We start from the raw sequence: 56,683 nt of genomic DNA on the forward strand, positions 1-56,683 counted from the left end.
AGACCGAACCGCCGCCCGGCACCGCGTCCAGATCGGGCGCGAGCAGCTCCGTCTCCTCCAGCCAGCGCCAGGCCGCCTCGGCCAGATCCAGGTCCGGTGACGGGCCGCCCGACCGGACGGCCTCGGCGCTCAATCCGTTCATACGTTCCGCGACCCACTCCTGCCACGGCTGGTCGTACGCCGTGAGCGAAAGCCAGTTCTCCAACTGGGAGACGACCCGGATGCCCGACAGTTCGCCGTCCGTGTCGGAGAGAAAGATGGTCAGCGCCAGCGCGTCACGGCCGGCCCGGAACTCGAAGGACGTCGGTGGCATGAGATCGCCTGTGCGCAGCAGCTCGTCGGCGATGTACTCGGCGTACAACCATGCCATCGGGACCGCGAGTTCCCCGCTCCCGGCCCCGTCCGTGCTCTCTTGACCTCTGTGCAGCATCCCGTCCTGCCTTCCTCCGGTGCGCGCGTGGCCCCGACCCCGGGTCCGTCCCTCTCCCGGTGCGGAACACGGATGAAGACAGCTGATTGCTCAAACACGGTCCTCAGCAAGGCGCTTTACCGAGGTTTGACCTGGCTTACGGTTTCATCGCAGGTCGGGTGCGTAACCGGGTAGGACCCGGCGCAGGGCGCGCAGCGCGTAGTAAGCGCGCGATTTCACGGTACCGGGTGGGATGCCGAGAGCCTCGGCGGCCTCCGCCACACTCGCCCCCTGGAAGTACACCAGCACCAGGACTTCACGGTGTTCGGGAGTGAGAGTCTTCACAGCCTCCCGTACGTCCAGCGCCGCGGCGGCGCGTTCGGCGTGGTCGCCGACGGCCCGGGTGTTCTCCAGCACCGCGTCGGGCACCTCGGGGGGCCGGGCCTGCCGGGCCCGGCGCGCGTCGATGGCGAGCCGCCTGCCGACCGTCAGCAGCCAGGGCCGTACGGAGTCGAAGGCGTCGGCGCGCAGCGCCTCGGGATGCTGCCAGGCGCGTACGAGCGTCTCCTGGACGAGATCCTCGGCCCGCTGCCGGTCCCCGTCGCTGAGCCGCAGCAGCAGCGCGAAGAGGGGTCGGCCGTGCTCGCGCTGGAGCGCGGCGAGCTCGTGCTCGGCGGTCGTCGTCCCGTGGGGAAGTCCGTGGGGAAGTCCGCGGGGCAGCCCTTGGGGAGGCCCATGGGAAAGGGTTGTTCCGGCCGTCATGGCCGTATGGCATCGCAGGGCCGGGCCGGGGGACAGGGGCCGCACAGGGATCTGCGGCGGACGGTCGATCGCGTCGGCGAACGGTGCGACGAACGGTCCGTCACCCCCCGTACCCGACCCGGATGGGTCAATCGGGGCGCCTGAGTTGTTTGCGGTCCCGCTCACCTTCGTACCCATTGATCTGTAAATAGGACGAGCCTTGCGACTCTGGGGTGCTCCTGATGATCAATCGCAGACGACAGGCGGCCCTGGCCCTGACCGCCCTCCTCGCCACCGCGGCCGCCTGCCAGAACCACGAGCGGCAGGAGGGCGGCGCTCCGCCCGGCCCTCCGGCCCCGTCGGTGGCGGCCGCCGGCCGCTTCACTCTCGTCGCCTCCGGTGACGTGCTGCCGCAGAAGTCCGCGATCGACCACGCGAACCTCGACGCGGGCGGCAACGGCCACGACTTCGGCCCGATGCTCGCCGGCGTCCAACCCGTGGTCTCCCGCGCCGACCTGGCGCTCTGTCACCTGGCGACCGTCTCCGGCACGGTCGGCGACGAGTCCGGCCGCACCTCGCCGCCGCAGCTCGTCCAGGCCTTGGCCACGGCCGGCTACGACGGCTGCTCCACCGCCTCCGACCGCGCCCTGGACGACGGCTTCGCCGGTGTCCAGCGCACCCTCGCCGTCATGGACCAGGTGGGCCTCAGGCACGCGGGCACCGCCCGCACCGAGTCCGAGGCGGGCACCCTCACCCTGCTGACCGCGGGCCGTGCCCGGGTCGCCCACCTCTCGTACACCTTCGACGTCAACGGCAACTCGCTGCCGCCCGGACAGCCCTGGGCGGTGAGTCTGCTCGACGAGAACCGCGTCCTCGGCGACGCCCGCGCCGCCCGGAAGGCCGGCGCCGACGTGGTCGTGGTCTCCGTGCACTGGGGCACCGAGGGCAAGGACGCCCCGGACCAGCAGCAGCTCACCCTCGCCAAGCGGCTCACCGCGTCCCGCACCGGCGGCCGCCCCGACATCGACCTGATCCTCGGCACCCACGCGCACATCCCGCAGGCGTACGAGAAGATCAACGGCACCTGGGTGGTCTACAGCCTCGGCGACCAGATCGCCGGCGAGATGTACAACAGCCAGGGCCGCCAGGACCCGCGCGGCAACGAGTCCACCCTCGCCCGCTTCACCTTCGCCCCGCCCGCCCGCCCGGGCGGCCGCTGGGAGGTGGCCAAGGCCGAGTTCATCCCGCAGCTGTACGACCTGGACGCGGGCCGGGTCGTCGACCTCAACGCGGCCATCGCCCAGGGCGCCGACTACACCGCCGCCCGCGACAGCATCCGGGACATCGTGCTCAGCCGCGGGGCCGAGAAGGACGGTCTGGTGATGGGGGAGTAGCGGACCTCACTCCACGTCCACGTGGTCGAACGTCGTCAGCAGCTGCTTCAGCACCCGCACGCACGCCGTGATCTCGGCGTCGGTCAGATCGCCGCCGACCTGCCGGTTCAGGGCGTGCTCGCGGGCGAGGACGGCGGTGATGACGGCCCGGCCCTCGTCGGTGAGCCGGATCAGGGAGGAGCGCTGGTGCGCCGGGTTGGGGGTCACCTCCGCCCAGCCGCGCGCCACCGCGTCGTTCACCGTGCGCTGCACGAACTGCCGGCTCAGCGCCATGATCCGGCCCATCTGGGGCACCGTCATGGGCTCGTACCGGCGCAGCAGGTCCAGCACGGAGCGCACGCCGACGGAGGCCCCCTCGATCTGCTCGCCCTGCTCGATCTTGCGGAAGGCGCGCCGGTAGAGCGGGCCGATCAGATCGAACACCTCGGTGATGCGGTCGCCCAGCTCGTCCGGGGGGAGGGGCTTGTCGATGTCGTTCACCCGGCCATCATGCACCCCGGTCATCATGACAACTTGGTTGTCAAAATCCCGGGAAGATGACACCTTGGTTGTCATGAATGGTGCTGCGGACCTCCGCTTCCTCCCGTCCTCCGACGGCGACCTCGCCTACCTCGACACCGGCTCCGGCGCCCCGGTGGTCCTGCTCCACTCCGGGTACGTCGACCACCGCTTCTGGCACGAGCAGATCCCGGCGCTCGCCGCCGAGTTCCGGGTGATCGCCCCGGACGTGCGCGGCCACGGCGCCTCCGCCAACGCGACCGCACCCTTCCGCTGGGCCGACGACCTCGCGGAGCTGCTGCGCCACCTGGACGCCGGGCCCGCCGTGCTCGTCGGCCTGTCCATGGGCGGCGTGATCGCCACCGACACCGTGCTGGAACACCCGGAACTGGTCCGCGCGGTGGTCACCTGCGGCGCCGTCACCGGCGACTTCCGGTACACGGACCCCTGGCACACCGCACTGCAGGCCGAGTACGCCCGCACCCTGGGCGCCGGTGACATCGAGGGCTGGCTCGACGCCTTCGTCAGGGTCGTCCCGGGCGAGCACCGCGCCCCCGACGCCGTCGACCCGGAGATCCCGCGCCGGCTGCGGGAGATGGCCCTGGGCTCGATCTCCAAGCACACTCCGGACGAGCCGGACCACCTCGTCCGGGTGACCGACTCCTGGCCCCGGGTACCGAAGATCGACGTCCCGGTGCTCGCGATCAACGGCGGCCTGGAACCCGCCGACCTGCTCGCCGCCGCCGAGCGCCTCGCCCGCGAGGTCCCGCACGGCCGCGCCGAGGTCGTCGAAGGAGCCGGCCACTATCCGAACCTGGAGCAGCCGGAGGTCTTCAACGCCCTTCTGCTCGACTTCCTGCGCGCGCTCTAACGCCCGGCCAGCCGCGACCTCTTGTACGAGTAGCCGAAATAGATCACGCAGCCGACCACGAACCAGACGGCGAACCGCACCCAGGTCTCCCACTTCAGGAACGTGATCAGCCAGACGGAGAAGACCACACCCAGCGCGGGCACGAACGGCATCCACGGCGTGCGGAAGGAGCGCGGCAGCTCCGGCTGCCGGTAGCGCAGCACGATCACCGCCACGCACACCACCACGAACGCCAGCAGGATGCCGATGTTGGTGAGCTCGGCCGCCTCGCCGATCGGCACGAACCCGGCCAGCAGCGCCGACGCCACCCCGACGATCCAGGTCACCCGGGTCGGCACGTGCCGCGTCGGGTGGGTCTTCGCGAACCACGCGGGCAGCAGCCCGTCCCGGGACATGGCGAACCACACCCGGGTCACGCCCAGCATGAACGTGAACATGACCGTGAGGATGCCGATGATCGCCCCCACCGCGATCACATCGGCGAGCCCGCTCAGCCCCACCGACTTGAACGCCGTCGAGAAGCCGCTCTCCGGGTCGATGTCCTTGTAGTTCTGCATGCCGGTCAGCACCAGACAGGCCGCCACGTACAGCACCATCGAGATCGCCAGCGAGTAGATGATCGCCTTCGGCATGTGCCGCTGGGCGTCCTTGGACTCCTCGGCCGCCGTCGACATCGCGTCGTACCCGAAGACCGCGAAGAACACCGTCGCCGCCCCGGTGAACGCGCCGCTGACACCGAAGGGGAAGAAGGGGTGGTAGTTCGCCGTGCTGATGTGGAACACGCCGACCCCGATCACCAGCAGCACCACGAGGACCTTGAGCACCACCACGAACGTCTCGAAACGGGCCGCGCTGCGGATGCCCCGGTTCAGCAGGTAGGCGATCAGCAGACAGAGCACGGCGGCGAACAGGTCCACCCGGTGGCCCGCCCCGGTGCCGGGGGCGCCCAGCATCCAGTCCGGCAGGTTCGCCCCCATCTCCTCGACCAGGAAGCCGAAGTACCCGGAGATGCCGATCGCGACCACCGCCACGATCGCCGTGTACTCCAGGAGCAGGTCCCAGCCGATGAACCAGCCCGCGAACTCGCCGAGCACCGCGTAGCCGTACGTGTACGCCGACCCCGCCTTCGGGATCAGCCCGGCGAACTCGGCGTACGACAGCGCGGCGCAGGCGCTCGCCAGACCGGCGATGAGGAAGGAGACCAGGACGGCGGGACCGGCCGTCTCGTTGGCCACCGTGCCGGCGAGGGTGAAGATGCCCGCGCCGATGATGCCGCCCACGCCGATCGCTGTGAGCTGCACCAGCCCCAGCGACCGGTCCAGCCGGGGGCCCTCGGTGACCTCCGTCTCCTCGATGTGTTCGATGGGTTTGCGACGGAGAATTCCTTCACCCATGCGGAGCTTGGCCATGTGCCTCACCTCTTCGCCGATCGCGAACGGCTGACGGCCGATCATGATGGCCCAGGCGCGTCACGGACGGAAGGCGCCACGCAAAGCCCAGTGGGGAGTCCAGGTCCCGGCGCCGGTGGGCGCCGGCCGCGCGTCGGCCAGATGGGCGCGCAGCGCGGCGAGCCCCGGATGCGGGTTGGCGGTCGACCAGAGCAGGGAGTGCGGGTAGACCGGGGTCGGATCGGCGAGCGGGATGCGGCGCAGGTCGTGGGCGTCCGGCCAGACCAGCCGGGTCCGCTCGCTCACCAGGGTCGCCAGCGTGTCGGATGCGGCGACCGCGTCCTGCACCGCCCCGGTGAAGTTGGGGCCCGAGGAGTCGATGGTGAGCCCGAACTCGGCGGCCAGCGAGGCGTAGTAGGCGGCCCACTCGGTGCCGTCGACCAGCCCCGGCATCCAGATCCGGTGCCCGGCCAGCTCCCCGGGCGAGACCGACCCGCGCCCGGCCAGGGCGTGCCCCGGGCCGGTGAGCAGCTGCACGGGCTCGTCGTACACCCGGACGGCCTCCACGCCCCTGGGCAGCGGCCGGCCGGGCATGGCGACGGCGCGGAAGGAGGCGTCGACCGATCCGGAGCGCAGGGCGGTGAGCGCCGAGTCCACGTCGAAGAGGGTGACGACGTCCAGGGCGATCTCCGGGTGCGCCTGGTGGAAGTCGCGCAGCAGCGCGGCCGGGGCCAGCCGCGCGCCGACCACGTCGACCCGCAGGGCCTGCCGCCCCGGCCGCACCGAGGCGATCGCGCGCTCCTCGGCCAGCAGCAGCTCACGGGCGTACGGCAGGAAGGTGTCGCCGTCGACGGTCAGGGCGGCGCCCCGGGCGGTCCGCACGAACAGCCGCACCCCCAGCTCCTTCTCCAGCGCCGCGATCCGCTTGGAGACCGCCTGCTGGGTGATGGCCAGGACGGCGGCGGCCTCCTGGAACTGCCCCGAGTCGGCCACGGTGACGAAGGTGCGCACTGCCCTGAGGTCCACGTCGTCACCGTACAACCCGTGGTTGTGGCAGGGCGCCCGGTAGTTGTTTGATTCGGCGGCCACCTGCACGTTTTCATGTCCCGGGTCAACGGGAGGTTGTGCATGGGACGGCGGTTCGGGTGGCTGTGGGCCGCGTACTCGGCGAGTGCGCTCGGCACCTATCTGGCCTTCGACGCGTTCTCGGTGATCGCGGTCATCGCGCTGCACGCCGGATCCGCCGAGGTGGCGCTGCTCGCCGCGACCGGGCCCGCCGTCGGCGCCGTGGCGGCGGTGCCGCTCGGGCCGTGGGTGGAGTTCCGGCGCAAGCGGCCCGTGATGATCGGCATGGACCTGCTCAGGTTCGCCGCGCTGCTCACCATCCCGGTCGCCTACGCGCTCGGCGGCCTCGGGCTCGGCCAGATGCTGCTCGTGTCCGTCGTGGTGGCGGCCGCCGACATCACCTTCAACGCGGCCTCCGGCGCCTTCCTCAAACACCTGGTCCCGGCCGACCGGCTGCTCACCGCGAACTCCCGGTTCGAGTCCACCAACTGGACCGCGCTGGTCCTCGGACCACCGCTCGGCGGCGCCGCGATCGGCCTGTTCGGGCCGGTCACCACGGTCGTCGCGAACGCGGTCAGCTTCCTGCTGTCGGCCCTCGGCATCCGGGCCGTCGGCGGCGGCGAGCCCCGCCCCCAGCCCGCCCGGGTGGAGCGGCTGCGCGCCACCGACCTGCTGGAGGGCTGGCGGCACATCCTCTCCAGCCCGGCCCTGCGGCCGCTGTTCTTCAACAGCCTCGCGGGCAACGCCCTGATCATGGTCGCCACACCGCCGCTGGCCGTCCTGATGCTCGGCACGCTGGGCTTCGCCCCCTGGCAGTACGGCCTCGCCTTCGCCGTGCCCTGCCTCGGCGGCCTCCTCGGCTCCCGGCTGGCCCGCCCGCTGGTCGCCCGGTACGGACAGCTGCGGGTCCTGCGCACCGCGGGCGTGCTGCGGGCCGTCTGGCCGGTGGGGCTGGCCTTCGTCGGGCCCGGGCTGCCCGGCCTGCTGCTGGTGATGGCCGTCGAGTTCGGGGTGATCACCAGCTCCGGTGTCTACAACCCGGTGTACGTCACCCGCCGCCTGGAGTGCACCCCGGACGACCGGGTCGCCCGCACCCTGTCCGCCTGGTCGATCACCGGCAAGGCCACCACGGCCGTCCTGACCGCGCTGTGGGGTCTGCTGGCGACGCTCACCGGCCCGCGCACCGCGATCGCCGTCGCCGGAGTCCTGCTCCTCGCGACCCCGGTGCTGCTCCTGCGGGAACCCCGAGGGGCTACGGCACCACCGTCACCGGCCACCGTCCCGCCTTCACCAGACGGATCGCGACCGAGCCGATGAAACGGTGGCCGGCCTGCTCCGAGGCGCCCACCACGACCGCGTCCGCCTTCAGTTCGTCGGCCGCCTTCACCATTCCGTTGTAGGCGTCACCGCGGAAGGTGTGGAACTCCCAGCGCACCTCGAATATCCCCTTGAGCCGCTCGGTCGCGTCCCTGATCTCGGCGACCAGGCCCTCCGCGATCTCGTCGGTCGTCTCCGCCACCGGGGCGCCGAGCGCCGCCCCGGCCGCCAGCACCGGCTGCACGTACACGATGGCCAGCAGCGCGTGCTGGCGCCGGGCCAGACCGGCGGCGTACGACGCCGCCCGCCACGAGGAGTCCGAGCCGTCCACCCCGACGACGATGACCTTGGGGCCGTCCGTGCCCCGCTCGAACTGGTGTTGTTCCGCCACGCTCCGAGGCTATCGGAATCCGCAGGTCCGGTCAGGGCCCGGGGCCTCCCGCCGGGTCAGCCGTGCGCCGTCCGGGTGCGGGCCCGGTGGGGGCTGGTCGCGCAGTTCCCCGCGCCCCTTTCAGGGGCGTCCACCTGGCGCCCCTTCAGGGGCGCGGGGAACTGCGCGAGCAACCACCCACAACCCGCACCCGGACGGCGGTCGAGGTCGCTCGACGGGCGGGCCCGCCGCCCCCTTCCTAGAGTCGGAGGCATGACTGCCGCCGCGGAGCCCGCCACCAGCAGGGAGCCGGCGGGCCCGATACGCCCGCCCCGCGGCAGGCGGTTGTCCTGGGTTCCGGAGGCCTTCGGGAGCTTCTTCGGCGCCCTCGCCCTGCTGTGCGCGCTGCTCTCCTTCGTCGCCCCGCTGCGCGTACTGCTCCGTCCGGTGGTGCACTTCCTCAACGCCGTCGTGGTGCCGGTCAGCCCCAATCTGGCCTACGCCGTCTTCCTGTTCCTGCTCGGCGGCGCCACCGCTGCCCGCAAGAAGGTCGCCTGGTGGCTGGTGGTGATCTACCTCGGCCTGCTGGTGCTGGCCGACGTCCTGACGGTCGCCTTCGGCTTCGACTGGTACTCGTTCAGCTCATTGGTGGTGTGCGGACTCGCCCTCGCCCTGCTGATCGTGGCGAGACGGGAGTTCTACGCCGCCTCCCGCAAGGCCGCCGTACGCCGGGCCCTCGGTGTCCTCGTGGTGGGGCTGCTCGTGGCGATCCTGGCCGGCTGGGGCCTGGTCTCGCTCTTCCCCGGCTCCCTCCCGCACGGCCAGCACCTGGCCTGGGCCGCCGACCGGGTCTGCGGCGGCCTGGTCTCCGGCTACAGCTACGGCGGCCGCCCGCCCCGCTTCGTCGCCTTCCTCCTCGGCCTCTTCGGCGCCCTGGCGCTGCTCAACGCCGCCGCCACCCTGTTCCGTTCGCAGCGCCTGGAGGCCGCCCTGCACGGCGACGAGGAGGCCCGCATCCGCGCCCTCCTCACGGCCTACGGCGACCGGGACTCCCTCGGTTACTTCGCCACCCGCCGCGACAAGGCCGTGGTCTTCTCGGCCAGCGGCAAGGCCGCCGTCACCTACCGCGTCGAGGCCGGCGTCTGCCTGGCCAGCGGCGACCCCGTGGGCGACCCGGAGGCCTGGCCGCACGCCGTCGCCGCCTGGCTGGACCGGGCCCGCCGGCACGCCTGGGTGCCCGCCGTGATGGGCGCCTCCGAGGACGGCGCCCGGGCCTACGTCCGCGCCGGACTCGGCGCCCTCCAGCTCGGCGACGAGGCGATCCTGCACGTCGCCGCCTTCGACCTCGGCGGCCGCGAGATGCGGGTCACCCGGCAGGCCGTCAACCGGGTCCGCCGCACCGGCGCCACCTGCCGGGTGCGCCGGCACGCCACCCTCACCGAGACGGAGATGGAGGAGGTCGTCGACAAGGCCGACGCCTGGCGCGACACCGAGACCGAGCGCGGCTTCTCCATGGCCCTGGACCGGCTCGGCGACCCCGCCGACGGCGACTGCCTGCTCGTCGAGGCCCTCGCCGAGGACGGCCGGCTGCTCGCCCTGCTCTCCTTCGTGCCCTGGGGCGGCGACGGCGTCTCCCTCGACCTGATGCGCCGTGACCGGGCCGCCCCCAACGGGGTCATGGAGTTCATGGTCGCCGACCTGTGCGCGGCCGCCCCCAAACTGGGCGTCCGCCGCGTCTCGCTGAACTTCGCCGTCTTCCGCTCGGTCTTCGAGGAGGGCGCCCGCATCGGCGCCGGTCCGGTGCTGCGGATGTGGCGCCGGCTGCTGCTGTTCTTCTCCCGCTGGTGGCAGCTGGAGGCCCTGTACCGCTCCAACGCCAAGTACCACCCCGAGTGGTACCCCCGCTTCCTCTGCTACGGCGAGGCGGGCTCCCTGGCCCGGGTCGGCCTCGCCTCCGGAATCGCCGAAGGCTTCGTCTCCGTACCGTCCTTGCGCAAACTCTGGGGAAAGGGGCACCCGAAGACCGGACCGCGGCCCGCGCTCCCCGAGGGGCCGCCGTCTTCGCCGGTGCCCGGTCCCGACGGAGGGGAGGGGGCCGGGCCCGGTGGCCGGGACAGCGAGCTGCCCGAGCAGTTCCGCGTCCGCCGCCGGACCCTGGACCGGCTGCGCGCGGCGGGCGTCGACCCCTACCCGGTGGCGACGGTACGGCCCACCCGCGCCCTCGCCGACCTGCGCGAGGGCGAGACGGCCACCGTCGCCGGACGGATCACGCTGGTCCGCGACTTCGGCGGCATCGTCTTCGCCGTGCTGCGCGACTGGTCCGGCGACCACCAGCTCGCCCTCACCCGGGACGGATCCGGTGCCGCCCTCGACCGGTTCACCGCCGACACCGACATCGGCGACCAGATCACCGCGACCGGCCGGGCCGGCGTCAGCGACCGGGGCGAGCCCACCCTCTTCGTCACCGACTGGCAGCTCACCGCCAAGTGCCTGCGCCCGCTGCCCGACAAGTACCGCGGTCTCGCCGACCCCGAGGCCAAGGTCCGCCGCCGCTATCTCGACCTCGCCACCAGCCCCGCCGCCCGGGCCGTCGTCCGGGCCCGCTCCACCGCCGTACAGGCGCTGCGCCAGGGCCTCCTGGACCGCGGCTACCTGGAGGTCGAGACCCCGATGCTCCAGCAGATCCACGGCGGCGCCAACGCCCGCCCCTTCACCACCCACATCAACGCCTACGACCTCGACCTCCACCTGCGCATCGCCCCCGAGCTCTACCTGAAGCGGCTGTGCGTCGGCGGGATGGAGAAGGTCTTCGAACTCGGCCGCACCTTCCGCAACGAGGGCGTCTCCTACAAGCACAACCCCGAGTTCACGATGCTGGAGGCCTACCAGGCGTACGCCGACTACGACGTGATGCTCGACCTGGCCCGCGAACTGGTCCAGGGCGCCGCGACCGCCGCCTTCGGCGCCCCGGTGGCCCGCAAGGACGGGCTGGAGCACGACATCTCGGGCGCCTGGCCGGTCAAGACCGTGTACGGGGCCATCTCGGAGGCGCTGGGCGAGGAGATCGGCCCCGGCACCGAACTGCTCCGGCTGCACCGGCACTGCGACCGCGTCGGGGTGCCGTACACCGGCGACGACGGGCCGGGCGACGTCGTCCTGGAGATGTACGAGCGGCTGGTGGAGGCGCGGACCGGGCTGCCCACCTTCTACAAGGACTTCCCGACCGACGTCTCCCCGCTCACCCGGCAGCACCGCACCGACCCGCGGCTCGCCGAGCGCTGGGACCTGGTCGCCTTCGGCACCGAACTCGGCACCGCCTACTCCGAGCTGACCGACCCGGTCGAACAGCGCCGCCGGCTCACCGCCCAGTCGCTGCTCGCCGCCGGCGGGGACCCCGAGGCGATGGAACTCGACGAGGACTTCCTCGACGCCCTCGAGTACGCGATGCCGCCCACCGGCGGCCTCGGCCTCGGCGTCGACCGGCTGGTCATGTTCCTCACCGGCCTGACCATCCGGGAGACGCTGCCGTTCCCGCTGGTCCGCCGCCGCTGAGCCGCCGCGGTTCGCGCGAACGGGCTGCTGAAACCTTCCGGCTCTGGGCCGTGCGAGTGCTTTCCTGCCGCCGCACCGGTGTCGATGTGGTGCGCCGGACCCCGGCCGGGCGACTGATGAGTCATGCAGAAGGATCAGTTGTTCACCCGCCGCCGGCTGCTGCTCGCCTCCGCCGCCGCACTCGGGGCCGCGGCCACCGCGGGGGTCGTGGTGGCGAGCGACGGCGAGGAGGCGGCCGGCACCGTCGCGGCCGCCGCCGGACCGCCGCCCCGCCAGGCGCTCAAGCCCTCCGCCTTCCGGCTCCAGCCGCTCACCGGATACGGGCCGCCGCCCACCACGCCGGGCAGGCTCAAGGTCCGCAAGCAACCCATCATGGAGATCGACGGCAGCGGCAAGCGCATGATGCTCACCTTCGACGACGGTCCCAACCCGAACTACACCCCGCACATCCTGGACACCCTCGCCAAGTACGACGTGCGGGCGATGTTCTTCCTGTGCGGGGAGTGCATCGTCGTGAACCGGGAGCTGGTCGCCCGGATGGCCGACGAGGGCCATGTCGTGGGCAACCACACCTGGACGCATCCGCTGCTGACCACGCTGAACCGCAGCGAGATCCGCGACGAGATGGTGAGCACCAGCGACGCCATCGAGGACACCTACGGCGAGCGGCCCCAGTGGTTCCGCGCCCCCTACGGCGCCTGGAACCGCGCGGCCTTCCAGCTCGGCGCCGAGATGGGCATGGAGCCGATGGCCTGGACCGTGGACAGCACCGACTGGACCGTCCCGGGCACCCGCACCATCGTCGACACGATCGAGAACGGCGCCGCCCCCGGTGTCGTGGTCCTCTCCCACGACGCCGGGGGCGACCGCTCGCAGAGCGTCAAGGCCCTGCGCGAGTACCTGCCCTATCTGCTGGACAACGGCTACCACCTGACCGTGCCGCGCCGCCGGGTCTGACGGGCCCCTCGCCCGCCCGGTGGCGGCCTCAGCGGACCCCCACCAGGCGGGCGAAGACCACCACGTTCCCGTCGTAGCCGTTCTGCTTCGAGAAACCGCCGCCGCAGGTGATGACCCGCAACTCCGGCGTGCCCTTGGAGCCGTAGACCCGGTCGCCCGGGAAATCGGCCTTCGCGAAGACCTCGATGCCGTAGATCTCGAACACCGCGGTCCGTCCGTCGGCGCGGTCGATCTCGACCTTGTTCCCCTTCTTCAGGGAACCGAGTCCGTAGAAGACCGCCGGGCCCTTCGTGTTGTCCACATGGCCCACGACGACGGACGTGCCCTTCTCCCCGGGCGAGACGCCCCCGTTGAACCAGCCGGCCAGATTGGGGTCGTCCGGAGGCGGCGCCGCGATCCAGCCGTCGGCGTCCAGGCCCACCGGCATCACGGGCGCGTCGACCCGGATCGAGGCGATCCTGATGTGGTTCGCCGGCGAGTAGGGGAGCGTCACGGGTGCCGTGGCGAAGGTCTCCGGGACCGTGGTACGACTGTCCGGGGCGGCCGCCGAGGCCGGCTGCGGCGGACCGGTGTCGAACTCTCCCGAGCCATTGCGGATGAGTGCCAGACCGGTCAGCAGAACCAGCGCTATCACGCCCCAAGGGGCGCGCTTTCTGCGCCGTTCCTCCTCTTCGGCCAGCTCGGAAAGTTCGGACGCGGACATTCGCCTTCCCCTCTCGACGCGGCCGTCGCGATCTCCGTGTCGCGCATGGGGAAACGCTAAGTCCCGCGCGCGCGAGCGGCGACGGGGCGACGGGCGAACGGGTGGCCCGCGCGTATTCCGGTGCGCCATCCGAGTTGCCGTTCACAGGATTTTTCTGACGGTCCGTGACCTGCGGCAATATCCGATTGTGCGCTTTTCTGACGGCGTGTCTCCTCACCAGGACGGACCATTCTCGAAATGCGGGCGTGTTCAGGGCATCTGAGGGTCTATCCGGGAGGTGCTTTCTCGCCGATCTTCCGGGGACGGTTCCCGGGGCGCCTTCCGCGGAGGAAGAGATGCGAAACTCACGTGCCCTGGCGGCCGCGTGCACAGTGGTCGCCGTACTCGGAGCCGCCGCCCCCATGGCCGTCGCGGACGGCATGGGCAACGGCGGCGGCCCGGCCAACACCCAGGCCCCGGTCGTCGGCGGGACGGGCGTCGCCCCGGGGACCGGCGTCGCCCCCGGAGTCGGCGGCGTCGGGGTCGCGCCCGGCGTCGGCGTCGGCGGTGTCGGGGTCGCCCCGGGCATCGCGGCGGTCCCCGGCGTCGTCGTTCCCGGCTTCGGCGTCGGCGGCAACGGGTTCAACAACGGCTACGGCGGACGGGGCAACGAAGGGTTCGGCGGACGGGGCAACGAAGGGTTCGGCGGACGGGGCAACGAAGGCTTCGGCGGACGGGGCAACGAAGGGTTCGGCGGGCGGGGCGGCAACGGGTTCGACAACGGCCGGGGGAACGACGGCTTCGGCGGACGCGGCAACGAGGGCTTCGACGACTTCGGCGGCCGCGGGGACGACTCGCGGTTCGACGACTTCGGCGGCCGGGGCAACGGCGTGCGCAACATCGTCGCCCAGCCGAGCGTGATCTCCAGCGGCGCGCGGCTGACCGTCACCGTCAACGGCTGCCGCAGCGGCGTCATGTCCTCCCGCGCCTTCCGCACCACGTCGCTGTTCCCGTTCGGCGGCGAGATGGCCCGCGGTGTCGCCACCATCGACCGGGACGCCCGCCCCGGCCCCTACGACCTGACGGTCCGCTGCGACAACGGCCGGACCCTGACCCGGCCGGCCGCCTTCTCCGTGCTCGGCGGGGTGCGCGGCGGGCTCGGCGGCAGCGTCTCCAACGGCGCCACCCCGGCCGACATGGCGATCGGCGGCGGGCTGGTGGGCGTGTCCGTGCTGGCCGGTTGCGGGTTCTGGCTGCGCCGTCGGCACGAGAAGCGCATCTGACCGCCGCGCGCCGTCAGCGGGTCTTCGCTCCCGTCCCCGCGGAGGGGGCCGGAGGGAAGGCCCGCGCGGCCGGGTGACGGTCAGGCGCCGTCCTCGGCGGACGGCCTGCGCGAGACGCGGTACGCCGTACCGACCGCGCCCACGACGAGCGCCGCGCCGAGCCCGATCTCCTTCAGGTCGAACCCCCCGAAGCTGCCGCCCTCACCGGCCTGCACACCGCGACTGGGCGGAAGCGGCTGCGGGTTGAGCTCCTCACGGCCGTTCGTACCGCCGCCGCCGTCGGTGTCGCTGTCGCTGTCGCTGCCGGTGCCGCTGTCCTCGGTCCGGCCGCCTGTCTGGTCGTCGCCACGGCCGTTCTCGTTGCCGTTGCCGTTGCCGTTGCCGTTGCCGTTGCCGTTGCCGTTGCCGTTGCCGTTCCCGTTTCCGCTCCCGTGTCCGTCCGTGCGGCCCTCGCCGTGTCCGTCCGAACCGCTTGCCGCGCGGGCCGGTTCGGCCGGGGCGCTCAGCCCGGCGCAGGTGAACAGCATCGGGTACAGGGCCTGCGACCCGGTGTTCAGGGCCCCCGCGCCCTGCCCCGGCGGGATCAGGACCGTACCGAACAGGCCGGAGGTGACCGGCGTGGCGGCCCGGCAGCCGCCGTCGGTCGCGTGGGCGGCCGGAGCGGAGAGGACGAGGGCGCCGACGCCCAGCAGTGCGGCCGAAGCGACGCGTATCGCGCGCATGGTGGTTCCTCCGGTCCCGAGGAGCAGCATGCGGACCTGTTCCGCCTGTGCCGGAAATGCACCTCGATGTTCGGAACGCTAGGAACATCCGCACACGCGCGCGAACGTAGTGGGTCGAACGGGTGAGACGACTGGGCCGCCCAGGGGACATCGACGGCGTGGCGCGGTGCGGTTCCCCCGGGCGGCCCGTGGCGTGCGGCCGCGGCCGCTATCCCCTGATGTGCGGGAAGAGGTTCAGGAAGGGCTGCGAGGTCGCCGTGATGCCCCGGCTGTAGGGCTCGTCGAAGTCCCAGATCAGGAAGAGCATGAAGGTGATGGTCGCGGAGAACAGCCCCGCCAGGATCAGCTCGCGCCGGGTGCGCCTGATCTGCAGGGCGAAGACCATGCCGATGGTGACCACGGCACCGGTCAGCAGGCCGAACCACACCACGTTCGGCATGGTCGCCCCCGTCGAGTCGGCCCGGGCGCTGCGCGACTGGTCGACCGCGGCCACCTGGTCCACCAGCGGCTGGTAGGCCTGCGCCTGGAAGTCGGTCTTCGGCTCGTAGTCGGTGACGTCCTCGCGGATCTTCGCGAGCAGCTCGGCCCCCTGCGGGGTCAGCCGTCCCTTGTCGGCCATCACCTTCCACTCCTTGTCGACGACCTGTTTCGCGTAGGCGTCGACGTCCGCCCGGATCCGGTCACGGACGTCGGGCGGATACACCCGTACCCGCTCGTAGATCTCGTGCAGCGCCTGCGCCTCCGCCTGCACATGGTCCTGGGCGGCGCTGCGGGCCTCCCACACCCCGGCCACCGCCAGACCGAGCACGATGGCGTAGATGACGCCGATCCACATGGTCATGTACTCGATGACGTCCGGCGTCTCGGAGGGATCCTCGTCCTCCGCCGCCGTCTTGTGCCGTACGAGGGTGATGATGACCACCACGGCGCAGGCCGCGAGCATCGCGAGGACGAGAACAAGCCAATCCGGCAACGGAAGCCTCCAGAATTCGGTGCGGGGGCCGTCAGCGCGCGCGGAACGCGGCGACGGCGATGATCGCGGGTACGGCGATGAGCAGGACGTAGGTGACCGGGGAGGTGCGGTGCGGGGCCGTCGCACCGGTCGACTGGACGTGGTGCGGCGGGTAGACCACCGGGGTCGGTGAGGGCCGCGGGGTGGGCTTGGGTGGCGGGGTGGGGGTCGGCGTCGGCGTCGGCGCAGGTCGTGGCGCGGGCCGGGGGGCCGGTGGCGGGGTGGGCGTGGGTGTCGGCCTGGGGGCCGGTGCCCGCCGGGGTGGCGGTGGTGGTGCCGGGGCCGGCGGCTTGGGCTTGGGGGTCGGCTTGGGCTTGGGGGGCGGTTTCGGCGGCGGGGTGGGAGTCGGTGTCGGTGTCGGGGTGGGTGTCGGAGTCGGAGTGGGCGTCGGGCACGGTGGCGGGGTGGGAGGCGGACAGGGCGGGGGAGTGGGCCAGGAGTCGCCGGCGACGGCCACGGCGTGGATGCCGTCGGGGCCCGTCGACGCGTAGGCGCAGGCGTCGGCCGACGCCGTGCCGACCGGGCAGCCCACCAGGGTCCACGTCAGCGCCAGCAGGGCCAACACCCTTGGAGCGGGCGCGACTCGGGTCGCTTCGGGTGCATGCACGACGGAGATCATGAGGCGTCGGGCGCCGTCGCACGCCGGAGTACGGATGGATTGGCCCGAACGGGGGACAGGCGGCGTAAACCGGTTTGAATCAGACTGTCCGCCGATTGGCGCGAAGCGTACGCCCGTGCGGGACGCGGCCCGCGGCCACAGTGTCCCGAAAGAAATTTGTGAGCCCGTTGAACACTCCGGCCCCCAGCATCCGTACCTGGTGTCGTGCGGCGGCGCAGAGGCGCTGCAATATCCAGGCGATTATGGGGAGTTGGAAATGAAGACCTCCTGGAGGAGCGCCTCTTTGGTGGCCACGGCCGCGGGCGTGCTGGCGCTGACGACGGCGTGCGGTCAGGGCAACACGACCACCCCGTCCTCGGCGGCGCAGAACGTGGGCGCCACGGCGCCGGCCGGGATCGGCAGCATCACCGACCCGTCCGCCTCCACCGGCGCGGGCAACGGCTACGGCGCCGACGGCAGCCAGGCCTCCAGCTCCCCGGCCGCGGTGCAGCCCGCCGGCAAGCTGACCGTTGCCAGCAACCCCGATCTGGGCAACGTGCTGACCGACGGCAGCGGGCTGACCCTCTACCGCTTCGACGCGGACACCGCGAACCCGCCGAAGTCGAACTGCGACGGCGACTGCGCGACCACCTGGCCGCCGGTCCCCGCCGACGACGCCGCGGCCGGCGCGGGCATCGACAAGGCGCTGCTCGGCGAGGTCACCCGGACCGACGGCACCAAGCAGCTGACCGTGGGCGGCTGGCCGGTGTACCGCTACGCCAAGGACGTCAACGCCGGTGACGTCAACGGCCAGGGCGTGGGCGGCAAGTGGTTCGCGCTGGCCCCCGACGGCAAGAAGGCCACCCTGGCCGACCTGCCCGGTCTCTCCGTCCGCAAGGACGCCAAGCTCGGCGACATCATCGTCGACAAGAACGGCATGACGGTCTACCGCTTCATCAAGGACAAGGCGTGGCCCAAGGTCGTCTCGAACTGCACCGGTGACTGCCTGGCCAAGTGGCCGGCCGTCGCCGAGGTCTCCTCGGACGACACCAAGGGCGTCGTGAAGAAGGGTCTGATGGGCTTCACCCGGCCCGACAACGGCCAGAAGCAGCAGACGGTCAACTGCTGGCCGATCTACACCTTCTCCGGTGACGCGAAGGCCGGGGACACCAACGGTCAGGGCGTCGGCGGCACCTGGTACGCCGTCTCGCCCGAAGGAAAGCTGGTCGGCGCGCCGAGCAATTAGGGATCACCTCCCCAGGGTTGATCGCCCCGCCCACATCCACATTCGCGCATCGCGGAAGGGAGGGCAGAGGCCAGCGAGAGTCCCGGACGACGACACAACGCGCGTACGACCGCCCGCCCCCTCCACACCGCACGGAGGGGGCGGGCTCCTTCGCGTTCCCGGGGCGCCCCCCGAAATCCCCCAAACCGAACACCGAATTCCCAGCTCCTGACCGGGAACGGACGGTCAATTTCCGTTTCGGCTCGCCCTGTTCGCAGGCGATCAGTAGCCTCTGCTCGAACACCGGATCGCCTAAGCCCTTGGAGAGATACATGGAGCGTCCCGCCTGGGCCCCACGGAGCATCGACATCTCGGTGCCGAGCGTTTCGCGTATCTACGACTACTACCTGGGCGGTTCGTACAATTTCGAGGTCGACCGGGAGGCGGCCCGCAAGGCGATGCGGCACCTGCCGGGCCTGCCGAAGATCATGCAGGCCAACCGCGCCTTCATGCGCCGCGCCGTCCGCTACGCCGTGGGCACCGGCATCGACCAGTTCCTGGACATCGGCTCCGGCATCCCCACCTTCGGCAACGTCCACGAGGTCGCCCAGGCCGCGAACCCCGGCGCCCGCGTGGTGTACGTCGACCACGACCCGGTGGCCGTGGCGCACAGCGAGGCCGTGCTCACGGGCAACGAGGACGCGGACGTGGTCGCCGCGGACCTCCGCAAGCCCCAGGAGATCCTGTCGAGCCCTCAGGTGGAGCGTCTCATCGACCTGAATCGGCCAGTCGCCCTGCTCCTCGTTGCCATACTGCACTTCGTGGAAGACGCGGACGACCCGTACGAAGCGGTGGCACAGCTGCGCTACGCACTCGCGCCCGGCAGCCTGCTCGTTCTCACCCATGCCTCGTACGAGGGAATCCCGCTGCCGGCCGAGCGGGCCGAGGGCGCGGTGGACGTATACAAGGACATTCGCAACCCGCTCATCATGCGCTCGCGCGCCGAGATCGCAAGGTTCTTCGAGGGGTACGACATGGTGGAACCCGGACTGGTGCCGATGCCGCACTGGCGGCCGGAGTCGGCACCGGAGGACGAGGATCCTTATGCCTTCTCCGGATTCGCCGGCGTGGGGATCGCGGCGTGAGCGCGGAGCCGGACGGGCCGGAGGACAGACTGCGCCGGTTCGCGACGATCTGGAGCCGGGCGGTGTTCCCGGTGACCTCGACGTCCCTGACCCGGCCGGAGTTCGAGGAACAGCTCCTGCCGCTCGCCCGCAGGCTCAGCGAGGTGCTGCTCGCGCACGGCTTCGACGCCGACGAGGCCCGGCAGGTGGGCGCGGCGCTGATCGACGCGCACTGCACCGACCCGGAGGCGCTCACCCGCACCCTCGACTGCGTCGACGCGTACCTGGCGCTTTACTGCGGCGAGGACGGCCCCCAGGAGGAGCTGCGGATGCGCTCCTCGCGGATCCAGCACGCGATGGCCGCCGGGTTCGCCCAGGCGCTGCGGGAGCGCACGCTGGCCGAGCAGGAGGCCATCGCCCAGGCCGCGTTGCGCGCCCAGGGCGTGGTCGCGCAGGCGCTGCACGCGAGCGAGGCCCGCTTCCGGGCCGTCTTCGAGGGCGCGGCGATAGGGATCGGCATCGCCGACCTGGAGGGCAACGTCCTCCAGGTGAACGGCGCGCTGCTGCGCATGTTCGGCGGCTCCGAGCAGACCCTGCGCAGCCGCAACGTCCTGGAGTGGACGCACCCCGAGGACGCGCCCCAGACCTGGCGGCTCTACGAGGAGCTGGTGCGCGGCGACCGCGAGCACTACCACGTGGAGAAGGCGTTCAACCGCTCCGACGGTACGGTCCTGTGGACCAACCTGACCGTCTCCCTGCTCCGGGACGCCGACGGCGAGCCGCAGTACCAGCTGGCCCTCATGGAGGACACCACCGAGCGGCGGCTGCTCAACCTCCGGCTCCGCTACGAGGCCACCCACGACGCGCTCACCGGCCTGCCCAACCGGACGCTGTTCTTCGAGCGTCTGGAGAAGGCCCTGGCGGCGGGCGAGGGCCAGCGGTTCGGGCTGTGCTACCTCGACCTGGACGGCTTCAAGACCGTCAACGACAGCCTCGGCCACTCGGCCGGCGACCGGCTCCTGGTGGAGGTCGCCGACCGGCTGCAGTCCTGCGCGACCGCGCCCGGCGAGATGGTCGCCCGGCTCGGCGGCGACGAGTTCGTGGCGCTGACCACCGGACCGGCCACCCAGCGCGAGGTCGACGACCTGGCCGACCGCATCATGAACGCGCTCGTCACCCCGATCAGCATCGACGGCCGTGACCTCATGGTCCGCGGCTCCATCGGCATCGTCGAGGGCCCGGCCGGCGAGCGCACCCCGGCCGAGGTGCTGCGCAGCGCCGACATCACGATGTACCGGGCCAAGTCGGCGGGCGGCAACCGCTCCGAGCTGGCGGACCCGGAGGCCGACGCCCGCGCGATCACCCGGCACGGCCTCACCACCGCGCTGCCCGCCGCCCTGGACCGGGGCGAGTTCTTCATCGAGTACCAGCCGCTGGTCCACCTCGGCGACGGCAGCGTCCGCGGCGCCGAGGCCCTGGTCCGCTGGCTGCACCCGCAGCACGGCGTGCTCGGCCCCGACCGGTTCATCCCGCTCGCCGAACACACCGGTCTCATCGTGCCGTTGGGCCGCTGGGTCCTGGAGGAGTCGATCCGCCAGGCCCGCGAGTGGCGAGAACGCTACGGCGAGCAGGCCGGCGCCGGCCCACTGCGCATCAACGTGAACCTCTCCCCGTGCCAGCTCACCCACCCCGGCCTGGTCCAGGACACGGTGGAGATCCTGGAGCGCTCCGGAGTGGCCCCCGACGCCCTGTGCCTGGAGGTCACCGAGTCGGCCCTGATCGGCGCCGACGACGACCTCCTCAAGCCCCTGCGGCGCCTCGCCGAGATGGGCGTCGACATCGCCCTCGACGACTTCGGTACCGGCTACTCCAACCTCGCCAACCTCCGCCGCCTCCCGGTGAGCATCCTCAAACTGGACCGCTCCTTCACCCAGAGCATGCAGCAGTTCCCGGCGGACCCCGTCGACCTCAAGATCGTCGAGGGGATCGTCTCACTGGCCCACAGCCTCGACCTCGCGGTCACGGTCGAGGGCGTGGAGACCGGCGCCCAGGCCGAGCAGCTCCGCATACTGGGCTGCGACACGGCCCAGGGCTGGTACTACGCCCGCCCGGGCCCACCGGAGAGACTGCACGACCTCGCATTGGTGGATGCGACGGGTTGAGCGCTCCGAAGGGGCGCGGGGAACTGCGCGACCAGCCACGCACAACCCCCGCGTCCCGCACGGCGATCCACCACAGCGGCGCGGCCGGGCACAGTCACCTCTCCAGCAGCATCCGCTGAAGCTCCCGAGCGGCCCGGGGCGGAGCCACATCGCTCCGGTGCGCCAGCGCGATCGTCCGGTGCAGCCCCGGCCGAGCCAACGGAGTGACCCGCAGTCCCCGCCCCGACCGGGCCGCCACCATCCGGGGCACCACGGCCACCCCCAGCCCCGCCCGCACGAACCCCAGCACCGCGTCCATCTCACCCCCCTCGACGGCGAACCCCGGCTCGAACCCGGCGGAGCGGCACGCGGCGACGGTCAGCTCCCGCAGGTCGTACCCGTGCCGGAACATCACCAGCCGCTCCCCCTCCAGATCGGCGATGTGCACCCCGCCCCGCCCGCGTCCGGGCACCGTCGCCTCGGGGGAGGAGACCACCACGAGGTCCTCCCGCAGCAGCTCCACGGTCGTCAGCGCGGGCGACGCCGGCGGCAGCGGCAGCACGATGAGCGCCAGGTCCAGCGCCCCGCGCGCCAGCTCCCGTACGAGATCGTGCGAGCCGCTCTCCTCGATCAGCAGCTGGATCCCCGGATACCGGTCGTGGAAGGTTCGCAGCACGTCCGGCAGCAGCCCGGTGCACAGACTGGGCGTCGCCCCCAGCCGCACCCGGCCGCTCCGCAGCTGCACCAGTTCCTGCACCTCGTGCCGGGCGGTGTCGGCGTCCGCGAGGATCCGCCGGGCCAGCGGAAGCAGCGCCTCGCCCGCGTCGGTGAGGGTGATGTTCCCGCGCGCCCGCAGGAACAGATCCGCCCCGAGCTCCCGCTCCAGCGCCTTGATCTGCTGGGACAGCGACGGCTGGGCGACATGGACCAGCTCGGCGGCCCGGGTGAAGTGCCGGGTCTCGGCCACGGCGACAAAGTACTGAAGCTGCTGGAACTGCATGGTGACACGATAGCTTCAGGCTATGGAATCCAGCCGTACCATGTCTTGGACCGATCGGGTCGTCCGGCCCTAGCGTCATCCCCATGGCTCTGGCAACGCGGACGGACCGACGGCCGTCCATGGCGCGCACGATGTGGGACAGCTCCGTCGGCAAGAAGACGGTGATGGCCGTCAGCGGCCTGATCATGCTGCTCTACCTGGTCGTGCACATGATCGGGAACCTGAAGATCTACTTCGGGGCCGGCGAGTTCAACCACTACGCCCACTGGCTGCGCACCATCGGCGAACCGTTCATGCACTACGAGTGGACGCTCTGGCTCATCCGGATCGTCCTGGTCGTCGCCGTGGTCGCCCACGCCACGTCCGCCTACCAGCTCAGCCGCCGCGACATCAGGGCACGCCCCAGCAAGTACGTGCACAAGAAGGCCCGGGCGTCCTACGCGACCCGCACCATGCGCTGGGGCGGGATCATCCTCGCCCTGTTCGTCGTCTGGCACATCCTCGACCTGACCACCGGCACGGTGCACTCCGGCGGCTTCCAGGAGGGCCACCCGTACCAGAACGTCGTGGACACCTTTTCCACCTGGTACGGCAACGTCATCTACATCGTCGCGATGCTCGCGCTCGGCCTGCACGTGCGGCACGGCTTCTGGAGCGCCGCCCAGACCCTCGGCGTCGGCGGCCGCACCCGCGACCGTGCCCTCAAGATCACGGCCGACGTCCTCGCGTTGCTGCTCACGGCCGGCTTCATCGCCGTACCCGTGGGCGTCATGACCGGAGTGGTGAGCTGACATGACCGACTACGTGAACTACCCGACCGGCACGCCCGTCTCTGACGGCAAGGCCCCCGACGGCCCGGTCGCCGAGCGCTGGGACAAGCGCCGCTTCGAGGCCAAGCTGGTCAACCCCGCCAATCGGCGCAAGCACACGGTGATCGTCGTCGGCACCGGCCTGGCCGGCGGTTCCGCCGGGGCCACCCTCGCCGAACAGGGCTACCACGTCGTCCAGTTCTGCTACCAGGACTCCCCGCGCCGCGCCCACTCCATCGCCGCCCAGGGCGGTATCAACGCGGCGAAGAACTACCGCAACGACGGCGACTCCATCCACCGGCTGTTCTACGACACGGTCAAGGGCGGCGACTTCCGGGCCCGCGAGTCGAACGTGCACCGCCTCGCCCAGATCTCCGTCGAGATCATCGACCAGTGCGTGGCGCAGGGCGTGCCGTTCGCCCGTGAGTACGGCGGACTGCTCGACACCCGGTCGTTCGGCGGCGTGCAGGTCTCCCGCACCTTCTACGCCCGCGGCCAGACGGGACAGCAGCTGCTGCTCGGCGCCTACCAGGCGCTCAGCCGGCAGATCGCCGCCGGGAACGTGGAGATGCACCCGCGCACCGAGATGCTCGACGTGATCGTCGTCGACGGACGGGCGCGGGGCATCGTGGCCCGGGACCTGATCACGGGCCGGATCGACACGTACTTCGCCGACGCCGTCGTACTGGCGAGCGGTGGTTACGGCAATGTCTTCTACCTGTCGACGAACGCCATGAACTCCAACGCCACCGCGATCTGGCGGGCGCACCGGCGCGGCGCCTGGTTCGCCAACCCGTGCTTCACCCAGATCCACCCCACCTGCATCCCGCGCACCGGCGACCACCAGTCCAAGCTCACCCTGATGAGCGAGTCGCTGCGCAACGACGGCCGGATCTGGGTCCCGAAGGCCAAGGGCGACACCCGGCCCGCGAACCAGATCCCCGAGGACGAGCGCGACTACTACCTGGAGCGCATCTACCCGTCCTTCGGCAACCTGGTCCCGCGCGACATCGCCTCCCGCGCCGCGAAGAACGTCTGCGACGAGGGGCGGGGCGTCGGCCCGGGCGGGCAGGGTGTCTATCTGGACTTCGCCGACGCGATCAGGCGGATGGGGCGCAAGGCGGTCGAGGCGAAGTACGGCAACCTCTTCGACATGTACCAGCGGATCACGGACGAGGATCCGTACGAGGTGCCGATGCGGATCTATCCCGCCGTGCACTACACGATGGGCGGGCTGTGGGTCGACTACGACCTCCAGACCACCGTCCCCGGCCTGTTCGCGGTCGGCGAGGCCAACTTCTCCGACCACGGCGCGAACCGGCTCGGCGCGAGCGCGCTGATGCAGGGCCTGGCCGACGGCTACTTCGTCCTGCCGGCCACCATCAACGACTACCTCGCCCGCAACCCCCACCAGGAGGCGGTGACCGACGAACACCCCGTCGTCCAGGAGGTGCTGGCCGAGACCGAGGACCGGCTGAACCTGCTGCTGTCCGTCGACGGCGACCGGACGCCGGACTCCTTCCACCGCGAACTCGGCGAACTGATGTGGGAGTTCTGCGGTATGGCCCGCACGGACGCCGGTCTGCGCAAGGCACTGGAGCGCATTCCGCAGATCCGGGAGGAGTTCTGGCGGCGGATCAAGGTGCCGGGGACCGGCGAGGAGTTCAACCAGTCCCTGGAGAAGGCGAACCGGATCGTCGACTACCTGGAGCTCGCCGAGCTGATGTGCCTCGACGCGCTGCACCGCGCCGAGTCCTGCGGCGGCCACTTCCGGGAGGAGTCCCAGACGCCGGACGGCGAGGCCGCCCGCCGGGACGACGCGTTCGCCTACGCGGCGGCCTGGGAGTTCACCGGCACCGGGGACGCCCCGGTGCTGCACAAGGAAGACCTGGTCTTCGAGTACGTCCACCCCACCCAGCGGAGCTACGCATGAAGCTCACCCTGCGCGTCTGGCGGCAGCGGAACGCCGACGCCGACGGAGCGATGTCCACGTACGAGGTGGACGGCATCTCCACCGACATGTCGTTCCTGGAGATGCTCGACACGCTCAACGAGGAACTCATCCTGCGCGGCGAGGACCCGGTCGCCTTCGACCACGACTGCCGCGAGGGCATCTGCGGCGCGTGCTCCCTCGTGATCAACGGGGACGCGCACGGGCCGGAGCGGACCACGACGTGCCAGCTGCACATGCGGTCCTTCCAGGACGGCGACACGATCGACATCGAGCCGTGGCGGGCGTCCGCGTTCCCGGTGATCAAGGACCTGGTGGTGGACCGGTCGGCGTTCGACCGGATCATCCAGGCGGGCGGGTACGTCACCGCGCCGACCGGGGCGGCGCCGGAGGCCCACGCCACGGCGGTGCCGAAGGCCGACGCCGACTTCGCCTTCGAGCACGCGGAGTGCATCGGGTGCGGGGCGTGTGTCGCGGCCTGTCCCAACGGGGCGGCGATGCTGTTCACGTCCGCCAAGGTGAATCACCTGAACGTGCTGCCGCAGGGGGCGCCCGAGCGGGAGACGCGGGTGCTGGACATGGTGGCGCAGATGGATGAGGAGGGGTTCGGGGGGTGCACGCTGGCGGGGGAGTGTGCGACGGCTTGCCCGAAGGGGATTCCGCTCGTGTCGATCACCAGCATGAACAAGGAGTGGTTGCGGGCTACCCGGAAGGTGGGGAAGCGGTAGCGCCGTTGCGGGGTGCGGCGCCGTGGGGGCTGGTCGCGCAGTTCCCCGCGCCCCTGACGGGGCGCTGTCCTTAGACCGTGTCCTACGTGGTGAGGCGGACGTTGACTCGGTATGGGGCGGGGTACGTGGAGTTGGATTGTTCCGGATGGGCTGTGGGAGATCGCGAAACCGCTGATCCCTCCGTCGAGGGTGCGTCCGCAGGGCGGCGGTACGCAGGACACGCCTGATGAGACGCTGTTCGCGGCGATCGTCTACGTGCTGGTCAGCGGTTGCGCCTGGCGGGCGCTGCCGCCCTGCTTCGGGATATCGAAGTCGACCGCCCACCGCAGATTCCTGATCTGGTCGAGAGCCGGTGTGTGGGGCCGCCTCCACGAAGCCGTACTGCACCGGCTCGACGACGCCGGCCTTATCGACGTCACCCGCGTCGTCCTGGACACCGCCCACGTCAGGGCTAAAAGGGGGGCGAACACACAGGTCCGAGCCCCGTGGACCGGGGTAAGCCCGGGTCCAAGATGCACGTCCTGTCGGACGCGAACGGACTGCCCCTCCTCGTCGGCGTCTCGGCCGGCAACACCCACGACAGCGAAGGGCTCAAGCCCATGGTCGAGGGGCACCAAACGAGATACGACCCTCACCGCGGCCGGTACTTCAAGCCCCAGCGCCTCCACGCAGACAAAGCCTACGACCGCGCCGACCTGCGCAGATGGCTCCGTTGGAAGCGAATCGGAGTACGAATCGCCCGCAAGGGCATCGAATCCAGCGAGCGATTAGGACGTCGGAGGTGGGTGATCGAGCGCACGATGTCGTGGCTGTCCGGCTATCGCAGACTCAGTCCCCGCTACGAGCGCCATCCCCGCAACTACCTGGCATTTCTCGGACTTGCCGCCGCTCTCTGCTGTTACAAGCGCCTCGTCCGCCTCACCACGTAGGACACGGTCTAAGCGCCCAACACCAGGCAGTCCCACTTAGTTCTACGCCACGGGTTACACAGGACTCGGCGTCGGCTCCTCGCGCTTCGGAGCAGAAGTGGCCCTGGACCTGCTGGCCGGCCACCGCACCGAACGCACCGGCCTCACATCGGTCTCCCGCCCGCCTTTGCCGTTCCCCTGGAGCCGCTGCATTACCCGATCGCCAGGACGGCCAAGGCCACGCTGGCCCGTGAGGGTCGAACCCGGCCGACGGGGAGCCTTTCTGGGCCTGCTGGACCGCTACGGCGTCGGCTTCAACAGCTGACGCTCCCGCTCTGCGCGTGAGCGCACCCCTACGGAAGAGACAGAGATGGCCAACGGCCTGCACATCAACGGCGTCAGCCGCCCCGGCGACGGGGCGGTGCGCACCCTGGTGGACCCCGCCACAGGGGACCCGGTCGACGAGATCGCCGAGTCCACGCCTTCGCAGGTCTCGGAGGCGGTCGCTGCCGCACGTTCCGCCCAGCCGCGCTGGGCGGAGCACACCGCCGGGAGCGTGCCCGTATCCTGCTCAGGCTCGCCGACCTGGTCGAGGAGCATGCGCACGAGCTGACCGAGCTGGAGGTGCGCGAGTCCGGCAAGCCTTGGACCACCGTGCTCAAGGGCGAAGTGCCCTTCGCCGCGGACAACCTGCGCTTCTTCGCCGGCTCCGCGCGCTCGCTGGAGGGGACGGGCGCCGGGGTGCTCAGCCAGGGCTACACCTCGATGCTGGTACGCCGCCCGATCGGCGTGATCGGCAGCATCGCCCCGTGGAATGTCCCGCTCGTCATGGCGATCTGGAAGATGGGTCCTGCCCTCGCCGCAGGCAACACAATCGCCATCAAGCCCTCGCCCACCACTCCTGGTTCGACACTCCGCCTGGCGGAACTCGCACGAGACGCGGGACTGCCCGCCGGCGCCCTCAACGTCGTGACTGGCGGCGCGGACGTCGGTAGCGCGCTGGTCGCCGATCCGGGAACCGACATGGTCTCCGTCACCGGCTCCACCAGCACCGGCCGGGCGATCACGGCCGCAGCGGCGGAAAGCGTCAAGCGCGTGCACCTCGAACTGGGTGGCAAGGCCCCCGCCCTGGTCTTCGCCGACGCCGACATCGAGGCCTCCACGCGAGCGATCGCACTGGGCGCGACCTACAACACCGGTCAGGACTGCACCGCGGCCACCCGCATGTACGTCCACCGCTCCCGCTACGCAGACGTGGTGGACCAGCTGACCGAGACTCTTGCCAAGATCCGCTTCGGCGCGCCCCTCGACCCCAGCCCCGATGTCGGGCCACTGGTCTCCACCGAACAGCGCGACCGCGTCCACGGCTTCGTCGAACGCGCACGTGATGACGGCGCGCGGACCGTCGTCGGCGGCGAGGTCCCCGACGCGTTTTACCCGCCCACACTGATCGTCGGCGCGCGGCAGAACAGCGAGATCGTCCAGGGCGAAGTCTTCGCCCCGGTCCCGGTGGTGCTGCCCTTCGAAGACGAGGACGAGGCCGTCGCCCTGGCCAACGACAGCCCCTATGGGCTGGCCTCCTCGGTGTGGACGAACGACGTCGGCCGCGCACTGCGCGTCGGCCACCGCCTGGAAGCGGGTGTGACCTGGTTCAACGACCACCTCCCAATCGCCTCGGAGGCCCCGCACGGCGGTGTGAAGGGCAGCGGCTTCGGCAAGGACATGAGCCACGAGGCGGTACTCAAGTAGACCGTCACCGGTCATTTCATGATCAAGCACGCTGCGGCCGACGTCCCCTCGGTCTTCCGGCCGGCGCAGCCGGGCGGGGCCGTGCCCAGCGGGGTCCCGCCTGCACCGCCTTCGGCGTCCGAAAGGCAGCCTGCGCACCGGTGCCGCACCTCCGGCTGGCGCCCGGCACCCTCTTGTGCCGGGCGCCGGACCTCGGTGCGCAGCTGTTGCCGTCCTCGTGCCGCCTCCAGCCTGTCCCGGGCTCTTTCACCGGGCCGCGCGGGCGCGTAGCTCCAGCCCGTCGATGAACAGGTCCACGGCCGTCGTGTAGGCCGTCTCACCGGAAGCGGTGACCAGCTTCGGTCCCAGTCGCTTCAGCCGTGGGTACAGCTGAGGGTCGGCCGCGGCATGATTGACCGACCACCGCTGACGGTCCGCCTTCCGGACTTCCTCGGGCAGTGCGGCGAAGGCCGCGTACACCCCGCACATCGCCAACACCATGTCACCGTAGGCCCGGTAGGCCCGCACCGCGTCGATGCCGGTCAGTCCGGCCGCCTCCATGCTCGCCAGCACTTCCTCGATGATGCGGGCCTCGTTGGCGCGCCCGGTGGTGCGTGAGGCAACAAGCATCGCGGCCCGGGGGTGTTCCTGGTACGCGCGGTGCGCGCGCATCGCCAGGTCGCGCAGGTCGGCCTTCCAGTCGCCGCTGCGGCTGTATCCGTCAAGGCTGATCCCGATCAGCCGGTCAGCGATCTCCAGCACGAGGTCGTCCATGTCGGTGAAGTACCGGTAGACGGCCGTAGGGCTGGCTCCCAGGGCCGCGCCCAGCCGCCGGACCGTGAGCGCGTCGCTGCCGTGTTCGGCGATGAGGCCCATGGCCGCACCTACGATCAGCTCGCGCGAGAGCACCACTCCCGCCTTCGTCGCCGTGCGTCTCACTCGCTCCGCGATGACCCGTTCGCCCGTCGCCACGCCGCCCCTCCGTACTCGATCAGTCCGCCGTGCCCGTACACCAAGCCACCATAACGGGCCGCTCGTCTGCACAAATTGTTGCGTGAACAGTGTTGACGCAAGAGATGTGGTCGGGGTTACATCATCGCCACACGTATTCCCGGCGGCACCTCTTGAGCCCCCATGCGTCGCCCTTCACACATCGGTTTCCCAGTCCAGCCGCGCGACCCGCCCTGGCCAGTTCCACGCCTCGCGCCGGCCCCCAGTCCTGGAGGAGTTCCCATGGAGGCCCCCTTGCCCAGCGGACGCGCCGCCGCGCCCGAGCACACCCAACCGCAACTCCGTCAGGTCATCGGAGCGGTCGACGGCGCCGTGATCGCGATGTCGAACACCGCGCCCACCCTGTCCATCGGCATCGGCATGGGAGCGATCGCCGGCATCGTCGGCGGCGCGATACCCGCCGTCGTGTTCCTCGCCTTCCTGCCGATCCTGGGCATCGCGAGTGCCTACGGGCGGCTCAACCAGGTCGAACGCAATCTCGGCACAGGGTTTGTGTGGGTGCGCCGCGCCCTCGGCGCCAAGATCGGCCCCTGGCTCGGCTTCCAGAGCGCCTGGGTCAACGTCGTCGGCACCACCATCTACCTGGCCTACGGCAGCCAGGTCTGCGGCGCCGCGATCATGTCGTTCGCCAGGCAGTGCCACCTGAACAGGATCGCCGGAATCGCGATCGACCCGGCCTCCACCGCCCAGACCACCGTCCTCGGCCTGACCGTGCTGACGGTGCTGACCTGGAGCGCCATCCGCGGCGCGGACTTCGTGGCCCGCTTCCAGACGCCGCTGATCATCTTCGAGTACCTGGTCCTGCTCGGCTTCTGCGGCTACGCCCTCTTCGCCGGCGAGCACGATTTCAGCGGTCAGTGGTTCAACCCGGGTTCGCTCCCCTCGCTCAAGGTGCTCGCCAACGGACTGGTCGTCAGCGTCTACATCTTCTGGGGCTGGGACAGCGCCTTCGCCGTCACCGAGGAGACCCGCTCGCCCAAGGACGCTGCGCGGGCCGGCTTCGGCGCACTGTGGATCATGCTCGGGATGTTCCTGCTGGCCGCCATCTCCTTCGAACGGCTCTTCAGCGTCGACCAGATATCCGGCAATGCCTCCTCGCTGCTGGCCTACATGGGCACCACGCTGGCCAAGGAGCCGCTCGCGCTTCTGCCGGTGATCGCCATGCTCTTCTCCTCCGTCGCATCGCTGCAGGCCGGCATGCTGCCCACCGCGAGGCTGACCATGTCGATGAGCCGCGAGGGAACGCTCGGCCCGGTCTGGGCCCGCCTGCACCGCAAGTACGCCACCCCGGCGCTGGGCACCCTGATCCTGTGCTCGATCTCCGCCCTCCTGGCGGTGCTGGCCATCGGCATCGGCACACTGAGCCAGTTCATCTCCGCCGCCGCGACCGCAGTGGGCATGCTGGTCTCGCTCTACTACGCGCTGGCCGGCATCGCCTGTGCGGTCCGCTTCCGCGGCACGCTGCGCGAGGGCTTCCTGCCCGCTCTGCGGGCCGTCGTCCTGCCGGGGCTCAGCGCGCTCGCCCTGCTGGTCGTCGGCGGCTTCTTCGCCGTACAGGAATGGAACCAGTCCTCCTCCTTCGCCTTCAGCGCGGTCAACGGCCGGTTCGTCGTCGCCATCCCGGCCACCATCATCCTGGCGGGCATCGTCTTCTCCGCCTGGTCGAAGTGGGTACGCAAGTCCCCCTACTTCCAGGACACTCCGACCGAGTTGTCCGCCGCTCTCGAGCACGGCTCGCCAGCCCCCGCTGACCTCCCGGCCAGCACCGGCAGCCCCGCCTGAGCCAGCGTCGGCGGGCCAGAGAGCAACCAGTTGTACTCCCTCCCACGCACGTACGGCGACGTCGAGACAGCACGAGCGTCGAGCGAGGGCGCCCGCCCGGGTGTATGGTGCGGGCCCCATCGCGCTCCAGGAGCAGCGTGCCGCTCGCCTGCGGATGCGCGGGGCCTGTTCAAGGTGCCTGCGAAAGGTGGTGTTCCGCTCTGCGGCACACCACCTTTCCTTCGGCCCGGCAGCGGAGGTGGACTGGGCCGCTATGAGCGCCGTCATAGATCAACTCCATTCGCGCACGGGGACGCAGGGCAACTGTGGCGCCGGACCGCTGTCGTGGTTGTCAGGACGGTCGACTGCTTCAGCAGGCCCGACGCTCGCGTTGCCGAAGCCGGGTCGCGGGATTCTCCGGCAGCTCATCCGGCTGTTCGCCCCGGAGTTCGGCGACGCCTTCAACTGAATCTCCACTCTCGACGTCAAGTGAGGTAAACGTGGGAAGAATCAGGCGCCTTGTCGCGACCCTGTCGGCAGCATTACTCCTGGTGATGGTGCCGGTGGCCGCGTACGCGGCCACCGGCATCCAGACGCTAGGCAGCCGGCTGACGCTCGCCCAGAAGTGTGCAGCGTTCAGCCCTCAGCCGCTTCCGAACGGAGCGACGCTGGTCAGCACGTCACTGCGGGCCGCGACGTCGTACACACCGACGGTCTGCATCGCACGAGGAGCGATCGTCTCGTCACCGGGCTCAGTGATCAACTGGGCCGTGGAGCTGCCCGATCCCTCCAAGTGGAACCGCAAGACCCTGACCATCGGGGGAGGCGGGTTCGACGGGTTCATCCCGACGGACAGCCCGTGGTACCAGAAGATGGCCGGCCCCTACTCCTACAAGTTCGTCAAGATCAGCAGTGACTCCGGGCACCAGGGCAGGGACTTCTACCCGTGGGCCACCGACGACGTCGCTCTGCGGAACCACGCCTACGACGCGAACCACCTCGTGCTTGGAGTCGGTACGGCGATCGCGACGCAGTTCTACGGGAAACAGCCCCTGTACCGCTACATGATGGGCCAGTCCAACGGCGGACGTGCTGGACTCGCCGCCGCACAGCGTTTCCCGAAGGACTACGACGGCGTCCTCGCGCTGGAACCGGCGATCAGCCAGCAGAACCATGAAGCCAACCTCACGCAGGTGAACCGACACATCTACGGCAATCCCAAGAACTGGCTCAACGCGTCGAAGACCGCGCTCTTCGCCCAGGCCGAGATCAAGCACTGCGACGGTCTCGACGGGCTCAAGGACGGGGTCATCAGCAACACCGCGGCGTGCCACTACATCCCGACCGATCTCCTCTGTAAGGGCACCGACAATGACGAGTGCCTGACGGCTGGGCAGATCGAGTCGATCCGTCTCCTGTATTCGGATCACATGGTTCCGGTCAAGTTCGCCGACGGTTCCGTGGGATACCCCCGCTTCGCCCCTGGCGGAGCGGCGACCACCGACTGGCACTCCTATGTGTTCGGGTCGAGCTTCACGGCACGCGAATCGTTCGACTATTTCGTGGGTGACCAGACCGCGAAGGTGGTCACAAACGATGCGAACACGGACTACATGACCTACAACGTCGCGGCGCACCGAAGCCAGTGGACCAGGCTGTCTCGCCAACTCGCCACGACGGATCCGGATCTGTCGTCCTTCGCTGACAACGGAGGGAAGCTGATGATCTGGCTGGGCATGGCCGACACGTGTGTCACGCCTTACCAGACCGCTGCATACTTCAACAGCGTGAAGAAGACCATGGGCACCAAGCAGGTCGCGTCCTTTGCGAGGTTGCTCTCCTCACCCGCGGTCGGCCACAGCATGGATGGGCCCGGGGCACAGCCGACGGGCAGCGCACTCCTGCGTGCTTTGGTCACCTGGACCGAACACGGGCAGGCGCAGGACCGCTTGGTCGCCGCAAAGACCGCGTCCGGGTCGACGACTCCCCTGTTCACCCGCCCTGTATGTGAGTACCCGAAGTACCCGCGCTACAACGGCTCCGGCGACACCACGGACGCGGACAACTTCACCTGCGTGGCATCCCGGCGCTCATAAGTCGCCGGCAGAGGGAGGATCAGGGCCTGTCCGGCCGATTCCCTGTGCAGAGCCAGATGGTGAGGGCTGCGGCGGTTGCGGTGCCGAGGTAGACGTAGCGGCGCTTGTCGTAGCAGGTGGCGACTACCCGGTGCCGCTCGTCGGAGCGTGCTGGCTCAACCTGCAGGAAGCCTGGTGGCGCATCTTTCTCAAGGCCGCCCTCGCAGGCCGGTCGTTGGCCAACCCCGATCCTCGACGGCCGTGGAGTGCTCCTCGCCACGGGCGCGCCGCGGCCGTCGTCTGAGCTCCGAGATCGTGCTCGTCCGGACCGGCATCGCCGACGCCGACACGCTCGCCGGCTGGGCCGCGCACCAGCCCAGCCCGATGGTCGAGCCGGTAGGTACCGCAGTCCGGCTCTGTGGTGGTTCTGCGTCGGCAGCGACTGCCCTCGGCTGCGTGGAAACTGTCGTTGACACTCCGGCAGGCGGCCGCCGACGGGCCTCGCCCGCGCCACTCCGCCGTCCGCGGCTCCCTCGACCAGGAATGGCCTCGTGGTTGGTGTAGGCGTCCTAGTCGGTCACGGCCAGGCCGGTTCCGGGGCCGGTCACGTCCTCGAAGACGGCGTACCGGCGGGCCTTCATTCGGCACGAGCCTGCGTGGGCCGGCGCGGCGTGACGGTTCCCGACCTGGTGGACGCCTCCAGCGCATCGCGCAGAGGAGTTCTCACCAGGGTCGGGTTCCTTACCGTTGCGGCAGGGGACTGCGGTACCGGGACTACTTGCTCTTGGTCTGCGGGCGTGTGCCGCTGCTCGGACCCCGGCCAGCGGCGGAGTGCTCGGGTGCGGCATCGGGCTGTGCGGGGTCCGAGGTACGGGACTCGACTTGGCCCACTCCCCAGCCGTAAGCAAGCTTGTGGACTTCCAGGACAAAGAACGACTCGGTGGCGATGACTCCGTCGATGTGATGCATGCGTTCGTTCACCAGGTCGGTGAAGTGCTGTGTGTCGCGGCAGATGACCTCGGCCATGATGTCGTACTGGCCGGTCGTCATGATCACATAGGAGGTCTCGGGATATTCGCCGAGTTGCCTGCACACTTCGCGTGCGGTACCTGGACGGACCTTCAGACCGATCATCGCGAACCGGTCGAATCCGATGGTCAGAGGGTTGGCGATGCCGACGATCTGGAGGATGCCGTTCTCCTCCAGCCGCTGGACCCGGTAGCGGACAGAGGAGGCTGGGATACCAAGGTCCTCCGCCATCTGGCTGTACGGACGACGGCCGTCGGCCTGGAGGATGGCGATGATCCGACGGTCAGTGTCGTCGAGGGGATTGTCCTGTTGTGCCATGACGGTGTGCGGACTCTTTTCTGGCTTCTGCCCCTGGGCCGGGCCTGTCGTCTGGTGGTCTGTTCCTGAAGGCTCCGCATATTGTGGCGGGCCCTCAGGGCACCGGTCACGAGTCGAAACCGAGGCCCAGTCTGTCAAGAGTGCGTAGCCAGAGGTTACGGCGGCCGTGGCTGTCCTCGCGGGCCAAGGAGGCCCTGGTGGCCTGGACACCGAGGTACCGGACCGGTTCCGGCGGGAAGGGGACGGGGCGCCGACGGATCATGGCGGGTTCCAGGCGTTCGGTGCGCTCTCCGCTGAGCAGGTCGAGCATGACTTCTGCCCCGTACCGTGTGGCGCCCACTCCGAGGCCGGTGAAGCCGAGCGCGTAGGCGACACGGTCATGTGCGGCCGTGCCGACGAACATGCTGAAGCGTGTGGAGGAGTCGATGATCCCGCCCCATGCGTGAGTGAAGGGCACTTCACCGAGCTGGGGAAACGTCTGTGAGAACTGCTGGGCGAGTTTGGCGAAGGTGGCAGGACGTTGCGTGAGGTGCTCCTGGCGGCTGCTGCCGTAGTGGTAGACGGCGTCGTAGCCGCCCCAGAGGATGCGGTTGTCGTCGGTTTTACGCAGGTAGTGGAACTGGTTGCCCGCGTCGGTGATCCCGTGGGAGCCCTGCCAGCCGATGGAGGCGAGCTGGTCGTCGGTGAGTGGTGCCGTGACGAGGGCGTAGTCGTAGACGGGGAGGATCGAGAGCGACAGCCGTCGCAGGAGGGGGCGGTAGACGTTGGTGGCGAGGGCGACACGTTGGGCCGTGACGTGCCCGTAAGGGGTGTGCAGGCGCAGCGGGTTCTGGGTGTCCAGTGCCGTGACTTCAGTGTGTTCCGCGATGCGTACACCGTGCTCGAGGCAGGCGCGGCGAAGTCCCCAGACGAGCTGTGCGGGGTCGAGCAGGGCGTAGTCGGGACTGAACATGCCGCTCTGCCACAGCGGGGAATCGACGTATTCCTGCAGCTGTCCGGCGTTCAGAAGGCGTGCTTTCTCGCCGTGTTGTTGGGCGAGGGCGACCGCAGCAGGCAGTGCGTCGCTCTGCCAGGCCGTGGCGGCGACGGTGACCTTGCCGCTGCGCACGAAGCCACAGTCGATCTGGAAGTCATCGAGGTCGCGCTGGAAGGCGTCGAAGTTCTCTGCACCGAGGCGCTGAAGGAGTTCGATCTCGTGGGGCCAGCGTTCTATGCCGTTGGCGAGACCGTGGGTGAGACTCGGAGAGCAGAAGCCGCCGTTGCGCCCGCTGGCGGCATGTCCGCATATGGCCTGCTCCAAGACGAAAACGTCCTGGCTGGGGTCGCGGCGCTTGGCCAGGAGCGCTGTCCACAGCCCGGTGTAGCCGCCGCCTACGACGGCGAGATCGCAGTGGGTGTCCCGGGTGAGGCGGGGTTCCGGTTCGGGGCGTTCACCGCGGCTGAGCCAGAACGCCTGGGGGGTCGCGTGGCTGAGGCGTTCACGGGAGTCGTCGGACGGGGAAGGGGTGGTCATGGAGTCCTCGCGGGGAAGGGGCGGTTGTGGAGCAGACAGATGAGCCGGCCCGGCGCCCTAGCGGAGGGTGGGGCGCACGGGCCGGCTCGGTCTGCTACAGGCTGATGACGCCGGTGCGCGTGTCCGTCATGTCCATCAGCGTCCACTTGCCGCCGATGCGGCCCCAGCCGGTCGACCGGCTGCCGGCGCCTCCGAAGGGCATGTTGATGTCCCACCAGTTGTTCGACTCGTTGACGACCACCTGGCCGACTTCCATCTCCTCGATGAAGCGGAAGGCGGACGTCATGCTTTTGGTGAAGACGGCGCCCTGCAGGCCGAGCGGGTCGTCGTTCGCGATGCGGAGCAGGTCGTCCTCGTCTCGTCCGGTGATGACCGGGACGACCGGCCCGAAGGACTCTTCCCTGGAGAGCAGGCTGTCCTCGGGCACGTCGTCGACGACGGTGAACTCGTAGTACAGGTCGGTAGGCATGCCCGGGCGGCGTCGGCCGCCGGTGAGGATGCGGGCGTTCTTCGCGAGCGCGTCTTCCATGTGCCGGTCCATCTTGGAGGCGACGGCCTCGTTGTTGAGGGGGCCCAGGAGGGTCTTGTCGTCGAAGGGGTCCCCCAGGACGACGCGCTCGGATTCCCGCAGGAGTGCCTCGACGAAGGCGTCGTGGACGTCGGCGTGGACGATGACCCGCTCGGTGGCGCAGCAGACCTGGCCGGCGCAGGGGTAGGCGCCGTCGACTGCGGCCTTGGCGGCGGCTTCGAGGTCGGCGTCGGCGAGGACCACCAGTGGACCGTTGCCGGAGCATTCCATGATGGAACGCTTCAGGCCGGCCGCTGCCTGGATCTTGGCCCCGGTGACCGAGGAGCCGATGAAGCCGATGGCGTGGATCCCGGGGTGGCGTACGAGGGCGTCACCGAAGCTGCCGTCACCGGGAAGGACGCTGATCAGCCCTTCGGGCAGGCCCGCCGCGACCATGGCCTCCATGGCCTTGAGGACCGTCAACGACGTGTGCGTGGGCGGCTTGACGACCAAGGCGTTGCCGGTGGCGAGACCTGGTGCGGCAAACTCGGTCAGCATCAGCAGCGGGAAGTTCCAGGGCGTGATGATGCCCCACACGCCCACCGGGCGGTGGAAGGTGAACATGCGCTTGCTGTTGTCCCGAGAGAGCAGCGTCTCACCGTTCAGACGCACCGCATCCTCAGCGTGGAGGCGGAAGAGCTGCGCCGCCTCGGTGACGTCGGCGACCGATTCGGCCAGCGGCTTGCCCTGCTCAAGGGTCTGCAGCCGGGCCAGTTCGTCGCGGCGGGCGTCGAGTTCGTCCGCGATGCGGTGACACAGGGCAGCGCGCTCCCACACGTTGACCAGGGCCCACTCGCGCTGCGCGGTGTGGGCGCCGGCCACTGCGGCGTCGAGGTCGGCCGCTACCGCGAGCGGAAGGGTGCCGGCTCGATCCCCGGTAGCCGGGCTGATCACGTCGAAGGTCTCGGTGCCCGAGCCGTCGGTGAAGGCGCCGTTGATGAACAGCTGCTGGGTCAGGGGAAGTGCGGATGCCAAGGCGACTCCTCAGAACAGATCCGTCGATGCACCAGATGAAACATCAGCAAAGATTCGGCGTCAATACTCATGGATGAGCAGAATGCATCCACATTGTTTGCTGATTCATGAGTATTGACTCTCGTTTCCTGCTGACTCAGAGTGCTCGCATGTCGAACCCAGCAGACGCCTCAGCGTCCCCTCCTGCCGACCCCGGCACCCTCGACAGCGCGGAGCAGGCAGCCCTCGCCAAGAAGATTCGCTGGTGGGACGGCTTCGCCATGTCCCTGACCATGCCCGCCGCCCTGATCGCGTCCCTCGGAGCGTCCATCGCCGGCCTGGGCGCATGGGGCTCGATCGCCCTGTGGGCAGCCTCCATGGTCCTGGCGACCGTCGCGAACTGGATCTACAGCGAACTCGCCGCGATGTTCCCCGACTCCTCCAGCGGCATCGCCGGCTATGCCGCTCAAGCATGGAAGTCCCGCGCACCCGTGATCGGGCCCGTTGCCAGCATTGGCTACTGGTTCCCGTGGACGACCGCCCTGGCCGTCTACGCGGGCATCATCGGCTCCTTCGTCCAGGCCCAGTGGTTCCCCGGCCAGGACTGGTCGTTCGACCTCGGCCCCATCGGCCTGTCGTTCCCCATCGTGGTCGGACTGGCCGTGATCGTGCTCCTCTACGGCGCCGCGATGATCGGCCTGCACGTGGCGATGTGGCTGGTCTATCTCACCGGCGGGGCCCTGCTCGTGCCGCTCGCCGTGTTCATCGTCGTGCCGTTCTTCAGCGGCGACTGGAGCACAAGCGGTCTGCACTGGAACCTGCACGGCATGGCAGGACTGCGCGAGGCCGTCGTCTGGCTCTACGTGATGGCCTGGACGTCCTTCGGTGTCGAGGTCTGCGCCACCTTCGCTCCGGAGTACAAGGACACCGTCAAGGACACCTCCCGCGCTCTGCGCGCAGGCGTCCTGTTCTGCCTCGGAATCTTCATTCTGCTCCCCCTGTCCTTGTCCGGATACCTCGGGGAAGCCAAGATCGCCAACGATCCGACCACCTTCTACGTCGGCGCGTTCCAGAGCCTGGTGGGCGGCGCCTCCGACATCATGGTCGTCTTCCTGATCGCATCCTTGCTCCTGATCATGATCACTGGCCTGGCGGACGGCTCGCGCGTCCTGTACGACATGGGGCGCCGCGGCCTGACCCTCCGCCAGGTCGGACACCTCAACCGCCGAGGCGTCCCGGCGCGAGCCCTCACTGTCGCCCTGGTCCTCAACGTCCTGGTCCTCTGCGTTCTCAAGACACCGCTGGCCATCATCGTCACTGGGAACCTGGGCTACATCCTCACGCACGCACTGGCGGTGTCCGGATTCCTCCTGCTCCGGCGCGACCGCCCCGATGCCTCACGCCCGATCCGGCTGCCCAACATCTTCATCCCACTCGCCTGGGCCCTGACGCTCGCACTCGTAGTCATCCTTGTGGTCGGCGCCACCGGATTCTCGATCACCGGATACGGCGGGTTCAGAGAGCTCGGCATCGCCGTAGCAGTCCTCGCCATCGCCGCACTTCTCTGGCTGTACCGCACAAAAGTGCAGGATCGCCGCGCCTCCGCAGAAGTACAGCCCCAGTCCGGCTCCTGACCGGATGGGGCCCGTCGTGCACCGCCGGAACGGACCGGCGGCGCACGGCAGAGCAGCGAAGCCTGCGTCCACAACCTGCCTGGCTGACGGCGAGAGCGGCTCACCGGACAGGTTCCGACAACGGCTCCCCCGCCAGGGCCACTCATACCGACGCGTGCCCCACCGCGGACCCCCGGTGCGGCACATCCACCCGTTACCCACATCGGAGTGTTCATGGACGCCATCGTGATCGGGGCCGGCCTGGCCGGGCTCGTTGCCGCCAGAAATTTGGCCGAGGCCGGACAGGAGGTCCTGGTCCTCGAGGCGCGAGACAGGGTCGGCGGCCGGACATGGACCGCGCCATTTCCCGAAGCGGGCCTGAACGTGGATCTCGGCGCCGAATGGATCACGCCCGACGTCCACACCGCCTTCGCCGCCGAGGCCGCCCGCTACGGCCATCGGCTGGAAGCGATACCCCCGGAAACGATCCGTCGCTGGAATCTGCTCGACACGCCCGAGGAAGGCGCAGAGGTACTCAATACGGTCGAAGCACTTGAATATGCCCGCGTATGGGCCGCAATGGGCGCACACGCCTCACTGATCGACCCCACCCACTCCGACTGGCACATCGGCCATCATGACCTCGATATACCTCTCGCGACCTACCTCGACCGCCTCAAGGTGTCAGGGAAGGCACGAGCTCGTGTACTCGCCGAAACCTTCACGCTGATGGGCGCGGACGAGAACGAGTACAGCGTGCTGCACCTGCTCCACGAGATCGCCGGCTTCGGCTCTGTCCAGGCAACCATCGCTGCAGCCGACTCCCACCGTGTCGCACCCGGCGCAGACGCCGTGGCGCGCTCGATAGCGGCAGAACTCGGCAACCGCGTCCTACTGAACCGCACCGTCACATCCGTCTCGGTCCACGACAACCGTTGCCACGTCGTTCTGGCAGACCGGGCCATGCACGAGGCCACCACCGTGATCGTGGCTGTGCCTGTCAACTGCCTGCCGGACATCGCCCTCCCCGAAACGGCGCAGATACCCTCGGCTAGGCATGCGGGACGCGCGGACAAGGTGTGGACGCACGCTCCGAGCCCGGCACCCGCCATGCTGAGCATCGGCTGGCCCGGTGTCGTCGAGACGTACGGGATGCTCGGCAGCACGGGCACCGCCGTCGCCTCCTTCCAGCTCCGCGAAGGCAGCGCAGAACACCGCGAAGCCCAGCTCGCCGAGCACCTCGCCGTCGTGTTCCCGGACATTCCCTTCGGCCCACGTCGGCAGCACGACTGGGTCGGCGACCCGTTCGCCCGCGGTTCCTGGTGCACCGCCCGTCCCGGCCAGCTCGACGAGCTGCATCAACTGGCCACGCACGAGCCGCCCCTCGTCTTTGCAGGAGGAGACGTGTCACGGCGCTGGATCGGATGGATGGACGGAGCAGTCACCTCCGGCGCCGACGCTGCCGAACGCGTCCGCGCCTACCTCAGCGGCCAGAGGGTGCCACCAGTGAAGGGGTGACCGGCCAGCCGATATCGCCTGAGCGTGTAGGTCACGAGCACAGCGGGAGCGCCGATCGCGAGGAAACACGCAAGAGGTCGTCCGATCTGCCGGTGATCGGGCCTTCAGGCGCGGCCACCGGCGTACTGAGGAGTGCTGTCAGGCTCAAACTAGCCAAACAGCAGACCAGCCAGTCCCGCACCGCAAGCGGCACCCGCGCCTGCACGTTCACCGCCCCCAGACGCTGTGTGCGAGCCCACCCGCCTGTCACCTCGGGCCGCCCTGCCGTAGGCGGCCAGGCAGTAGCCGAGCCCGAGGCGGGAGGTGCAGCCGGGCGGCTGAGCTCCATCAGGGCGCTGGAGGGGGCCGGACGGCCCGTCGCCAGCCGTCCTGGCGCCGCTGTCCCGGTGCGCGAGCAGTCCAGTCTTCCTGAAGGATCTGCGCCATCAAGTCCTGCTGTTCCTGATGAAGTTGACCGGCGCCGCGTCTGGTGCGGGCCTTGCACAGCCACGGGCCGATCATGACGCGTTCTCCGTCGATGTCGATCCATTCCCGTGGGCCGGGCGGGCGGTTCCGGTGCTCGACGAAGAGCCGGAGGATCTGCGCGTTCTGCTCGAAGGAACGACGTCGCCGTTTCACCGCGGGCGGGCGCCCCGGCTCGGCCTGGGGCAAGGGGTTCGCGGGGGTGAGCCGCAGGCGGGTCAGGAGGTCCCGTCGGGGCGGGGGCGAGACGATCCCAGGTGGAGAGCCGGCGGTGCAGCCAGCCTCCCACCTTCACCTCGCCGATCATCGTGCCGCGGTGCAGCGCGGCCGGACTGTGGCCGGCTTCGATATGGCGCCGCAACAGGTTGTACCTGCGATGCCAGTCGGGGCCGAGGGCGGCGAGCTGGGCATGGCGGCCGACGCCGAGGCGGAGAAGACGTTCCGCACGGTCGACGAACGGCTCACCTCCCGGTCGGAGGAGGCCGCCCGATGCCTGCTCGACCTGGTCCCGGTACGCGAGGCCGCCTCCTTCTCAGCCTGACCCGCTGCCAGGCTCCCCGACTCCCCCGGCTCAGGCGTAGAACCGCGACAGACTCCGCAGCACCGCCGCCGGCTTGCTGCCGCCCTCGATCCCGATCGTGCCGTCCACGGCGATCTGGACGCCGCCCGGGACGTCCTCGACCTCGGCCAGTCCGGCGGTGAGGCGAATGCGGGAGCCGGCCTTGACCGGGGAGGGGAAACGGACCCTGTCCAGGCCGTAGTTGACCTTGGTCGTGACGCCCTGGACGTCCAGGAGCTCGGTGAACAGGGGGATGAACAAGGAAAGGGTCAGATAGCCGTGGGCTGTCGGGGCACCGAAGGGGCCCTCTGCGGCACGGGCGGGGTCGACGTGGATCCACTGGTGGTCGCCGGTGGCGTCGGCGAAGGTGTCGATGCGGTCCTGGGCGACCTCGATCCAGTCGCTGGTGCCGAGGTCGCCGCCGACGAGCTTCTTCAGTTCGTCGAGGCCGTGCACGGTGAGGGTCATGGGGGTTCCTTACTGGTTGCGCTTGCGCACACGGGACTTGAGGAGCTTTCCGGAGGCGGTGCGCGGGAGTTCGTCCGCGATGACGAGAGAGCATGCGCAAGAGACCCGCTGGCATCGATGCGACACCCGCCCGCGTACCTGGGGCTCGGGCGCGGCCGCATCACAGCCGGGGGTCACACACCAGGTGCGGTGTAGACGGACCTTCCTGCGACGTAGGTGTGCGCGACCGCTGCCTCTCCGATCGCCTCGGCAGGGCCGTCAAACGGGTCCCGGTCGAGCACCACGAGGTCGGCCACGTTGCCAGCCCGCAGGCTGCCGCTGTCGTCGCGGTGGTTCACGTAGGCGCTGCCTGCGGTGTAGGCAGCCAGCGCGGTCGCCAGGTCGAGGGACTGCTCCGGCAAGAACGCCTTCGCATCCGAGCCCAGGACGGCCCGGTTGACCGCGACGTGGATGCCCTGGATCGGGTTGGCGTCGCTAACTGGCCAGTCACTGCCGGCGGCAAGCGTAGCGCCGGCCCGCAGCAGGTCGCCGAAGAGGTATTGCCGACTCGCCCGCTCGGGGCCGAGGAACGGGATCGTCAGGTTGTCCATCTGCGGCTCGTGTGCGGCCCACAACGGCTGGATGTTCGCGGTGGTGCCGAGCTGGCGGAAGCGGGGCAGATCGTCGGGCTGGATCACCTGGAGATGGGCCAAGTGCGGGCGGGTGTCGCGGAAGCCGTGAGCTCGGCGGGCCGCTTCGACCGCGTCGAGCGCCTCGCGGACCGCGCGGTCGCCCAGCGCGTGGAAGTGGACTTGAAAGTCGAGGGCGTCGAGCTCGGTGACGTACTCGGCGAGCGCGGTCGGCTCGATGAAACTGAGGCCGCTGTTGGCGGTCGCGCAGCCGCACGCGTCCAGGTATGGCTCGGTCATGGCGGCGGTGAAGTTCTCGGCGATGCCGTCCTGCATGATCTTGATGGTTGAGCAGGTGAGGCGGCCGACCGTGAGACGGCGGCGGTTCTCCACCAGCTCGGGGATCTGCTCGGCACCGCGGTCCCGCTGCCACCACAGGGCACCGGTGACCGTGGCGGTGAGACTGCCGTCGAGAGCGGCGGACCGGTAGGCCTCGGCCGGGTTGGGGTGGCCGTGCGTTTCCCCGAGCATCGCGTCCTGCCAGCCGGTGATGCCGAGCGAGTGCAACCACCGCTGTGCCCGTAGCAGGCCTGCGAGCCGCTCCGTAGAGGTGGTCGGAGGGATGTGCCGCGCGACCAGGTCGATTGCGCCTTCCTGGAGGGCGCCTACTGGCTCGCCGTGGGCGTCGCGGTTGACGACGCCGTCGACCGGGTCCGGAGTATCCCGGGTAAGGCCGGCCCTCTCCATTGCGACCGTGTTGAACCAGGCGCCGTGGTGGTCGCGGTTCGTGAGCAGGACCGGCCGGTCCTGGACGACCCGGTCGAGCAACTCGCGGGTGGGAACGCCGCCGGGGAAGCTCTCCATCGACCAGCCGCTACCGGTGATCCAGTCCGCCTCGGGGTGGGCGTCGCCGTACTCCCGGATCCGGGACAGGCACTCGTCGACGTCAAGAATCCCGGTCAGGTCGCACTGGCCCATCTCGATGCCGCCGAACACGGCGTGCACATGGGCGTCTTGGAAGCCGGGCAGCAGCAGGCGACCGTTCAGGTCGACCACCTCGGTCTTCGGGCCGCGCAGGTGGTCGAGGTCGTGGCCGACGGCGAGGATCCGGCCGTCGCGGACCGCCAAGGCTCTCGACATCGTTCGCGCGCCGTCGACGGTGAGCACCGGACCGTTGACGAAGACCAAGTCGGCGTATGTATCGCTCATGCTGCGATAGAACGGCAACCGCACCACGAAGTCAACGCTGTTCACAACGCCGTTTACTCGTTACGATCCTGCCTGGCCCGAGCGCCTCGGGCGGCGATCGCGTCGAGCAACATCCCGAGCGCCAACTCGAACTGATCTTCCTGATCCACCTCGGCGAGGTGGCCCGCGACGCTCCGGATGTGCTCAAAACGACCAGTCGGCAGCACCAGGTAGTCGCGGCTCCAGGCATAACCGTCGCGTCGCATGGCGTCAGCGTCGACGGTGCGGGAGGCAGCCCGGAAGGCCGTCCAGGCCAGCGCAGTGTCGGCGACCACCCGGTAAACACTGGCAGCCTCCCGCCCGCTCAAGCCGGCCTCCTGGATGGCACCGATCACGAGATCGGCGGCCTGGAACTCGGCATCACGGCGCAGCGTCCGATTCGCGACGAGCAGAGCGACTCGGGGGTGTGCCTCGAACGATCGACGAGTGGCACGGCACAGCGACAGGATGCGCTCTCTCCAGTCCGGTTCGTCGAGATCGACCTGGGACAGGGCCTCATCGATCAGCCGAGCACCGAGGGCGAGCAGGAGATCGTCCTTGTCCCGGAAGTGCCGCAGCACGGCCGTCGGGGTCACACCGAGAGCCGTGCCCAGGCGCCGAAACGTAAGCGCATCCGCCCCTTCGGCCTCGGCGATCCCCAGCGCCGCTGTCACGATCTCCGCCGCGCTGAGTGAACCCCGGACCCTGTCACCGTGCGAAACCTGTTCCATGTGCCCGAGTATCACTGCCAACTCAAATGTGAACAAGTAAGTGAACATCGTTGACATGGCCGTTCTCGCAGGCATACGTTCCCCCGCAACATCCAACGACCTGCCGATCGGCGTGCAGGTCGTCGGGCTACCCCCACGACGACGACACCGCGTTCCATCTCGGTGCTGCCGCCAAACGCGAACTCGGCCCATGGGCCGACCCGCACCTGGTGCCCGTACCTACGACCGCTCCCGAATTAATCGCAAAGATCGGAACCGCCGATGAATGAGGTCTTCCTCCGCCGCGCCGTTCGCGGCGCCATTGCCCTCGCCGCCACGGGTTCGCTCGCGGCATGCACTGGTGCGCCGGCCCCGCAGGCGAAGGGCTCGGCGACCGCTTCCGCGCCGACATCCGGGTTCACCGTCCTGACTCCAGCCGCCACCGCGGATGCACAGAATCTGACGTGGGCGACCTACCGGGAAACCCAGACCCTCGACCCGATCAAGGCGTTCGACTACCCGGAGAACGCCGTCGATCCGCTCCTGTGCGACTCCCTGCTACGGCAAAACCCGGACATGACAATCGGTGACGGGCTGGCCAAGGTCACCACGACGACGCCGACCCAGTACGACTTCCAGATCAACGCGGCGGCGACCTTCTGGGATGGATCCCCGGTGACTGCCCAGGACGCTGTGTTCAGCCTCAAGCGGGCTGCCGCCCCAGACGCCGGCGGCTACTACACGGCCAGCTTCGACCGGGTGTCGTCGATCAAGACGACCGGTGCCAAGACGTTCCGGATCACGCTCAAGAAGCCCGACTACTGGCTGCTCAGCGAACTGTCCGCCACCCCGGGCGAGGTCCTGAAACAGGCCTACGTCCAGAGCAAGGGCGACCGGTTCGGCACCGTGAACGGCGGCACCATGTGCTCCGGCCCCTTCAAGCTGGACTCCTGGAAGACCGGCCAAGGCGTCAAGCTCGTGCCCAACACCGGCTACTGGGACACCAGCCAGCCGAAGCCCCGGCTGACCAGCCTGACCATCATCGGCGCCGCGGACGACGCGACGCTCACCGCCGGGATCAAGACCGGATCCATCTCTGGCGGCTACCCGATGGCCCTGAGCACGCTCGGGCAACTCAAGAACGATCCCGCCGTGAACGTCTACCAGGGTGCACCGTTCGCCACTGCCTCCATGGTCGTCAGCGCCACCAAGGGGCCGCTCGCCGACCCCAAGATCCGCAAGGCCCTGTCGTACGCGATCGATCGCCAAGGCATCATCAACACCGTCTTCAAGGGCGCCGCGAACCTGCCGCACGCCATCGCGCCTCCCGGTACGTGGGGCTACGCCAAGGACACCTTCACCAAGGCGTACAGCGAGCTGCCGGAAATGACCCAGGACCTGGCCAAGGCCAAGGAGCTCGCCACCCAGGCGAACGCGGCGGGCCAGACCATCACCCTGGGCACATCGTCGGGAATCCCGACCGTCCAGACGGAAACACTTGCCGTCAAAGCGGCCGCCGAGGCGATCGGCCTCAAGGTCAAGCTGAACAACGTAAGCCCGGCCAACTTCATCAACTTCTTCACCGACCCGAAGGCGTACGGCTCGGTCGACATGTTCCCGACCATGAATTACCCCGACTACGCGGACCCGGCCGCGCTCTACCGGACCTTCGCGCTGCCCAGCGGCACGCAGAACTTCAACCGCTGGAGCAACGCCGACGTCACTCGATACCTCGACGCCGCACGCGGCGAATCGGACCCGGCCAAGCGTGCCGAGGACGTGGTGGCGGCCCAGAAGATCATCACCGAGCAGCTCACCTGGATCCCGCTCGCGGCTCCCAACACGGTGCTGATCATGAACAAGGCGGTGACCGGCGCGCCGGCGACCTTCCAGTACATGTTCGGTCCGTGGGCCGTCCACCTCGGAGGCACCGGCAAGTGATCCGCTTCCTGATCCGGCGGATGGCGATGCTCGTGGCAACTGTGTTCGTCGCGAGCTTCGCCATCTACGGCGCGTTGTACGTCTCGCCCGGCAGTCCGCTGTCGGCGCTGGCCGGCAACCGGCCGTTGCCGGCCGCGGCGCTGGCCCAGCTCCGCGCCCGTTATCACCTCGACGAGCCGTTCCTGGTGCGTTACTGGCACTGGTTGACGGCAGCGTTGCACGGCGACCTCGGCGAGTCCATCCCGCTGCACGAGAACGTGTCCACACTGATCGAGCAGCGCATCGGTGTAACCGCCGGCCTCGTGCTGCTCACCGCGGTGATCATCATCATCGCCGGTGTGGGACTCGGTCTCCTCGGCGCACTCGGCAGGGGGATGGTCGACACCGGGGTGCTGCTGACCTCGACCGTCTCGGCGGCGCTGCCCTCGTTCGCCGCCGCCGTGGTCCTTCAGTTCGTGTTCGCCGTCAAGCTCGGCTGGCTTCCCGCCCTCGGCACCGGCCAGGGTTTCGGCGACTCCCTGCGGCACCTGCTGCTGCCGTCGCTCGCGCTGGCCGCCACCTCCGTCGCGCTGGTGACCCGGGTGACCCGGGCGGCCGTCCGCGAGGAGATCGGCCGGGAACACGTGCAGACGGCCGTGAGCCGCGGCCTGCCCTGGGCGGGCGTGGTGCGGCGGCACGTCCTGCGCAACGCGGCGATCCCGATCACCACGGTTGTCGGCATCACGATCGCCAGCCTCATCGCCCTGTCCGCGGTCGTCGAGACTGCGTTCGGGCTCAACGGACTGGGCGCCTACCTGGTACAGGCCGCCCAGGACAAGGACGTCGCCGTCGTGCAGGGCATCAGCCTGGTGCTCGTGCTCGCCTTCGTCCTGACCAATCTGCTGGTCGACATCCTCTACGCGGTGCTCGATCCGCGCATAGCCCTGGGAAGTGGTGCCGCATGACGATCGTCCAGACTCCGGCGCCGGTCGCCGGGTCCGCGACCACGGGCCGTCGGCAGATGCGGCTGGGCCCGCTCGGCTGGATCAGCCTCGTCGTCGTGATCCTCGCCGCCCTGCTGGCGCTGCTCGGTCCGGTGCTGCGCCCGTTCGACCCCGACCTGGCGAATCTGTCGTTCGCCAACGTCGGCCCGTACGGCTCGCACCTGCTCGGCTTCGACGGTCAGGGACGGGACCTGCTGAGCCGCCTCATGACCGGCGCCCGCACCACGATGCTCGGCGCCGGCTTCGTGGCGCTCGTCTCGGTGGTCACCGGATCGGTCGTCGCGGTCACGACGGCCTGGTTCGGCGGTGCTGTCGACGCTGTCGCCTCCGCGGTGCTCGACGTGCTGTTCGCCTTCCCGGGGATCCTGCTGGCCGTGGTCGCGGCCGCGATCCTCGGGCCGGGGCTGTTCTCGGCCGGTCTCGCGCTTTCGATCGCGTACATCCCGTATGTGACCCGGGTGCTGCGCAGCGCCGCTCTCAAACAGCGGGCGATGGCCTACATCGCGGCTCTGGAGGTGCAGGGTTTCAGCGCGTGGCGGCTGTGCCTGCGCCACCTGCTGCCCAACATCTCCAGCCTGATCGTAGCGCAGGGCACTATCCTGTTCGGCTTCGCGATGGTCGACCTGGCAGCAATCTCCTTCCTCGGCCTGGGCGTTCAGTCACCGCAGGCCGACTGGGGTGTCATGATCTCCGACGGCAAGGCAGGGCTGCTGCAGGGATTTCCGCTCGAATCGCTGTCGGCGACGCTCTGCATCATCGCGGTCGTCTCAGCAGTCACCTTCCTCGGCGAAAGCCAGGAGGCCCGGGCCAGGCAGGCACGCCGGTGAGCGCGCTGCTCGAGGTACGCGACCTCACCGTACGGCTGCGGCTGGATAACGAGGACCGTGAGGTCATCACCGGTACCACCCTGGAGATCGCCGCGGGCGAGGCCATGGGCCTGGTCGGCGAGTCCGGCTCCGGCAAGTCCATGACCGCCAAGGCCATCGCCCGGCTACTGCCTGGCGGCGCGCAAGTGTCCGGCGCGGTCACCTTCGACGGCGTCGACGTGCTGGCCCTGCGCGGCGCCGAGCTGCGGCGGCACCGGGCGCGGGTGGCGGTCGTCTTCCAGGACCCACGGGCGCACATCAACCCGGTGCGGAGCATCGAAGACTTCATGACCGAGTCGCTGCGGCTCCTCAACGACGTGCCGCGCACCGAAGGCCGCCGGCGGGCGGCCGCCGCCCTGGAAGAGGTCGGTATCGACGACCCCAGCAAGCGGCTGCGCCAGTTCCCGCACGAGCTCTCCGGAGGCATGCTGCAACGCGTCATGATCGCTACCGCGCTACTGTCCGAGCCGCAGCTGCTGCTCGCCGACGAGTGCACCACCGCCCTGGACGTCACGACCCAGACCGAGGTGATGGCGATCCTCGATGACCTGCGCCGCGACCGCGGACTGGCCATGCTGTTCATCACCCACGACCTCGAACTGGCCGGCGCCGTCTGCGACCGGACCAGCGTCATGTACGCCGGTCAGGTCGTCGAGATCCGCGCCGCGAACCGGTTGCACGCTGACCCGCTGCACCCGTACAGCGCCGCCCTCGTACGGGCCAGGCCGGACATCAGCGCCACCGCACCGCGCCTGTACGCCATACCCGGCCGGCCCGTGTCGGCGTTCGAGGCGCCCGGCGGCTGCCGGTTCGCGCCACGCTGTCCGCACGCCCAGGACTCGTGTCGTGACCAGGAACAGCATCTCACCGACCTGGACGCAGGCCGGGTGCGCTGCTCGCGGGCCGGACAACTGCGGGGTCATCTACTCGAGGACGGTGCCCATGCCTGACGAACCGGCCCTTTCCGTACGCGGACTGCGCAAGCTGTACGGCGCCCAGGCGGCGGTCGACGACCTCTCCTTCGACCTGCTTCCGCGCCGGTCGCTGGCGATCGTCGGCGAGTCCGGCAGCGGCAAGACAACCGCCGCCCGCATGATCGTCGGCCTGGAACGGCCCACCGCCGGCACGATCGTCGCCTGCGGCCGTGACCGGTCGAGTCCCGCCCGCTCCGGCGCGGAACGAAAACGGCGCGGCCGCGAGGTCCAGATCGTCTTCCAGGACCCGTACTCAAGCCTCGACCCCCGCCAATCCGGCGCCGCGCTCATCGACGAGGTGCTGCGCGTGCACCACGATCACGATGCAACCGGGCGACGGCGGATCACCGACGAACTGGCCGAGCTCGTCGGCCTCGACCAGCGGCAGATCAACGCATCACCCCGGGACCTGTCCGGCGGGCAACGCCAGCGGGTGGCGATCGCCCGCGCGCTCGCCACCGACCCGCGCGTGCTGATCCTCGACGAATCGGTCGCCGCGCTCGACGTTTCGATCCAGGCCCAGGTTCTCAACGTGCTCGCCGATATACGCGACGAGCGCGGCATCAGTTACATCCTGATCAGCCACGACCTGGCCGTCGTCCGTCAGCTGACCGACGACGCCGTGGTGATGCGCAAGGGCGAGGTCGTCGAGCAAGGGCCGACCGGCGAGCTTCTCGACAACCCGCAACACCCGTACACCCGGATGCTGCGCGCCAGCGTTCCGGGACCCGGCTGGAAACCCACGCGGTCCGTGCGCTCGGTGGAGCGTGGCACCGCAACGACGCTTTGACCCTGCGGACACACCCCGGCTTTGGTTTGGCCGGGCGGCACAGCTCAAAGGGCTCACGCCGGAACGACGTGGTGGGCGGCGGCAAACGATCGGGCTGGATTCGTCTGCCTCCTTGCCGCAGCCGTTCGACACGTTCGGAACCGGCCTCAAGCCTGAACACTTTCGAAGGGGAAAAATATGCTGTTCATTGACGGAATCGCAAGGCCTGGAAGCGGCCCGGGCTTCGCACTTATCGACCCGGTCTCGGAAGAGGTCATCGCCGACGAATCCACCGCGAGCACGTCCGAGGTGGATGAGGCCGCGCGTGCGGCCGCAAACGCGCTACCTGCATGGGCAGCGCGTACCCCTGCACAGCGCGCTACCTGTCTCCTCGCGGTGGCCGATGCTCTGGCGGCCCACGCTTCCGAGCTCACCGACATCGAGGTGCGTGAGACGGGCAAGCCGCGAGCTGTCTTCGCCGAGGGCGAGCTCCCCTTCGGGCTCGACAATCTTCGCTTCTTCGCTGGCTCGGCGCGATCTCTCGAGGGCTCAGGGGCCGGTGTCCTGAGCGCCGGTTACACTTCACTCCTCGTCCGCCGGCCAGTCGGCGTCATAGCCGGAATCACCCCGTGGAACTTTCCCCTCGTCATGGCGATCTGGAAGATGGGCCCAGCCCTGGCAGCGGGCAACACGATCGTGCTGAAGCCGTCGCCGCAGACGCCGTCCTCCACCGTACGTCTCGCGGAGATCGCCCACGAGGCCGGGCTTCCAGCGGGCGTACTCAACGTGGTTACCGGCGGCCCCGAGATCGGCGAGGCACTGGTAACACACCCGAAAGTCGCAATGGTTTCCATCACGGGGTCGACCCGGGCAGGGCGAGCCGTCGCAGCCGCCGCGTCCGCAAGTTCAAAGCGACTCCACTTGGAACTGGGAGGCAAGGCTCCGGCTCTCGTGTTCGCTGATGCAGACCTGGCTTCCACCGCGGAGGGCATCGCCGTAGCGGCGACCTACAACACAGGCCAAGATTGCACTGCAGCGACGAGGGTTTACGTGCAGCGCGAGGTGCATGACGAACTGGTCGAAGCAATTGCCGACCGCTTCCGAACGATACGCATCGGTCGGCCAGATGACCCGACCACGGACATCGGGCCGCTGATTTCCCTTGAGCATCGTGAGAGAGTTCACGGGTTTGTCACCCGCGCGATCGCTGCCGGGGCCACTGCGCGCTGCGGGGCAGCTGTGCCATCCGGGCCCGGGGCGTTCTACCCGCCGACCCTGCTGACCGACGTTTCGCAGGATGCGGAGATCGTGCAGGAAGAGGTCTTCGGCCCGGTACTGACGGTCATTCCGTTCGAGACAGAGGCCGAGGCGGTTTCACTCGCCAACGACACCGCGTTCGGGCTCGCCTCCTCCGTGTGGACCAGCGACGGACAACGAGCACTGCGCGTCGCACATCAGATCGAAGCTGGGGTGACATGGGTAAACGACCATCTACCCATCGCATCGGAGGCGCCGCACGGTGGGCGCAAGGCCAGCGGCTACGGCAAGGACATGAGTCACGAAGCCGTGCTCGAGTACACGGTGACTCACCACGTCATGCTGCGCCACTCCAAGGAGCTCGTTCACAATGTATTCCGGCCGGCGTGATCGGGGCACGCACGCACCGAACCTCTACGGGGTGGCCTGCGGAAACGGCTGGCACGGCTCAATGACACACGCCGCCGTCAGAACGGGCGGGGTTCGGCCGAACAGACAGCCGCCACCGCCGCACCTGTCCCCGTGCTCACTAACAACCAACTCCACAGCGTTGTCTGGGACTGTTATCTCAACCGATCATGGAACGTGCGGGTCGAACAGCTTTCCCGCCGGGGTGATCTCCCCGTTGTGCGCGCATGAAGACAGGGCCTCTTGGTAGCTCGGGGATGCGAATCTAGCCAAGCAATGCCGGGAGGCCCTGGTGTCGTTGTTGTACGCGTCCGGGCCCGTTCATTTCAACTCGGCTGCTCCATCGTGTGATTGCCTCGCGCACGTGTACGGCAACGCGGCCGGTCATCCCGGTCGGGAACGCCGGTATCCGTCGGACATGACGGACGCGGAGTGGGCGGTTATCCGGCCGTTGCTGCCGGTGCCGGCCTGGTTCCAGGGCCGGGGCGGGCGGCCGGAAAGCTACTGCCACCGACAGCTGCTGGACGCGATCCGCTATCTGGTCGCGGGCGGTATCTCGTGGCGGGCGTTGCCTGCGGACTTCCCCGACTGGGGCCGGGTTTACGCCTTCTTCCGTCGCTGGCGCGAGCACGGGCTGATCACCGGGTTCCATGACCGGCTGCGCGGGAAGGTCCGTGAGCGCGAGGGCCGTGAGGCCGAGCCCACGACGGGGATCATCGACGCTCAGTCGGTGCGGGCCGCCGCGACAGTGCCGGCCTCTTCACGCGGCTACGACGGCGGGAAGAAGGTGCCCGGGCGCAAGCGGCACATCGTGACCGACTGCCTCGGCCTGCTCCTGGTCGTCGCGGTCACCGCCGCGAACATCGGCGACCGGGACGCCGCCACGGGCCTGCTGAGGCAGCCGCGCCGTCTTCACCGCGACATCACCCTCGTCTGGGCCGACGGCGGCTACACCGGCTCCCTCGTCGACTGGTGCCGTCAGAAACTGGCGCTGACCTTGGAGATCGTCAAACGCACCGACGACATGTCAGGGTTCGTGGTGCTGCCCAGACGCTGGGTGGCAGAGCGCACGTTCTCGCGCAGGCTGGCCCGGGACTACGAGACGCTGCCGGGCAGCAGCGAGGCGATGATCCGGTGGTCGACGGTCACGCGGATGAGCCGGCGTCTGGCACGGCCACGGGCCGCCGGCAGACGCTGAATGCCCCCGACGTCTCCTGCACGAGCCACCCTCCGCTCCGCCAGACGCCGGGCCTTCGAGCGCACCCCCTCGACCTTCGCCGACGTTGTCTCCAGACCCAGCCGAACCGTGATCTCCCTGGCCTTCACCGGCCCCTGGCCCTCGGGCTGCCGCTCGTCGAGCACGCCCAGAATCCGCTGGTGGTCCGGCGCCAGCACCGTCACCGGCAGTCCTTCGCGCCACGGAGGCACGATCGAGCCCGGCACCGGCGCGGGCGACGACACGGTTTCCGCCTCCGCCCCGCTCACGGCGGTGGTCTCGGCAGCCGAGGCCGCCAAGGCCTCGACCAGTTCCTCCCGTGCGATCACCCGCCGGTCCAGCTCGATCTCCGCGGCCTCCAACGCCCCGGCCAGCCGCGCGACTTCCTCCCGCAGTCCTTCCCCCCTCACCCGGGCCGCCGTCTCCCGCTCCTCCAGCATTCCCAGAACCGACGCCATAGCGCACCCCTCACTCACGGAGCGGAAACAGGAACGCCGGATCCCTCCCTCATCCAGAGCCACACCATGCCTGACCAGCAGAAATCAACCGATCACGTTCGGTTGAGATACGGCTTCTAAGGGGCGCAGAAAAGTCACAGTCGTTCGCCGAGAGGTGCGGACGGGCGAGGTCGGGGAGTGGTGCTCACCGGCCCCGTCTCGCGTTCTTTACGGCCGTTTGATCACGGTAGGGTTACTCTCGGGCGTCTGTGAGTGACCGGAAAGGCCCCGACGCCCGGCATTCAGCAGTCGCACATCCACGGGTCCCGCGCATGTCACGCCGAGTCCAGCCTGCCACGGAAGAAAGCAGGTGCAGATTTCCTCAGCTTCCGCTCGGCGCAGGAGACCTCCATGACCGCCATGCCCGCCTCACCCCCCGCTCTCGCCGCCCCAGCCGGGGACTCCGGCTATCTGGTGCAGCTCGCCCGTGACGAGGACGACGTCCGGGCCGCACAGCGGCTGCGCTACCAGGTGTTCGCCGGAGAGATGGGAGCCCGGCTCGACGGGCCGGAGCCGGGACTGGACGTGGACGCCTTCGACGCGTACTGCGACCACCTGCTCATCCGCGAGGCCCTCACCGGCGAGGTCGTCGGCACCTACCGGCTGCTGCCGCCGGAGCGTGCCGCGGTCGCCGGCCGCCTCTACTCCGAGGGCGAGTTCGACCTGAGCACGCTCGCCCCCATCCGCTCCGGCCTCGTCGAGGTCGGCCGCTCCTGCGTGCACCCCGCCCACCGCGACGGTGCCGTCATCGGCCTGATCTGGGCCGGCATAGCCCGGTACATGGTCGACCGCGGCCACGAGTGGCTGGCCGGCTGCTGCTCCGTCCCGCTCGCCGACGGCGGCGCCCTCGCCGCCGCCACCTGGGACCGGGTGCAGGCCAAGCACCTCGCACCGGAGGAGTTCCGGGTACGGCCCCTGAACCCCTGGGTCCCCACCGTGCCGGCCGCCGAGGGCCGTACCGAGCTGCCCGCGCTGCTGCGCGGGTACATCCGCCTCGGCGCCTGGGTGTGCGGCGAGCCCGCGCACGACCCGGACTTCGGGGTGGCCGACATGTACGTGCTGCTGTCGATGCGCCGCGTCAACGCGCGCTATCTGCGGCACTTCCTCTCGCTCGTCCCGGCCTGATGAGCGTCTGGCTGCCCAGCGCGCCCTGCACCCCGGGCGCCTGCGTGGAGCGCGCGGGGACCCTCACGGCCCTGCCCCGGGCCGTGCTGCGGTTCACCGCGGTGGTGTTCCTGATGCTCGTGGCGATCGCGCTGCTCCCGCTCGGCGGGCGGATCCCCGCCGAGTGGGTGCGGCGGTTCTCCAGGACGCTGGTCCGGGCCGCCGGGGTCCGGATCCGGATCACCGGCAGCGCACCGGCCACGGGCGGGGTCCTGCTGGTCGCCAACCACATCTCCTGGATGGACATCCCGCTGCTGGCCGCCGTACGGCCCGCGCGGATGCTCGCCAAGAAGGAGATCCGCGAGTGGCCGGTGGCCGGCGCGCTGGTGGCCGGGGCCGGGGCCCTGTTCATCGACCGGGACCGGCTGCGGGCCCTGCCGGACACGGTCGGCCGGATCGCCGGGGCGCTGCGGGAGGGGGCCGCGGTGGTCGCCTTCCCGGAGGGCAGCACCTGGTGCGGCCGCGCCCAGGGCCGGTTCCGCCGGGCCGTGTTCCAGGCCGCGCTGGACGCCGACGCGCCCGTGCAGCCGGTGCGGCTGCAGTACCGGCTGGCAGCGGGAGAGGCCAGCACCGTGCCCGCCTACGTCGGCGAGGACACGCTGCTGGCCTCCCTGTGGCGAGTGGTGACGACCCGCGGCCTGGTGGCCGAGGTGGACGTACGGCCGCTGATACCGGCCGGCACCCACCCGGACCGTCGTACCCTCGCCGGCGCCGCCCAGCCGGTGACCCACGAGCCGGCCTGGACGCACGCGGCTCTGGTGAGCCCCGGGCGGGGCTCTCAGTGGTCGGTCTCCAAGTGGAGCTTGAGCAAGTCGACGCCGTAGTCGCCGCCGTTGGGCGTGCGGATGATGGTGTGGATGTGCTGCTGGGTCGGCGTGCCGCCCGGACCGCCCGTCCCACCGCCGCCGCCCGGCTGGCCGGTGGGCATCCCGCCGGTCGGCTGCCCGGTGGGCTGGCCCGAGGGCCGGCCGCCGCCCGTGCCGGTCTTCGTGCCGTAGGCGAGCGGCGACTGGGCGTCGTACTCGATGAGGACGACGGGGCTGTGCACCCGGTAGTAGAAGGCCGAGGTGTCCTTGGTCTTGCCCAGCCAGTAGAAGTACGTCTGGTCCAGGTGCTTCTCCACCTCGGTCATCCTCACCTCGGCGTGTCCGTCGTCCATGTAGCCGACGTACACGCGGACCAGGTCCAGGAGCTTGTCCCGCTGGGCCGAGGTGAGTTCGGAGCCGGGCAGGCCCTGGTGGGCGAGCTTCAGGTTGTCGGAGCCCGCGCCCGCCTGCATGTCGGTGCCGGACTTGCTCACCTTGGAGTCGATCACCTTGGCGCGCTGGGCCGAGGTGAGGGACCGGATCAGGGCCAGACCGGCCTTGGTCTCCGGCTTGAAGAGGGTGATCTTCTCGCCCTCGTAGGTGGCCGAGGTCGGCTCGGAGCCCATGAAGGTCGGGGTCATCACGACCTGGTCGCCGAGCACGAAGTAGTTGATCGCCACGTGGTGGCCCTCGTACTGGAAGCCCCAGGGCTTGCTGGTCGACGGGGTGCCCATGAAGGTGAAGAAGTAGGCGCCCTCGGTGAGGGTGTCCCGGTTGCCGCCGTTGTAGTCGCCCAGGAACTGGTTGAGCTTCATGATGTTGCGGGTCTGGGTGAGCCCCTTCGCGGACAGCGCGGCACCGAGCAGCGCGAAGCCCAAGTCCCGCTTCTTGTCCGTGATGTCGCCCATCCGGACGCCCTTGCGCTCGTAACCGTC

The 56,683-nt window shown here is 69.9% G+C and carries 47 protein-coding genes and 2 pseudogenes (2 of these 49 only partly in view); 29 read left to right on the forward strand and 20 right to left on the reverse strand.

Annotated elements, in window-relative coordinates; genetic code table 11:
* Together ACGFZS_RS15755 and ACGFZS_RS15760 are read right to left on the reverse strand one after the other, a co-directional pair.
* Nucleotides 1-430, reverse strand: the 5' portion of a protein-coding gene (locus ACGFZS_RS15755) for a hypothetical protein (RefSeq protein WP_355711101.1). Its footprint begins 86 nt before the window's first position; the window shows 430 of its 516 coding nt (coding positions 1-430); it begins with the start codon at nt 428-430; its stop codon lies beyond the left edge, outside the window.
* Nucleotides 431-574: 144 nt separating this feature from the next.
* Complete coding sequence (locus ACGFZS_RS15760) at nt 575-1,171, reverse strand: sigma-70 family RNA polymerase sigma factor (protein ID WP_393795508.1); 597 nt, start codon at nt 1,169-1,171, stop codon at nt 575-577.
* Between the two features lie 221 nt (nt 1,172-1,392).
* Here ACGFZS_RS15760 and ACGFZS_RS15765 point away from each other — a divergent pair, with 221 nt between their 5' ends.
* Complete coding sequence (locus ACGFZS_RS15765) at nt 1,393-2,544, forward strand: CapA family protein (RefSeq protein WP_393795509.1); 1,152 nt, start codon at nt 1,393-1,395, stop codon at nt 2,542-2,544.
* A gap of 6 nt (nt 2,545-2,550) precedes the next feature.
* On the opposite strand, the gene ACGFZS_RS15770 is transcribed toward ACGFZS_RS15765, so the two are convergent.
* Nucleotides 2,551-3,024, reverse strand: a complete 474-nt coding sequence (locus tag ACGFZS_RS15770) for a MarR family winged helix-turn-helix transcriptional regulator (RefSeq protein WP_393795510.1) — start codon at nt 3,022-3,024, stop codon at nt 2,551-2,553.
* 73 nt (nt 3,025-3,097) lie between these two features.
* Here ACGFZS_RS15770 and ACGFZS_RS15775 point away from each other — a divergent pair, with 73 nt between their 5' ends.
* The gene (locus ACGFZS_RS15775) at nt 3,098-3,913 is read left to right on the forward strand and encodes an alpha/beta fold hydrolase (RefSeq protein ID WP_393795511.1); all 816 of its coding nucleotides are present in this window, start codon (nt 3,098-3,100) and stop codon (nt 3,911-3,913) included.
* Here the strand turns inward: ACGFZS_RS15775 and ACGFZS_RS15780 are convergent.
* Together ACGFZS_RS15780 and ACGFZS_RS15785 are read right to left on the reverse strand one after the other, a co-directional pair.
* Complete coding sequence (locus ACGFZS_RS15780; RefSeq protein WP_393795512.1) at nt 3,910-5,322, reverse strand: amino acid permease; 1,413 nt, start codon at nt 5,320-5,322, stop codon at nt 3,910-3,912. The two genes, ACGFZS_RS15775 and ACGFZS_RS15780, sit on opposite strands and share 4 nt — an antisense overlap.
* Nucleotides 5,323-5,382: 60 nt before the next feature.
* Nucleotides 5,383-6,327 (reverse strand): LysR family transcriptional regulator, encoded by a 945-nt coding sequence (locus ACGFZS_RS15785; protein WP_393795513.1) that lies wholly within the window; start codon nt 6,325-6,327, stop codon nt 5,383-5,385.
* A gap of 102 nt (nt 6,328-6,429) precedes the next feature.
* On the opposite strand from ACGFZS_RS15785, the gene ACGFZS_RS15790 reads away from it, so the two are divergent.
* Nucleotides 6,430-7,683 (forward strand): MFS transporter, encoded by a 1,254-nt coding sequence (locus ACGFZS_RS15790; RefSeq protein WP_393795514.1) that lies wholly within the window; start codon nt 6,430-6,432, stop codon nt 7,681-7,683.
* On the opposite strand, the gene ACGFZS_RS15795 is transcribed toward ACGFZS_RS15790, so the two are convergent.
* Nucleotides 7,619-8,074: a universal stress protein gene (locus ACGFZS_RS15795; RefSeq protein ID WP_365683273.1), complete on the reverse strand. Its 456-nt coding sequence runs from the start codon at nt 8,072-8,074 to the stop codon at nt 7,619-7,621. The two genes, ACGFZS_RS15790 and ACGFZS_RS15795, sit on opposite strands and share 65 nt — an antisense overlap.
* Before the next feature lie 252 nt (nt 8,075-8,326).
* On the opposite strand from ACGFZS_RS15795, the gene lysX reads away from it, so the two are divergent.
* Together lysX and ACGFZS_RS15805 are read left to right on the forward strand one after the other, a co-directional pair.
* Entirely contained in the window at nt 8,327-11,605 is a 3,279-nt protein-coding gene (gene lysX / locus ACGFZS_RS15800; protein WP_393795515.1) for a bifunctional lysylphosphatidylglycerol synthetase/lysine--tRNA ligase LysX, read from the forward strand.
* 123 nt (nt 11,606-11,728) lie between these two features.
* Nucleotides 11,729-12,562, forward strand: a complete 834-nt coding sequence (locus ACGFZS_RS15805; RefSeq protein ID WP_393795516.1) for a polysaccharide deacetylase family protein — start codon at nt 11,729-11,731, stop codon at nt 12,560-12,562.
* A 28-nt stretch (nt 12,563-12,590) separates the two neighbouring features.
* On the opposite strand, the gene ACGFZS_RS15810 is transcribed toward ACGFZS_RS15805, so the two are convergent.
* A complete protein-coding gene (locus ACGFZS_RS15810; RefSeq protein WP_393795517.1) occupies nt 12,591-13,265 on the reverse strand; it encodes a class F sortase in 675 nt (224 codons plus the stop codon).
* Between the two features lie 335 nt (nt 13,266-13,600).
* Here ACGFZS_RS15810 and ACGFZS_RS15815 point away from each other — a divergent pair, with 335 nt between their 5' ends.
* A complete protein-coding gene (locus ACGFZS_RS15815; RefSeq protein ID WP_393795518.1) occupies nt 13,601-14,527 on the forward strand; it encodes a hypothetical protein in 927 nt (308 codons plus the stop codon).
* A gap of 80 nt (nt 14,528-14,607) precedes the next feature.
* Here ACGFZS_RS15815 and ACGFZS_RS15820 read toward each other — a convergent pair whose 3' ends face one another.
* The 3 genes from ACGFZS_RS15820 to ACGFZS_RS15830 all read right to left on the reverse strand — a co-directional run bounded on the left by ACGFZS_RS15820 (nt 14,608) and on the right by ACGFZS_RS15830 (nt 16,382).
* The gene (locus tag ACGFZS_RS15820; protein ID WP_393795519.1) at nt 14,608-15,249 is read right to left on the reverse strand and encodes a hypothetical protein; all 642 of its coding nucleotides are present in this window, start codon (nt 15,247-15,249) and stop codon (nt 14,608-14,610) included.
* A gap of 208 nt (nt 15,250-15,457) precedes the next feature.
* On the reverse strand, nt 15,458-16,222 hold the full coding sequence (locus tag ACGFZS_RS15825; RefSeq protein ID WP_393534364.1) for a DUF4239 domain-containing protein: 765 nt from the start codon (nt 16,220-16,222) through the stop codon (nt 15,458-15,460).
* A gap of 31 nt (nt 16,223-16,253) precedes the next feature.
* Nucleotides 16,254-16,382, reverse strand: coding sequence for a hypothetical protein (locus ACGFZS_RS15830; protein ID WP_393795520.1), 129 nt, complete (start codon nt 16,380-16,382; stop codon nt 16,254-16,256).
* A gap of 754 nt (nt 16,383-17,136) precedes the next feature.
* On the opposite strand from ACGFZS_RS15830, the gene ACGFZS_RS15835 reads away from it, so the two are divergent.
* The 3 genes from ACGFZS_RS15835 to ACGFZS_RS15845 all read left to right on the forward strand — a co-directional run bounded on the left by ACGFZS_RS15835 (nt 17,137) and on the right by ACGFZS_RS15845 (nt 21,370).
* Complete coding sequence (locus tag ACGFZS_RS15835; RefSeq protein ID WP_393795521.1) at nt 17,137-18,105, forward strand: SCO0930 family lipoprotein; 969 nt, start codon at nt 17,137-17,139, stop codon at nt 18,103-18,105.
* 311 nt (nt 18,106-18,416) lie between these two features.
* Nucleotides 18,417-19,229, forward strand: coding sequence for an SAM-dependent methyltransferase (locus ACGFZS_RS15840; protein WP_393795522.1), 813 nt, complete (start codon nt 18,417-18,419; stop codon nt 19,227-19,229).
* Nucleotides 19,226-21,370 (forward strand): putative bifunctional diguanylate cyclase/phosphodiesterase, encoded by a 2,145-nt coding sequence (locus tag ACGFZS_RS15845; protein ID WP_393795523.1) that lies wholly within the window; start codon nt 19,226-19,228, stop codon nt 21,368-21,370. The genes ACGFZS_RS15840 and ACGFZS_RS15845 overlap by 4 nt, the downstream gene beginning before the upstream one ends.
* Before the next feature lie 94 nt (nt 21,371-21,464).
* Here ACGFZS_RS15845 and ACGFZS_RS15850 read toward each other — a convergent pair whose 3' ends face one another.
* On the reverse strand, nt 21,465-22,349 hold the full coding sequence (locus ACGFZS_RS15850; RefSeq protein WP_393795524.1) for a LysR family transcriptional regulator: 885 nt from the start codon (nt 22,347-22,349) through the stop codon (nt 21,465-21,467).
* A gap of 119 nt (nt 22,350-22,468) precedes the next feature.
* Between ACGFZS_RS15850 and ACGFZS_RS15855 the strand changes: the two genes are divergently transcribed.
* From ACGFZS_RS15855 to ACGFZS_RS15880, 6 genes and pseudogenes are all read left to right on the forward strand, one after another.
* On the forward strand, nt 22,469-23,140 hold the full coding sequence (locus ACGFZS_RS15855; RefSeq protein ID WP_393796013.1) for a succinate dehydrogenase: 672 nt from the start codon (nt 22,469-22,471) through the stop codon (nt 23,138-23,140).
* Nucleotide 23,141: 1 nt separating this feature from the next.
* Nucleotides 23,142-25,091 (forward strand): fumarate reductase/succinate dehydrogenase flavoprotein subunit, encoded by a 1,950-nt coding sequence (locus tag ACGFZS_RS15860; RefSeq protein ID WP_393795525.1) that lies wholly within the window; start codon nt 23,142-23,144, stop codon nt 25,089-25,091.
* Nucleotides 25,088-25,837 carry a succinate dehydrogenase/fumarate reductase iron-sulfur subunit gene (locus tag ACGFZS_RS15865; protein WP_393795526.1) on the forward strand — a complete coding sequence of 250 codons (750 nt, stop codon included), beginning with the start codon at nt 25,088-25,090 and terminating at the stop codon, nt 25,835-25,837. Before ACGFZS_RS15860 ends, ACGFZS_RS15865 begins: the two co-directional genes overlap by 4 nt.
* Before the next feature lie 111 nt (nt 25,838-25,948).
* A protein-coding gene (locus tag ACGFZS_RS15870) for an IS5 family transposase (protein ID WP_393795527.1) occupies nt 25,949-26,766 on the forward strand; the annotation gives its coding sequence in 2 pieces (ribosomal slippage) (nt 25,949-26,291 and nt 26,291-26,766; 819 coding nt in all).
* A gap of 43 nt (nt 26,767-26,809) precedes the next feature.
* A pseudogene (locus ACGFZS_RS15875) lies at nt 26,810-27,070 on the forward strand (FAD-dependent oxidoreductase); the annotation flags it as partial.
* 45 nt (nt 27,071-27,115) lie between these two features.
* Nucleotides 27,116-28,494, forward strand: a pseudogene (locus tag ACGFZS_RS15880) (aldehyde dehydrogenase family protein).
* Between the two features lie 246 nt (nt 28,495-28,740).
* On the opposite strand, the gene ACGFZS_RS15885 reads toward ACGFZS_RS15880, so the two are convergent.
* Nucleotides 28,741-29,445 (reverse strand): TetR/AcrR family transcriptional regulator, encoded by a 705-nt coding sequence (locus tag ACGFZS_RS15885; protein ID WP_393795528.1) that lies wholly within the window; start codon nt 29,443-29,445, stop codon nt 28,741-28,743.
* A 261-nt stretch (nt 29,446-29,706) separates the two neighbouring features.
* Here ACGFZS_RS15885 and ACGFZS_RS15890 point away from each other — a divergent pair, with 261 nt between their 5' ends.
* Complete coding sequence (locus tag ACGFZS_RS15890; protein WP_393795529.1) at nt 29,707-31,266, forward strand: APC family permease; 1,560 nt, start codon at nt 29,707-29,709, stop codon at nt 31,264-31,266.
* A gap of 479 nt (nt 31,267-31,745) precedes the next feature.
* Nucleotides 31,746-33,341, forward strand: coding sequence for a tannase/feruloyl esterase family alpha/beta hydrolase (locus tag ACGFZS_RS15895; protein ID WP_393795530.1), 1,596 nt, complete (start codon nt 31,746-31,748; stop codon nt 33,339-33,341).
* A 753-nt stretch (nt 33,342-34,094) separates the two neighbouring features.
* Here the strand turns inward: ACGFZS_RS15895 and ACGFZS_RS15900 are convergent.
* The 3 genes from ACGFZS_RS15900 to ACGFZS_RS15910 all read right to left on the reverse strand — a co-directional run bounded on the left by ACGFZS_RS15900 (nt 34,095) and on the right by ACGFZS_RS15910 (nt 37,723).
* Nucleotides 34,095-34,667: an Lrp/AsnC family transcriptional regulator gene (locus ACGFZS_RS15900; protein ID WP_393795531.1), complete on the reverse strand. Its 573-nt coding sequence runs from the start codon at nt 34,665-34,667 to the stop codon at nt 34,095-34,097.
* Between the two features lie 106 nt (nt 34,668-34,773).
* Entirely contained in the window at nt 34,774-36,180 is a 1,407-nt protein-coding gene (locus tag ACGFZS_RS15905) for an NAD(P)/FAD-dependent oxidoreductase (RefSeq protein ID WP_393795532.1), read from the reverse strand.
* A gap of 94 nt (nt 36,181-36,274) precedes the next feature.
* Complete coding sequence (locus ACGFZS_RS15910; protein WP_393795533.1) at nt 36,275-37,723, reverse strand: aldehyde dehydrogenase family protein; 1,449 nt, start codon at nt 37,721-37,723, stop codon at nt 36,275-36,277.
* 149 nt (nt 37,724-37,872) lie between these two features.
* On the opposite strand from ACGFZS_RS15910, the gene ACGFZS_RS15915 reads away from it, so the two are divergent.
* The 3 genes from ACGFZS_RS15915 to ACGFZS_RS15925 all read left to right on the forward strand — a co-directional run bounded on the left by ACGFZS_RS15915 (nt 37,873) and on the right by ACGFZS_RS15925 (nt 41,836).
* Nucleotides 37,873-39,336, forward strand: a complete 1,464-nt coding sequence (locus ACGFZS_RS15915; protein WP_393795534.1) for an APC family permease — start codon at nt 37,873-37,875, stop codon at nt 39,334-39,336.
* A gap of 213 nt (nt 39,337-39,549) precedes the next feature.
* Nucleotides 39,550-40,833, forward strand: coding sequence for a flavin monoamine oxidase family protein (locus ACGFZS_RS15920; protein ID WP_393795535.1), 1,284 nt, complete (start codon nt 39,550-39,552; stop codon nt 40,831-40,833).
* Between the two features lie 838 nt (nt 40,834-41,671).
* Nucleotides 41,672-41,836, forward strand: coding sequence for a hypothetical protein (locus ACGFZS_RS15925; RefSeq protein WP_393795536.1), 165 nt, complete (start codon nt 41,672-41,674; stop codon nt 41,834-41,836).
* 30 nt (nt 41,837-41,866) lie between these two features.
* Here the strand turns inward: ACGFZS_RS15925 and ACGFZS_RS15930 are convergent, their stop codons facing one another.
* From ACGFZS_RS15930 to ACGFZS_RS15940, 3 genes are all read right to left on the reverse strand, one after another.
* Entirely contained in the window at nt 41,867-42,322 is a 456-nt protein-coding gene (locus tag ACGFZS_RS15930) for a MaoC family dehydratase (protein ID WP_393795537.1), read from the reverse strand.
* 173 nt (nt 42,323-42,495) lie between these two features.
* Entirely contained in the window at nt 42,496-44,139 is a 1,644-nt protein-coding gene (locus ACGFZS_RS15935; RefSeq protein ID WP_393795538.1) for an amidohydrolase, read from the reverse strand.
* Between the two features lie 53 nt (nt 44,140-44,192).
* Nucleotides 44,193-44,888, reverse strand: a complete 696-nt coding sequence (locus tag ACGFZS_RS15940; protein ID WP_393795539.1) for a TetR/AcrR family transcriptional regulator — start codon at nt 44,886-44,888, stop codon at nt 44,193-44,195.
* A 555-nt stretch (nt 44,889-45,443) separates the two neighbouring features.
* Here ACGFZS_RS15940 and ACGFZS_RS15945 point away from each other — a divergent pair.
* From ACGFZS_RS15945 to ACGFZS_RS15975, 7 genes are all read left to right on the forward strand, one after another.
* Entirely contained in the window at nt 45,444-46,808 is a 1,365-nt protein-coding gene (locus ACGFZS_RS15945; RefSeq protein ID WP_393795540.1) for an ABC transporter substrate-binding protein, read from the forward strand.
* Nucleotides 46,805-47,752: an ABC transporter permease gene (locus tag ACGFZS_RS15950; protein ID WP_393795541.1), complete on the forward strand. Its 948-nt coding sequence runs from the start codon at nt 46,805-46,807 to the stop codon at nt 47,750-47,752. The genes ACGFZS_RS15945 and ACGFZS_RS15950 overlap by 4 nt, the downstream gene beginning before the upstream one ends.
* The gene (locus tag ACGFZS_RS15955) at nt 47,749-48,618 is read left to right on the forward strand and encodes an ABC transporter permease (RefSeq protein WP_393795542.1); all 870 of its coding nucleotides are present in this window, start codon (nt 47,749-47,751) and stop codon (nt 48,616-48,618) included. Before ACGFZS_RS15950 ends, ACGFZS_RS15955 begins: the two co-directional genes overlap by 4 nt.
* Complete coding sequence (locus ACGFZS_RS15960; protein ID WP_393795543.1) at nt 48,615-49,607, forward strand: ABC transporter ATP-binding protein; 993 nt, start codon at nt 48,615-48,617, stop codon at nt 49,605-49,607. Before ACGFZS_RS15955 ends, ACGFZS_RS15960 begins: the two co-directional genes overlap by 4 nt.
* Nucleotides 49,600-50,421, forward strand: a complete 822-nt coding sequence (locus ACGFZS_RS15965; protein ID WP_393795544.1) for an ABC transporter ATP-binding protein — start codon at nt 49,600-49,602, stop codon at nt 50,419-50,421. The genes ACGFZS_RS15960 and ACGFZS_RS15965 overlap by 8 nt, the downstream gene beginning before the upstream one ends.
* A 177-nt stretch (nt 50,422-50,598) precedes the next feature.
* Nucleotides 50,599-52,047, forward strand: coding sequence for an aminobutyraldehyde dehydrogenase (locus tag ACGFZS_RS15970; RefSeq protein WP_393795545.1), 1,449 nt, complete (start codon nt 50,599-50,601; stop codon nt 52,045-52,047).
* 436 nt (nt 52,048-52,483) lie between these two features.
* Entirely contained in the window at nt 52,484-53,263 is a 780-nt protein-coding gene (locus tag ACGFZS_RS15975; protein WP_393795546.1) for an IS5 family transposase, read from the forward strand.
* Here the strand turns inward: ACGFZS_RS15975 and ACGFZS_RS15980 are convergent.
* Nucleotides 53,161-53,739: a hypothetical protein gene (locus ACGFZS_RS15980; protein ID WP_393795547.1), complete on the reverse strand. Its 579-nt coding sequence runs from the start codon at nt 53,737-53,739 to the stop codon at nt 53,161-53,163. The two genes, ACGFZS_RS15975 and ACGFZS_RS15980, sit on opposite strands and share 103 nt — an antisense overlap.
* Before the next feature lie 390 nt (nt 53,740-54,129).
* Between ACGFZS_RS15980 and ACGFZS_RS15985 the strand changes: the two genes are divergently transcribed.
* Nucleotides 54,130-54,903, forward strand: coding sequence for a GNAT family N-acetyltransferase (locus tag ACGFZS_RS15985; RefSeq protein WP_393534375.1), 774 nt, complete (start codon nt 54,130-54,132; stop codon nt 54,901-54,903).
* Nucleotides 54,903-55,766 carry a lysophospholipid acyltransferase family protein gene (locus ACGFZS_RS15990; protein ID WP_393795548.1) on the forward strand — a complete coding sequence of 288 codons (864 nt, stop codon included), beginning with the start codon at nt 54,903-54,905 and terminating at the stop codon, nt 55,764-55,766. Before ACGFZS_RS15985 ends, ACGFZS_RS15990 begins: the two co-directional genes overlap by 1 nt.
* On the opposite strand, the gene ACGFZS_RS15995 is transcribed toward ACGFZS_RS15990, so the two are convergent.
* Nucleotides 55,721-56,683: the 3' portion of a DUF3500 domain-containing protein gene (locus ACGFZS_RS15995; RefSeq protein ID WP_393795549.1), read on the reverse strand. 417 nt of this gene lie beyond the right edge of the window; 963 of the gene's 1,380 nt are visible here — the last part of the coding sequence; its start codon lies off the right edge, out of view — the gene reads right to left on this strand; its stop codon occupies nt 55,721-55,723. The genes ACGFZS_RS15990 and ACGFZS_RS15995 overlap by 46 nt on opposite strands.

Source organism: Streptomyces sp. NPDC048288 (assembly GCF_043201555.1).
Classification (GTDB): domain Bacteria; phylum Actinomycetota; class Actinomycetes; order Streptomycetales; family Streptomycetaceae; genus Streptomyces.

What these genes read in the sequence shown, in the direction of transcription:
- ACGFZS_RS15915 (WP_393795534.1), top strand. Translation starts at nt 37,873, where the DNA reads ATGTCGAACCCAGCAGACGCCTCAGCGTCCCCTCCTGCCGACCCCGGC.
- ACGFZS_RS15970 (WP_393795545.1), top strand. Translation starts at nt 50,599, where the DNA reads ATGCTGTTCATTGACGGAATCGCAAGGCCTGGAAGCGGCCCGGGCTTC.
- ACGFZS_RS15945 (WP_393795540.1), top strand. Translation starts at nt 45,444, where the DNA reads ATGACAATCGGTGACGGGCTGGCCAAGGTCACCACGACGACGCCGACC.
- ACGFZS_RS15940 (WP_393795539.1), bottom strand. Translation starts at nt 44,888, where the DNA reads ATGGAACAGGTTTCGCACGGTGACAGGGTCCGGGGTTCACTCAGCGCG.
- ACGFZS_RS15860 (WP_393795525.1), top strand. Translation starts at nt 23,142, where the DNA reads ATGACCGACTACGTGAACTACCCGACCGGCACGCCCGTCTCTGACGGC.
- ACGFZS_RS15775 (WP_393795511.1), top strand. Translation starts at nt 3,098, where the DNA reads ATGAATGGTGCTGCGGACCTCCGCTTCCTCCCGTCCTCCGACGGCGAC.
- ACGFZS_RS15850 (WP_393795524.1), bottom strand. Translation starts at nt 22,349, where the DNA reads ATGCAGTTCCAGCAGCTTCAGTACTTTGTCGCCGTGGCCGAGACCCGG.
- ACGFZS_RS15760 (WP_393795508.1), bottom strand. Translation starts at nt 1,171, where the DNA reads ATGACGGCCGGAACAACCCTTTCCCATGGGCCTCCCCAAGGGCTGCCC.
- ACGFZS_RS15925 (WP_393795536.1), top strand. Translation starts at nt 41,672, where the DNA reads ATGCCAGTCGGGGCCGAGGGCGGCGAGCTGGGCATGGCGGCCGACGCC.
- ACGFZS_RS15855 (WP_393796013.1), top strand. Translation starts at nt 22,469, where the DNA reads ATGGCGCGCACGATGTGGGACAGCTCCGTCGGCAAGAAGACGGTGATG.
- ACGFZS_RS15900 (WP_393795531.1), bottom strand. Translation starts at nt 34,667, where the DNA reads ATGGCACAACAGGACAATCCCCTCGACGACACTGACCGTCGGATCATC.
- ACGFZS_RS15820 (WP_393795519.1), bottom strand. Translation starts at nt 15,249, where the DNA reads ATGCGCGCGATACGCGTCGCTTCGGCCGCACTGCTGGGCGTCGGCGCC.
- ACGFZS_RS15790 (WP_393795514.1), top strand. Translation starts at nt 6,430, where the DNA reads ATGGGACGGCGGTTCGGGTGGCTGTGGGCCGCGTACTCGGCGAGTGCG.
- ACGFZS_RS15805 (WP_393795516.1), top strand. Translation starts at nt 11,729, where the DNA reads ATGCAGAAGGATCAGTTGTTCACCCGCCGCCGGCTGCTGCTCGCCTCC.
- ACGFZS_RS15965 (WP_393795544.1), top strand. Translation starts at nt 49,600, where the DNA reads ATGCCTGACGAACCGGCCCTTTCCGTACGCGGACTGCGCAAGCTGTAC.
- ACGFZS_RS15980 (WP_393795547.1), bottom strand. Translation starts at nt 53,739, where the DNA reads ATGGCGTCGGTTCTGGGAATGCTGGAGGAGCGGGAGACGGCGGCCCGG.
- ACGFZS_RS15810 (WP_393795517.1), bottom strand. Translation starts at nt 13,265, where the DNA reads ATGTCCGCGTCCGAACTTTCCGAGCTGGCCGAAGAGGAGGAACGGCGC.
- ACGFZS_RS15920 (WP_393795535.1), top strand. Translation starts at nt 39,550, where the DNA reads ATGGACGCCATCGTGATCGGGGCCGGCCTGGCCGGGCTCGTTGCCGCC.
- ACGFZS_RS15815 (WP_393795518.1), top strand. Translation starts at nt 13,601, where the DNA reads ATGCGAAACTCACGTGCCCTGGCGGCCGCGTGCACAGTGGTCGCCGTA.
- ACGFZS_RS15905 (WP_393795532.1), bottom strand. Translation starts at nt 36,180, where the DNA reads ATGACCACCCCTTCCCCGTCCGACGACTCCCGTGAACGCCTCAGCCAC.
- ACGFZS_RS15835 (WP_393795521.1), top strand. Translation starts at nt 17,137, where the DNA reads ATGAAGACCTCCTGGAGGAGCGCCTCTTTGGTGGCCACGGCCGCGGGC.
- ACGFZS_RS15780 (WP_393795512.1), bottom strand. Translation starts at nt 5,322, where the DNA reads ATGGCCAAGCTCCGCATGGGTGAAGGAATTCTCCGTCGCAAACCCATC.
- lysX (WP_393795515.1), top strand. Translation starts at nt 8,327, where the DNA reads ATGACTGCCGCCGCGGAGCCCGCCACCAGCAGGGAGCCGGCGGGCCCG.
- ACGFZS_RS15890 (WP_393795529.1), top strand. Translation starts at nt 29,707, where the DNA reads ATGGAGGCCCCCTTGCCCAGCGGACGCGCCGCCGCGCCCGAGCACACC.
- ACGFZS_RS15985 (WP_393534375.1), top strand. Translation starts at nt 54,130, where the DNA reads ATGACCGCCATGCCCGCCTCACCCCCCGCTCTCGCCGCCCCAGCCGGG.
- ACGFZS_RS15990 (WP_393795548.1), top strand. Translation starts at nt 54,903, where the DNA reads ATGAGCGTCTGGCTGCCCAGCGCGCCCTGCACCCCGGGCGCCTGCGTG.
- ACGFZS_RS15930 (WP_393795537.1), bottom strand. Translation starts at nt 42,322, where the DNA reads ATGACCCTCACCGTGCACGGCCTCGACGAACTGAAGAAGCTCGTCGGC.
- ACGFZS_RS15765 (WP_393795509.1), top strand. Translation starts at nt 1,393, where the DNA reads ATGATCAATCGCAGACGACAGGCGGCCCTGGCCCTGACCGCCCTCCTC.
- ACGFZS_RS15975 (WP_393795546.1), top strand. Translation starts at nt 52,484, where the DNA reads ATGACGGACGCGGAGTGGGCGGTTATCCGGCCGTTGCTGCCGGTGCCG.
- ACGFZS_RS15935 (WP_393795538.1), bottom strand. Translation starts at nt 44,139, where the DNA reads ATGAGCGATACATACGCCGACTTGGTCTTCGTCAACGGTCCGGTGCTC.
- ACGFZS_RS15865 (WP_393795526.1), top strand. Translation starts at nt 25,088, where the DNA reads ATGAAGCTCACCCTGCGCGTCTGGCGGCAGCGGAACGCCGACGCCGAC.
- ACGFZS_RS15840 (WP_393795522.1), top strand. Translation starts at nt 18,417, where the DNA reads ATGGAGCGTCCCGCCTGGGCCCCACGGAGCATCGACATCTCGGTGCCG.
- ACGFZS_RS15955 (WP_393795542.1), top strand. Translation starts at nt 47,749, where the DNA reads ATGACGATCGTCCAGACTCCGGCGCCGGTCGCCGGGTCCGCGACCACG.